Source organism: Pseudomonas sp. SM4, assembly GCF_051913165.1.
Classification (GTDB): Bacteria; Pseudomonadota; Gammaproteobacteria; order Pseudomonadales; family Pseudomonadaceae; genus Aquipseudomonas.
This window is the reverse complement of record NZ_JBODOE010000005.1, coordinates 236,208-293,878: the sequence shown is the minus strand read 5'-3', so window position 1 is coordinate 293,878 and position 57,671 is coordinate 236,208. Positions and strand designations below refer to the sequence as shown.

At 59.5% G+C, this 57,671-nt stretch carries 41 protein-coding genes (1 of these 41 only partly in view); 17 read left to right on the top strand and 24 right to left on the bottom strand.

The window, feature by feature from the left end; all coding sequences use genetic code 11:
* Together ACQ4MY_RS11985 and ACQ4MY_RS11980 are read right to left on the bottom strand one after the other, a co-directional pair.
* Positions 1-157 carry the beginning of an acyltransferase family protein gene (locus ACQ4MY_RS11985; protein WP_440095252.1) on the bottom strand. 866 nt of this gene lie to the left of the window's left edge, so the window shows 157 of its 1,023 coding nt (coding positions 1-157); its start codon is at positions 155-157; its stop codon lies beyond the left edge, outside the window.
* Positions 158-394: 237 nt separating this feature from the next.
* Positions 395-2,713: a fatty acid cis/trans isomerase gene (locus ACQ4MY_RS11980; RefSeq protein ID WP_008080470.1), complete on the bottom strand. Its 2,319-nt coding sequence runs from the start codon at positions 2,711-2,713 to the stop codon at positions 395-397.
* 156 nt (positions 2,714-2,869) lie between these two features.
* Between ACQ4MY_RS11980 and metH the strand changes: the two genes are divergently transcribed.
* The gene (gene metH, locus ACQ4MY_RS11975) at positions 2,870-6,580 is read left to right on the top strand and encodes a methionine synthase (RefSeq protein WP_440095251.1); all 3,711 of its coding nucleotides are present in this window, start codon (positions 2,870-2,872) and stop codon (positions 6,578-6,580) included.
* A 62-nt stretch (positions 6,581-6,642) separates the two neighbouring features.
* Here the strand turns inward: metH and ACQ4MY_RS11970 are convergent, their stop codons facing one another.
* Positions 6,643-13,305: an NEL-type E3 ubiquitin ligase domain-containing protein gene (locus tag ACQ4MY_RS11970; protein WP_440095249.1), complete on the bottom strand. Its 6,663-nt coding sequence runs from the start codon at positions 13,303-13,305 to the stop codon at positions 6,643-6,645.
* 152 nt (positions 13,306-13,457) lie between these two features.
* On the opposite strand from ACQ4MY_RS11970, the gene ACQ4MY_RS11965 reads away from it, so the two are divergent.
* Complete coding sequence (locus ACQ4MY_RS11965) at positions 13,458-13,676, top strand: DUF2970 domain-containing protein (RefSeq protein WP_008080467.1); 219 nt, start codon at positions 13,458-13,460, stop codon at positions 13,674-13,676.
* A 6-nt stretch (positions 13,677-13,682) separates the two neighbouring features.
* Here ACQ4MY_RS11965 and ACQ4MY_RS11960 read toward each other — a convergent pair whose 3' ends face one another.
* Complete coding sequence (locus ACQ4MY_RS11960; protein WP_440095248.1) at positions 13,683-14,756, bottom strand: ABC transporter substrate-binding protein; 1,074 nt, start codon at positions 14,754-14,756, stop codon at positions 13,683-13,685.
* 525 nt (positions 14,757-15,281) lie between these two features.
* Between ACQ4MY_RS11960 and ACQ4MY_RS11955 the strand changes: the two genes are divergently transcribed.
* Together ACQ4MY_RS11955 and ACQ4MY_RS11950 are read left to right on the top strand one after the other, a co-directional pair.
* Positions 15,282-16,940 carry a nitrite/sulfite reductase gene (locus tag ACQ4MY_RS11955; protein ID WP_158830036.1) on the top strand — a complete coding sequence of 553 codons (1,659 nt, stop codon included), beginning with the start codon at positions 15,282-15,284 and terminating at the stop codon, positions 16,938-16,940.
* Complete coding sequence (locus tag ACQ4MY_RS11950) at positions 16,924-17,418, top strand: DUF934 domain-containing protein (RefSeq protein ID WP_008080464.1); 495 nt, start codon at positions 16,924-16,926, stop codon at positions 17,416-17,418. Before ACQ4MY_RS11955 ends, ACQ4MY_RS11950 begins: the two co-directional genes overlap by 17 nt.
* Here ACQ4MY_RS11950 and ACQ4MY_RS11945 read toward each other — a convergent pair.
* The 3 genes from ACQ4MY_RS11945 to sohB form a co-directional block, all read right to left on the bottom strand.
* A complete protein-coding gene (locus ACQ4MY_RS11945; protein WP_440095247.1) occupies positions 17,415-17,558 on the bottom strand; it encodes a hypothetical protein in 144 nt (47 codons plus the stop codon). The genes ACQ4MY_RS11950 and ACQ4MY_RS11945 overlap by 4 nt on opposite strands.
* The gene (locus tag ACQ4MY_RS11940; protein WP_440095246.1) at positions 17,555-21,412 is read right to left on the bottom strand and encodes a dermonecrotic toxin domain-containing protein; all 3,858 of its coding nucleotides are present in this window, start codon (positions 21,410-21,412) and stop codon (positions 17,555-17,557) included. The genes ACQ4MY_RS11945 and ACQ4MY_RS11940 overlap by 4 nt, the downstream gene beginning before the upstream one ends.
* A gap of 190 nt (positions 21,413-21,602) precedes the next feature.
* Positions 21,603-22,634: a protease SohB gene (gene sohB / locus ACQ4MY_RS11935; protein WP_440095244.1), complete on the bottom strand. Its 1,032-nt coding sequence runs from the start codon at positions 22,632-22,634 to the stop codon at positions 21,603-21,605.
* Between the two features lie 205 nt (positions 22,635-22,839).
* Here sohB and ACQ4MY_RS11930 point away from each other — a divergent pair, with 205 nt between their 5' ends.
* Both ACQ4MY_RS11930 and ACQ4MY_RS11925 read left to right on the top strand, forming a co-directional pair.
* Positions 22,840-23,550: a histidine phosphatase family protein gene (locus ACQ4MY_RS11930; protein WP_008080461.1), complete on the top strand. Its 711-nt coding sequence runs from the start codon at positions 22,840-22,842 to the stop codon at positions 23,548-23,550.
* A 64-nt stretch (positions 23,551-23,614) separates the two neighbouring features.
* Complete coding sequence (locus ACQ4MY_RS11925; protein WP_007912567.1) at positions 23,615-23,932, top strand: SCP2 sterol-binding domain-containing protein; 318 nt, start codon at positions 23,615-23,617, stop codon at positions 23,930-23,932.
* A gap of 59 nt (positions 23,933-23,991) precedes the next feature.
* Here the strand turns inward: ACQ4MY_RS11925 and ACQ4MY_RS11920 are convergent, their stop codons facing one another.
* The 13 genes from ACQ4MY_RS11920 to ACQ4MY_RS11860 form a co-directional block, all read right to left on the bottom strand.
* Positions 23,992-24,492: a hypothetical protein gene (locus tag ACQ4MY_RS11920; RefSeq protein ID WP_008080460.1), complete on the bottom strand. Its 501-nt coding sequence runs from the start codon at positions 24,490-24,492 to the stop codon at positions 23,992-23,994.
* A gap of 92 nt (positions 24,493-24,584) precedes the next feature.
* The gene (locus ACQ4MY_RS11915; RefSeq protein WP_008080459.1) at positions 24,585-25,625 is read right to left on the bottom strand and encodes a hypothetical protein; all 1,041 of its coding nucleotides are present in this window, start codon (positions 25,623-25,625) and stop codon (positions 24,585-24,587) included.
* A gap of 12 nt (positions 25,626-25,637) precedes the next feature.
* Positions 25,638-26,165 carry a PAAR domain-containing protein gene (locus tag ACQ4MY_RS11910; protein WP_158830043.1) on the bottom strand — a complete coding sequence of 176 codons (528 nt, stop codon included), beginning with the start codon at positions 26,163-26,165 and terminating at the stop codon, positions 25,638-25,640.
* Between the two features lie 43 nt (positions 26,166-26,208).
* Positions 26,209-27,828 (bottom strand): ABC transporter ATP-binding protein, encoded by a 1,620-nt coding sequence (locus ACQ4MY_RS11905; protein ID WP_440095241.1) that lies wholly within the window; start codon positions 27,826-27,828, stop codon positions 26,209-26,211.
* Position 27,829: 1 nt separating this feature from the next.
* Positions 27,830-28,852, bottom strand: a complete 1,023-nt coding sequence (locus tag ACQ4MY_RS11900) for an ABC transporter permease (protein ID WP_440095240.1) — start codon at positions 28,850-28,852, stop codon at positions 27,830-27,832.
* Entirely contained in the window at positions 28,852-29,916 is a 1,065-nt protein-coding gene (locus tag ACQ4MY_RS11895) for a microcin C ABC transporter permease YejB (RefSeq protein WP_440095238.1), read from the bottom strand. Before ACQ4MY_RS11895 ends, ACQ4MY_RS11900 begins: the two co-directional genes overlap by 1 nt.
* Positions 29,903-31,744, bottom strand: a complete 1,842-nt coding sequence (locus tag ACQ4MY_RS11890) for an extracellular solute-binding protein (RefSeq protein ID WP_440095236.1) — start codon at positions 31,742-31,744, stop codon at positions 29,903-29,905. Before ACQ4MY_RS11890 ends, ACQ4MY_RS11895 begins: the two co-directional genes overlap by 14 nt.
* 316 nt (positions 31,745-32,060) lie before the next feature.
* Positions 32,061-34,715: a TonB-dependent receptor gene (locus ACQ4MY_RS11885; RefSeq protein ID WP_440095235.1), complete on the bottom strand. Its 2,655-nt coding sequence runs from the start codon at positions 34,713-34,715 to the stop codon at positions 32,061-32,063.
* 118 nt (positions 34,716-34,833) lie between these two features.
* The gene (locus ACQ4MY_RS11880; protein ID WP_440095234.1) at positions 34,834-35,337 is read right to left on the bottom strand and encodes an RES family NAD+ phosphorylase; all 504 of its coding nucleotides are present in this window, start codon (positions 35,335-35,337) and stop codon (positions 34,834-34,836) included.
* Positions 35,334-35,810 (bottom strand): antitoxin Xre/MbcA/ParS toxin-binding domain-containing protein, encoded by a 477-nt coding sequence (locus ACQ4MY_RS11875; RefSeq protein ID WP_081500502.1) that lies wholly within the window; start codon positions 35,808-35,810, stop codon positions 35,334-35,336. Before ACQ4MY_RS11875 ends, ACQ4MY_RS11880 begins: the two co-directional genes overlap by 4 nt.
* Positions 35,811-36,081: 271 nt before the next feature.
* Positions 36,082-39,003 (bottom strand): TonB-dependent receptor domain-containing protein, encoded by a 2,922-nt coding sequence (locus ACQ4MY_RS11870; protein ID WP_440095233.1) that lies wholly within the window; start codon positions 39,001-39,003, stop codon positions 36,082-36,084.
* A gap of 212 nt (positions 39,004-39,215) precedes the next feature.
* Entirely contained in the window at positions 39,216-40,166 is a 951-nt protein-coding gene (locus ACQ4MY_RS11865) for a FecR domain-containing protein (protein ID WP_440095232.1), read from the bottom strand.
* The gene (locus tag ACQ4MY_RS11860; protein ID WP_008088963.1) at positions 40,163-40,669 is read right to left on the bottom strand and encodes a sigma-70 family RNA polymerase sigma factor; all 507 of its coding nucleotides are present in this window, start codon (positions 40,667-40,669) and stop codon (positions 40,163-40,165) included. Before ACQ4MY_RS11860 ends, ACQ4MY_RS11865 begins: the two co-directional genes overlap by 4 nt.
* A gap of 296 nt (positions 40,670-40,965) precedes the next feature.
* On the opposite strand from ACQ4MY_RS11860, the gene ACQ4MY_RS11855 reads away from it, so the two are divergent.
* The 4 genes from ACQ4MY_RS11855 to ACQ4MY_RS11840 all read left to right on the top strand — a co-directional run bounded on the left by ACQ4MY_RS11855 (position 40,966) and on the right by ACQ4MY_RS11840 (position 46,715).
* Positions 40,966-42,684 carry a hydrogenase maturation protein gene (locus ACQ4MY_RS11855; RefSeq protein WP_440095231.1) on the top strand — a complete coding sequence of 573 codons (1,719 nt, stop codon included), beginning with the start codon at positions 40,966-40,968 and terminating at the stop codon, positions 42,682-42,684.
* A gap of 836 nt (positions 42,685-43,520) precedes the next feature.
* Positions 43,521-44,384 carry a LysR family transcriptional regulator gene (locus ACQ4MY_RS11850; RefSeq protein WP_008084815.1) on the top strand — a complete coding sequence of 288 codons (864 nt, stop codon included), beginning with the start codon at positions 43,521-43,523 and terminating at the stop codon, positions 44,382-44,384.
* 112 nt (positions 44,385-44,496) lie between these two features.
* Positions 44,497-45,642, top strand: a complete 1,146-nt coding sequence (locus tag ACQ4MY_RS11845) for a sterol desaturase/SRPBCC family protein (RefSeq protein ID WP_440095230.1) — start codon at positions 44,497-44,499, stop codon at positions 45,640-45,642.
* Positions 45,639-46,715, top strand: coding sequence for an SMP-30/gluconolactonase/LRE family protein (locus ACQ4MY_RS11840; protein WP_440095229.1), 1,077 nt, complete (start codon positions 45,639-45,641; stop codon positions 46,713-46,715). The genes ACQ4MY_RS11845 and ACQ4MY_RS11840 overlap by 4 nt, the downstream gene beginning before the upstream one ends.
* 795 nt (positions 46,716-47,510) lie before the next feature.
* On the opposite strand, the gene ACQ4MY_RS11835 is transcribed toward ACQ4MY_RS11840, so the two are convergent.
* Together ACQ4MY_RS11835 and ACQ4MY_RS11830 are read right to left on the bottom strand one after the other, a co-directional pair.
* Positions 47,511-47,675, bottom strand: a complete 165-nt coding sequence (locus ACQ4MY_RS11835; RefSeq protein ID WP_008084820.1) for a hypothetical protein — start codon at positions 47,673-47,675, stop codon at positions 47,511-47,513.
* Between the two features lie 109 nt (positions 47,676-47,784).
* Positions 47,785-48,027 carry a DUF465 domain-containing protein gene (locus ACQ4MY_RS11830; RefSeq protein WP_008084822.1) on the bottom strand — a complete coding sequence of 81 codons (243 nt, stop codon included), beginning with the start codon at positions 48,025-48,027 and terminating at the stop codon, positions 47,785-47,787.
* Positions 48,028-48,233: 206 nt separating this feature from the next.
* On the opposite strand from ACQ4MY_RS11830, the gene ACQ4MY_RS11825 reads away from it, so the two are divergent.
* The gene (locus ACQ4MY_RS11825; RefSeq protein ID WP_008084823.1) at positions 48,234-48,755 is read left to right on the top strand and encodes a DUF4142 domain-containing protein; all 522 of its coding nucleotides are present in this window, start codon (positions 48,234-48,236) and stop codon (positions 48,753-48,755) included.
* 55 nt (positions 48,756-48,810) lie between these two features.
* Here ACQ4MY_RS11825 and ACQ4MY_RS11820 read toward each other — a convergent pair whose 3' ends face one another.
* A complete protein-coding gene (locus ACQ4MY_RS11820) occupies positions 48,811-49,080 on the bottom strand; it encodes a hypothetical protein (protein ID WP_008084825.1) in 270 nt (89 codons plus the stop codon).
* Between the two features lie 251 nt (positions 49,081-49,331).
* On the opposite strand from ACQ4MY_RS11820, the gene ACQ4MY_RS11815 reads away from it, so the two are divergent.
* The 6 genes from ACQ4MY_RS11815 to ACQ4MY_RS11790 are packed head-to-tail and all read left to right on the top strand — an operon-like array spanning position 49,332 to position 54,758.
* Positions 49,332-50,183, top strand: a complete 852-nt coding sequence (locus ACQ4MY_RS11815; protein WP_440095228.1) for an STAS domain-containing protein — start codon at positions 49,332-49,334, stop codon at positions 50,181-50,183.
* Positions 50,184-50,186: 3 nt separating this feature from the next.
* Complete coding sequence (locus ACQ4MY_RS11810; protein ID WP_034155679.1) at positions 50,187-50,549, top strand: STAS domain-containing protein; 363 nt, start codon at positions 50,187-50,189, stop codon at positions 50,547-50,549.
* Entirely contained in the window at positions 50,546-50,950 is a 405-nt protein-coding gene (locus ACQ4MY_RS11805) for an anti-sigma regulatory factor (protein WP_008084828.1), read from the top strand. Before ACQ4MY_RS11810 ends, ACQ4MY_RS11805 begins: the two co-directional genes overlap by 4 nt.
* Positions 50,947-51,957 (top strand): ATP-binding protein, encoded by a 1,011-nt coding sequence (locus ACQ4MY_RS11800; protein ID WP_158830069.1) that lies wholly within the window; start codon positions 50,947-50,949, stop codon positions 51,955-51,957. Before ACQ4MY_RS11805 ends, ACQ4MY_RS11800 begins: the two co-directional genes overlap by 4 nt.
* The gene (locus ACQ4MY_RS11795) at positions 51,950-52,825 is read left to right on the top strand and encodes a sensor histidine kinase (protein WP_440095227.1); all 876 of its coding nucleotides are present in this window, start codon (positions 51,950-51,952) and stop codon (positions 52,823-52,825) included. The genes ACQ4MY_RS11800 and ACQ4MY_RS11795 overlap by 8 nt, the downstream gene beginning before the upstream one ends.
* Positions 52,815-54,758, top strand: coding sequence for a response regulator (locus ACQ4MY_RS11790; protein ID WP_008084833.1), 1,944 nt, complete (start codon positions 52,815-52,817; stop codon positions 54,756-54,758). The genes ACQ4MY_RS11795 and ACQ4MY_RS11790 overlap by 11 nt, the downstream gene beginning before the upstream one ends.
* 211 nt (positions 54,759-54,969) lie before the next feature.
* Here the strand turns inward: ACQ4MY_RS11790 and ACQ4MY_RS11785 are convergent, their stop codons facing one another.
* Positions 54,970-57,603: an excinuclease ABC subunit A gene (locus ACQ4MY_RS11785; RefSeq protein WP_440095226.1), complete on the bottom strand. Its 2,634-nt coding sequence runs from the start codon at positions 57,601-57,603 to the stop codon at positions 54,970-54,972.
* Positions 57,604-57,671 lie beyond the last annotated feature (68 nt).

Sequence of the window (57,671 nt, the reverse complement as noted above, 5' to 3'; positions counted from 1 at the left end):
TGATGACGAAGAAGATATCCACGCCCACCGCGCCTTTGTCGATGAACAACTGGCCGATCGGCCCGCGTGCTTCGAAATTGAAAAAAATCTGCATGAAGTGATGGCAGACCACCGTCCACGCGGCAAGCGCACGCAGGGCCTGCACTGAAATCAACATCGCCCGCTCCCGTCCACACCCTCAAATCCAGCACCGCCCCAACGTCATCCGAATACTTCGATATGGCGCTGAATTCATGTAGGAGCTGCGGCACGCTGAGATCTTTTGATTTTGATTTTCAAGGTCAAAAGATCGCAGCCTCGTTGCACTCGTCAGCTCCTACACAGCCCCTACACAGCTCCTACAGGGGTTTTGCGGTGTTGCTTATGGGTGGGACAGCGGGTCGGCCGCAAAAGATCAAAGATTCTCGTAGCGGTTCATGTCCAGCACGCCCTCTTCCACCGGGTCGGTTTCGTGCAGGTATTGGCTCAGGTCGTGGAAATAGAACCAGAACTGCGGGTGACTGCGGCGGATGCCCCAACGTTCGACGATTTTCTCGAACCGGTTGGCGTCCTTGGCATTCTCCATCGCGTCGACGAAGTCCGGCACCTGCTGCGCCGGAACGTTGAAGATGAAATTCGGGTAGCTGCTGAGCACCCCCGGATAAACAGTCAGCGTGTCCAATCCGGGCTGATAGCGCAGCGACTCACCGAGCAAGAACGCCACGTTGCTGTGCGCGCGGTTGCGCAACAGGCTGTACACCTCGCGTTTGCCGCTAGCGGTCTCCACGCGCAGCATCGTCGCTTCCGGCAACTGATCAATCACCTTTAAACCAGCCGCCGGGCGTGAAGTCAGGCGGCTCAGCGCCTGTTCGGCATTTTGCAGCGCTGGCTCGATGTTCGGCCGCGAGCAATAAGCGCCGTCGCAGCGATTGATCGGGTCGGGGCGCGCATTCAAGTCGCCGTAACGCGCCAGCAACTGCATGGCGAAGTCGTATTTCGGGTCTTTCTCGTTGAGTTTCAGCGCGGTCGGCTTGTCGTCATCAATGGCTTCGTAATCGAGCCACATCTTGAACTGGCCGCTGTTCTGGTACCAATCGTCCAGATAGTCTTCGCGTGAATCGGCCGGCATCAGGCGCAGGAAATTCTGCTCGGCGCCGTTGCGAATCAGGTCGAAATACAGGCGAGTCTGCGCCTGGTGGGAGACGTTGCCGAACACGTCGAAATTGACCGCCAACTGGTAATAGGTGCGTTCAAGCAGCGGGTAGTCGAACAACCACATCGTCTGCGGCACTTCCCCGATCAAGCCCTTGGTCACCGAAGCACTGTCGAAGTGGCGGAAAATGCTCAGCAGCGCGTTGTCGTTGCCGGCCCACAGCGTCGACCAACTTGGCGCAGGGACTTCGGCATAACTGTCGCGGCGCAACGCCTCGTATTCATTACGTTTGTCGCGATAGTTGTGCCACAGGCTCAGGACGCTGCCGACATCGTCGTTCTGCCCCGGCATCGCCAGCAATGGCGTGGCCTGGCCGCGATAGTTCGGGTCGGTGATGTACAGGTCGTGTTCCGGCGCCTGGAACAGCGCCCAGAAGTTGTCGCGGATCACGTCGGTGGCGATCTGCCCGCGGCACACCGGCCCGCGAATAAACGTGCGGACAAAGTATTCGGCGTTATCGAGCATGAACTGATAACGCGCCTGCGCCGGAATCGCCTCAAACGTGGCGAACGGGTTGGCGCGGCTCTGCGGGCCGTAGCCCGGCAAGGCATTGACCTGCCAGTTGCCGCTGTAGAACAGACTCTTGACCCGCGCCATCTTCGCCGCGCTCAGCGGATAGGTGATGTGGGTCTTGTGCACGATCACCCCTTGCACCGGCCACAAGCGGTAATACACCTGCGTGCCGGGATCGTCGTTCGGGCGACGGGTGGCGATCAGGTCGATCGGCTGGCCAGTCGGTGTGCGCGAGCGCACCCACTGGAAGAAATGCCCAGGCTCGCCGTCCTTGAAATAAAGGTGCGCGAGGAACAGATGCTCGTACAACCAACGGCCGACCAGGCTTTCGCGGGCACCGGGGCTGTTGAGCAGATTTTCCCACTGGACGATTTGCAGGGATTCTTTAGCGCTCGGCGCCAGGCCTTGTTCGTCGATCGGTGCACCGGAGGCGAGCCAGCGTTGCAAGGTCTGGTATTGCTGATCGGTCAGGCCAGTGACTGCCAGCGGCATGCCCTCTTTCGGGTGCGCCCCGGCGTAACCTTCGAATTCGGCGGGCATAGCGCACTGGTTTGCCCGATTCAGACCCAAGACGATGTCTTCGGGAAGTTTCGCGTTAGGCGTCAGCGGCGTCGTGTGCCCCAGTTCCAGCATCCGCGCCATCAACGCTGCTTGGCTGCCTTGGGCGTCGAGTACCGAATAGAAGTCCTTTTGCTGCCAGGCGCGCTTGCCGAAGGCGTCGTAAAACAAGCGAGTGGTCGGCGCCGCGACAGTGCGCTCGCCGTCATACACCGGCATTTTGCTCGCACCACGAGCTGCGCCCTCGCCACTGCCGAGATTGAGCTGGCAGGCGGAGTCGTAGCAGGCATGGCAGGCCACGCACTTCTCGGTGAAGATTGGCTGGATATCGCGGGTGTAGGAAATAGAAGGGGAAATCGAAGGAGAAATGGCCGGTGCAGCCGCTGGCTCTTGCGCCACGGCGCCCCAGCTGAGAAACAGCAACACAAAACCCATGACGCGGTAAGACATGCTGCTGATCCCGATTTTATAAAAAAACGCCGCGATTCTACATTATGACGTCCGCACCAACATGAGCGATATTCATGCAAAAGCGCCGCATGCTCCAAAACCGCACAGGTTTGTTATGATCCCGCTCCTTCGTAATGGTCTTTCCGAGTAGTCCAAATGTCCGATCGCAGCGTCCGTCTTCAAGCTCTCAAGCAGGCTCTCAAAGAGCGCATCCTGATACTCGACGGCGGTATGGGCACGATGATCCAGAGCTACAAGCTCGAAGAGCAGGATTATCGCGGCAAACGCTTCGCTGACTGGCCGAGTGACGTCAAGGGCAACAACGACCTGTTGGTCATCACCCGTCCCGACGTGATCGGCGGCATCGAGAAAGCCTATCTGGATGCCGGCGCCGACATCCTCGAAACCAACACCTTCAACGCCACGCGCATTTCCATGGCCGACTACGGCATGGAAGAACTGGCGTACGAGTTAAACGTAGAAGGCGCTCGCCTGGCGCGCAAGGTCGCCGATGCCAAGACCGCCGAGAACCCGGACAAGCCGCGCTTCGTTGCCGGCGTACTCGGCCCGACCAGCCGCACCTGCTCGTTGTCACCAGACGTTAACAACCCGGGCTACCGCAACGTCACCTTTGATGAGCTGGTGGAAAACTACACCGAAGCCACCAAAGGCCTGATCGAGGGCGGCGCCGACCTGATCCTGATCGAAACCATCTTCGACACCCTCAACGCCAAAGCGGCGATCTTCGCCGTGCAAGGCGTGTTCGAAGAGCTGCACCTCGAACTGCCGATCATGATTTCCGGGACCATCACCGATGCGTCTGGCCGCACCCTGTCGGGCCAGACCACTGAAGCGTTCTGGAACTCCGTGGCCCACGCCAAGCCGATTTCCGTCGGCCTCAACTGCGCACTCGGCGCCAGTGAATTGCGTCCGTACCTGGAAGAGCTGTCGAACAAGGCCAGCACCCATGTGTCCGCGCACCCGAACGCCGGCCTGCCGAACGAATTCGGCGAGTACGACGAACTGCCGTCGGAAACCGCCAAGGTCATCGAAGAATTCGCCCAGAGCGGTTTCCTCAATATTGTCGGCGGCTGCTGCGGCACTACGCCGGGGCACATCGAAGCCATCGCCAAAGCTGTCGCCGGTTACGCGCCGCGGCAGATTCCGGACATCCCCAAGGCTTGCCGCCTCTCGGGTCTGGAGCCGTTCACCATCGATCGCAGTTCGCTGTTCGTCAACGTCGGCGAGCGCACCAACATCACCGGTTCGGCGAAATTCGCCCGGCTGATCCGTGAAGACAACTACACCGAAGCGCTGGAAGTCGCCCTGCAACAGGTCGAGGCCGGCGCGCAGGTGATCGACATCAACATGGACGAAGGGATGCTCGATTCGAAGAAGGCCATGGTGACCTTCCTCAATCTGATCGCCGGCGAACCGGACATCTCGCGCGTACCGATCATGATCGACTCATCGAAATGGGAAGTGATCGAAGCCGGGCTGAAGTGCATTCAGGGCAAGGGCATCGTCAACTCGATCAGCATGAAAGAAGGCGTCGAGCAGTTCATCCACCACGCCAAACTGTGCAAGCGCTATGGCGCCGCCGTTGTGGTGATGGCGTTCGACGAAGCTGGCCAGGCCGACACCGAAGCGCGCAAAAAAGAGATCTGCAAACGCTCTTACGACATTCTGGTCAACGAAGTCGGCTTCCCGCCGGAAGACATCATTTTCGACCCGAACATCTTCGCCGTCGCCACCGGTATCGAAGAACACAACAACTACGCTGTGGACTTCATCAATGCTTGTGCCTACATCCGCGACGAGCTGCCGTACGCGCTGACCTCGGGCGGCGTGTCCAACGTGTCGTTCTCGTTCCGGGGCAACAACCCGGTGCGCGAGGCGATCCACTCGGTGTTCCTGCTCTACGCAATCCGCGCTGGCCTGACCATGGGCATCGTCAACGCCGGTCAGCTGGAGATCTACGACCAGATCCCGCAAGAGTTGCGCGACGCCGTTGAAGACGTGGTGCTCAACCGCACGCCAAACGGCACTGACGCCCTCCTCGCCATCGCCGACAAATACAAGGGGGACGGTAGCGTCAAAGAAGCCGAGACCGAAGAGTGGCGCAGTTGGGAGGTCAACAAGCGTCTGGAGCATGCGCTGGTCAAAGGCATCACCACGCACATCGTTGAAGACACCGAAGAATCGCGCCAGTCGTTCGCCCGCCCGATCGAAGTGATCGAAGGCCCGCTGATGTCCGGCATGAACATCGTCGGCGACCTGTTCGGCGCCGGCAAAATGTTCCTCCCGCAAGTGGTGAAATCCGCCCGTGTGATGAAGCAGGCCGTAGCGCACTTGATTCCGTTCATCGAACTGGAAAAAGGCGACAAGCCGGAAGCCAAGGGCAAGATCCTCATGGCCACCGTGAAGGGTGACGTGCACGACATCGGCAAGAACATTGTTGGCGTGGTGCTCGGCTGCAACGGCTACGACATCGTTGACCTCGGCGTGATGGTGCCGGCCGAGAAGATTCTGCAAGTGGCCAAAGAACAGAAGTGCGACATCATCGGCCTGTCCGGTCTGATCACTCCTTCGCTGGATGAAATGGTCCACGTCGCGCGTGAGATGCAGCGTCAGGACTTCCACCTGCCGCTGATGATCGGTGGCGCGACCACGTCCAAAGCGCACACCGCGGTGAAGATCGAGCCGAAGTACAGCAACGATGCCGTGGTTTACGTGACCGACGCTTCCCGCGCGGTGGGTGTGGCGACGCAGTTGCTGTCGAAAGAATTGAAGGCCGGTTTCGTCGAAAGAACCCGCGCCGAATACGTTGAAGTGCGCGAACGTACCGCCAACCGCAGTGCCCGCACCGAACGCCTAAGCTACGCCGCTGCGATCGCCAAGAAGCCGCAGTTTGATTGGGCGACTTATCAGCCCGTCAAACCAACCTTCACCGGCAGCAAGGTTCTGGACAACATTGACCTGAAAGTCCTCGCTGAATACATCGACTGGACGCCGTTCTTCATCTCCTGGGATCTGGCCGGCAAATTCCCGCGCATCCTCGAAGACGAAGTGGTCGGTGAAGCCGCGACTTCGCTGTACAAGGATGCACAGGAAATGCTCGCCAAGCTGATCGACGAGAAGCTGATCAGCGCCCGCGCGGTGTTCGGTTTCTGGCCGGCCAATCAGGTGCATGACGACGACATCGAACTGTACGGCGATGACGGTGAGCCATTGGCCAAGCTGCATCACTTGCGCCAGCAGATCATCAAGACCGACGGCAAACCAAACTTCTCGCTGGCCGACTTCGTTGCACCGAAAGACAGCGAAGTGACTGACTACGTCGGTGGTTTCATCACCACCGCCGGCATTGGCGCCGAAGAAGTCGCCAAGGCTTACCAAGACGCTGGCGACGACTACAACTCGATCATGGTCAAAGCGCTGGCCGACCGTTTGGCCGAAGCCTGCGCCGAATGGCTGCACCAGCAAGTGCGTAAAGAGCACTGGGGTTATGCCAAGGACGAAACCCTCGACAACGAAGCGCTGATCAAAGAGCAATACAGCGGTATCCGCCCTGCCCCGGGTTATCCGGCCTGCCCGGATCACACTGAGAAGGCCGCGCTGTTTGCCTTGCTCGACCCGGAAGCCGAAGAAATGCGTGCCGGTCGCAGCGGTGTGTTCCTCACCGAGCACTATGCAATGTTCCCGGCGGCAGCGGTCAGTGGCTGGTACTTCGCGCATCCACAGGCGCAGTACTTTGCAGTGGGCAAAGTCGATAAGGATCAGATCGCCAGCTACACCTCGCGCAAAGGCCAGGAGCTGAGCGTGACCGAGCGTTGGCTGGCGCCGAATCTGGGCTACGACAACTGATCAACGCAGCTTGAAAAAAACCTCGGTAGACCGTCTGGCTACCGAGGTTTCATGCGTCTCTCTTACACGCTGAACTGTTGCCGTTCAGTGGTCGTCAGCTCAAGCAACAACCCGGTTTCCTGGGTTTTGAACTCTACCTCCAGCGCCCCGACTTCCGTCAGGTACGCCTCGGTTATCTCTGTATAACGATCTTCCAGCTCGCCCTGAATTTGCGCCTGTTTGTCTTTTAAAGCAGCGAATCGCCGTGGGTATTTGCGCTTCAATTGGGCGATCCAGTAATCGCGCGTGACCAGATCCTCCACGAAGTCAGCCGACTGCTCGGCCGCAATCACTTCGGCGTAAGCGGTGTCCAGTGTGCCGGCGCTGACGTTGCCACTGTAGAGCATGTCTTTCGGCTGCCCTGGCAGTTCCAGCCTGTCACCCAGACCAATCCGATAAGCCAGCCGGACTTCCGCTGGATCCGGTCTGCCGCCTAGCGCCTGGCGTTGCAACACGTCGCGATTGGCGATTTTTTCAATTCGACCGAGGCGAAACAGCTTTCTGCCCAGTTTGAACAGCACACTGTCCTGCTGATTCAGGGGCGTGGATTTGACGGTTTCGAACTCGAAGACCTTCACCTCAATGTCGCTGAATAACAGGATGCGCCCGTCACCACAGGTCTGCGCCGATTGCGCCATCGCAAACACCGTGCGCCTCAAGCTTTCATCGCTGTCAGCGGCTTTCAACACCCGATGTACACGACGAGTGAGGTCAGTGCGCCCAAGCGAAAAGTCCTTGGTGCCCTCCATGCGGTCGAGCAGATTGAAGAACGCCGCACTGTCAGGCTGCTGCTCGAAATCGCCCCAGATTCGCGTTAGTTCTTGGGCGTCATTTGACGCTGGATCGATCCAGCGGCGGCGGGCCTCGTCACCGGTGACATGGTCGACATCCACCTCTTCATCACTGAGCGGCGAGGTATCACTGCCGAAAATGCTTTCAGTGTCCTCGCTGTCCAGTACCTCGTCGAGCTCCTCGGCAGACCAGCCCATGATTGTCTCACCGGGATTAATCTCGTTGCGCAGCATTATCAGGCTCTGCCCGTTCAGGCTGTCATTGCTCGACAAATTCACGCCTTCACGCAATCGGCGGTAGCGCTCAGTCATCAAGGCCGGGGGCACGGCTTCGAGCATGTTGTCTCGCAGATTCAGCGTTGTGAGCGAAGGCAGTTCGAGCACTCCTTCGGGCCACGCTACCAGTCGATTGGTTTGCAGATTGAGTGCCTCAAGCTGGGTGAGTGGCCTGACGTCCAGCGATTCCAGCCAGTTGTGCGACAGGTTCAGCGACTGCAACTGAGTCAACGTCGCAAGTTGCGTTGTCAGTTGCGGCGTCGATCTCAATTGGTTTACCGACGCCGACAGGCGCTTGAGATCATGGATCGCATAAACAGGCGCGGGCAGGTTCGCCAGAAGATTGCCGTTCAGCTCCAGTGTATGGATGCCTTGGAATGCCCCGAGAAAACCGTCCAGGCCCTGCTCGCTAATAAAAACCTTGTTCAGTTTCAACGTGCCGACATGAGAGAAATCCCCTGCCAGCGTCGGCAAATCGCCTAAGGGATTCTCGGACAGATCAAGGGTGAAAACGGCGCTGCCACGTTCCGCCGCAGGTACTCCCCGCAGATTCTGACGCCAGCACGCCAGTATCTGATCGGCGGCTTTACGCCGCTCCACAGCGCTGACCCAGAGCGGCAGACTCATTTCCCTCAACTGAAACGGCGGCTGAGTGATCCATTGATTCAGGGATTCGGTCAACGCCTGAAACTGCTGGTCCCAATCATCCATCCGGGCGAACAACGCTCCAGCTCCGTGACTCAGTGTCAGATCATCAACCGCCTGCAACGCCTCGGAGTCGCGCAGATCCGGGTCAAGCCTTTGCAGGCGTGCCTTGGCCGTCATTCTCGCCAACTGCTCTGCAGACTCCACTCTCAGCGGCAACAACAGCTCCGGAAACTGGCTGACCAATGGCGGAAAATAGGCGGGGCCGCCCAGGGTGAAACCCTCACGCAAGTCAGTTCTGGAAATGCCCATTGGCGCAAATTCATGACTGTTGGCCAGCAGATCGTGTCGGGCCTTGGTCGTCAGTCGACATCCTCCCAGATCGACCTGGAGCTGGTCGTGCCCGCTGAACACGGCCTCGGGTACATTCACGACTGCGCTGTTGTTCAGCTCCAGCCGGGTCAGCGCAGGCAACTCAAGCACGCCCTCGGGCCAAGCGGCAAGCGCGGTGTGGCCCAGGCGCAAGCGCTTCAGCGCTCGTAAAATCGTAACGTTCAGCGACTCGACACGGTTGTAGCGCAAATCGAGGGTTTCCAGCCCTGACAGTCCGTTCAAACGCCCCTGCAACGAGGGCGTGATGGTCAGATAATTGTGCTGCAGCCCCAGGTCTTTCAGCTTTGCCAGTTGCTTGAGTGTCGAGGGCAAATCGAACAGCTGATTGCGGCTCAGATCCAGCGTGCGAACCTCGCTGAAGTGCGGCAGAAATTGATTCAAGGCATCAACCGGAGCCACCACTTCTGACAACTTGAGTGTCAGCACATGGGAAAAATCCGTGGCGGTCAACGCGGATAAATCAGGCAAGTCACCAAGTGGCGCCCCCGACAAGTCCAGCAGGAATACATTATCCGCCGCAACAACCGGCAAGGTGTGCGAGCTTGAAGATCCCGGTTGAGGTTCAGCACTGACAGGTACTTCCTCACTTATGCCGACGCGTTGGCGCAACCCCTCTTGCCAGGATTCACGAATCAGTCGGGCCGTGTTGCGCCGAGCGTTCTGATCAACAGCACGGCCGTTGACGATGGGCGAGCGTTCCTGCCATTCGGTCAGTTGCCCGGACAATACCTGCATATCCCGGCGCACCGCATTAATGTGCTCGAGCAGTGCCCGGCCTGACAGGCCTCGCGCCTTCAGTTGCCTGAGCGCGGCGGAGGAAAGATCGCTGCCGCAATCCATCGCTATCTGTAATGAATCCCGACTGTAGCGTTCGAGTATCTGCTCGCTGTCCAACACATGCGCAGGATTGTCTCGGACGTATTCATAAGCTTTGACGAATTGTTCAGCGTCGAGCCGCGCCCAGTTGAGATCCAGCCCTCGCCACAGTTTTTCGTGACCTGCAAACAACTCGGCAGGCAACGCCTTTATGTTGGCTTGTCGAAGGTTTACTTGCTCAAGCCCGGGCAATTCCAGAATGCCTTTGGGCCAATGTTCGAGGGTACCCGCCACATTCAATGCCCGCAGCCGGGGCAATTGGCTGACATCCAGTTCGCTGGATATTCCGCGCAGCGTCAGGCTCTCCAATTGCGGCATGACATTGACCAGCGACTGCGCCGCCACACTGAACTCGTTGCCGAGATTGCCACCCAGCAGCAATTCACGAATGCCGGGGAGCGTTTTGAGTTTCTCGGCCAGCCGTGCTGACTGGAGGGGACTCCAGACGTAAAGCTCAAGTGAACGGACGTTAGGAAACTGCCGCATCAACGATTCGCTGCTCTGACTGAGCAAACTGTCGACACTTAACTGCAGACTGCTGACGTGAGGGAAATGCGCTGTCAGCTCCGGCAACAAACCGGCGTTACCCCATTCCAGATGAATCCCGGCCGGGACGTCGACCAGCCCCCGCAGCCGCCAGGCGTCCTTGACCATTTGCGCCGTTTGTTGACGGGCCAACGACACGTCATCCTGGGCGCTCCACTGATCAAGTTCAATGGCAAGCGTCTCGTACTCCATGGCGCGCAGGTTGAGCAAATGCGCAATTTGCGTCTCGGTACTTCCACCCAGCAACAGGTGATTGATCATCATCTGCGCCGAGTCATCCGAAAAGTCCGGATAGAGGTCGCGAACCCTTGAGATCAACGAGGGGTTGACCATCGCGTCCGCACCACGGCCGCTCAAGAGGTAGCCAGTACGATTGTCCGCCAGACGTGACGGCGACTTGAACCGTCGGCTGGAAACATTCGGGAATAAGGTTTCGAGCATCTCCGCTCGATGCGCCAGAGCATATTGGCTCAGCGTTTTCTGCAACTCTGCGCTCTGCCAGACATCTGGCAGGCCGAGCTTGATGCGCGCATTGTCCGGTAAGGCGTGCATCAACGATTGATAAAAGTTGTCGCCCTGGCGGGGCACACTGTTTAACGCATTGCCCTGGCTGTCGAAGGCCTGGAACTGCCCAGGTTGATGATGTTGACCGCCGTCAGTGACCACGTATTTGACATCTTCGGCCGACTCGCTGCCGATACTCGCAAGCACCTTGCCGGTGCAGTCGTGTTGGCGCACTTCGAGACGCAATGATCGCGGCCAGCCTGGTTGTTTCTCCAACGCCTGCAACGCCAGACGCTGACTGTCGAAGGACGCCAGGCCTGGCAGTTGCATGCCGGCCAGCGCCCGGTTCATTCGCCCGACTCTGGCGCGAGTGCGCGCCTTCAGCAGGAGACTCACCGGCAGCCGCCCGCTACGTCGGTTAAACCGGCGCTCCCGAGCGGTGGCAGCATTCAACACCTCTTGTGCAGCGTCATTCGACAGGCTCGGGAAGGTGCTTTGCAGCTGTTTGATTTCAGGCGTTAGCGCCGTTTCGGCGGGAACGCCCTCGTGAAACAGGCGCAAGGCATCGGACAAGACCGAGGGCATGGATTGGTGATCGACGTGCATTTTGCGCAGCATGCTGTCGTTGACCCCACTGATCCGCGCGATGTTCTCCAATGTTGCCGTATCCAGCCCATCGGTTGCGTGGCCCATGCGTCTGAGCAGCGTCGTACGATCCCATTGCAGCGGGCGTTCGAAATCGTGACGCCAGGCGCCGTGGCCATTGGAGCGCAGCGCTGGCTGATAGGCATTCGGGTTGCTCGGATGTTTGAGGCGCCAGCGGCCGAGGGTCGCGTCAAAGGTTTGCTCATACACTTCACCGTCCACGCGAATGAACGTTCTACCGTCTACTTCATATTGCCCAAGACGATTGGGTTCAAGCGTGGACGGCAGCACAACCGAGCTTTTGTACGGCGCCAGGCCCGGCCGCCAGAGTTGCTCGTCACCAAACGGCAGTTTGACCTTGACCATGCCGTCGACCAACGGCGCCGAGAGGATTTTCGGCGCTTTACTGACAGCCGCGCCGATAACAGCCATAAACGCCAGGTTCGCTGCGACAGCGCTGAGATAACGCCATGCCTGATCACGGTCGCCAACGCTCCAGGCTTCCACGCCGTGATACACGTCCAGCGTCAACTGCACGGCCATCACGGCCATCATCACTTCGCCCAGCCCCGGGATAAAAAACGCTGCGACGTTCAATATGTTCAAGCCCCATTCGGCATAGCGCGCCAACCGCGCATACCAGGCGTCATGGTCGACCGTGGCGGTCGGCACCGCCAACTGTGCGGAGGACTCTTTAAGACGCGCCTCGTGGCGGCTGTACAACTCGCCGAACAAGTTTTCGTCAAAAAAACTTTCCGCCAGATCCAGCACCGGGTCGTCTCGATAAACCCGTTGATAAATTCCGTCGAGATGCCCGAACAGCTTTTGTTCCCGGTGCGGTGCGTCTGGATTCCATTTCAGCGTCTGCAACGCTGACTGAACGCTGCCAAGAAACCTGCCAGCGTCGCCATGCGGGATAAGACGTAAAAACGCGCGCTGATAGGCGTCGTCCCGCAGGCGCGACGCTAAATCCTTTTCGAATGCCTTGAGCGACGCGTATTCCTTGATCGGAGCCACCGGGTCACCCGGTATGCAGACGATGATCCGTGAGTCCGTGTACGCGAGCACGTTGAACAGGTTGGTGCCGGGATTGCTCAAGCTCAGGTCAATTTTTTTCTGTTTGCGTCGATTCGCCCCCAGCACAAACATCTCGCTCGCAGGCAAGCCCAGTACATGCAGCTGGCTGAACACAACGGGTTCGCCATCCAGCGTCGTCGCCGGCTCTTCGTTAAGTACGCCGAGCACCGCCAGATAGGCGGTCGGGCTCAGCAGCGACTTCAGGCGAGCAATGTGCGCATGGGCCCTCAGGCTGTCTTTCCACGCTTCAATGGTCTGTGCCTTGACCGTTGCAGCGGTGTCGGCCGCATCAAATATTGCCGCCAAGTGCTGCTGATAGTGCTTGCCGATATCCAGCTCACGGCATAACAGCGCAAAGTCGCCGGGCTTGATCGCCAGCTTCTTGATTCTGTAGCACTGGGAGTGGCCGAATTTGGGGTAATACCAGCCATAAAGTCCTTGGTTTTCATCAACGATGGGCGCCCTCTCCCCCTGTTCCGCGATGATGTCTGTTTCAGCGAAGGGCTGCTCGTCGGCAAAATTTCGTAACGCCAATTGCAGCAGGTTTTCATCGGTGATGAGCCTGTTGCGGTAAAGCTCGGTGTAAAGCCAGGTGTTGGCCGTATCGACCTTGATGCCAAACTTTTCAAGCAGCGCGTCTTCAAGCAAGGGTTGTGCAAATTCGACGACACCCTTGAGCCCTTTGAGGGTTTTCGCCAGATTCTGACTGGACTCGCGGCTGCGTTGCTGACTGTCGCGCACGATTTGCCGTTGCACCTCGCTCAGCACTTCGAACCACTCGGGCAGCGCCCCTTCGGGCAGACCTCCGGGGGTTCTGGCCCGATCTAGTTGCCGGATGTTTTCGGGGCTGAAATGACGCAGCCGCTTGTGCAGTTTCTGTTTGACGAAATGCTTGTACAGGCCCTCCTCCCGGCCCGGTATGAGTGCTCGCATGTGAAATCCTGACGGCTTGTGAATGAGGCGTCAGTCAATCACCGGCGGCGTTGGCGATGGCGGTACATATATATATGCCGTCACTTTTGTCAGCGACCCGCAGGCATTTAATTGTCTATGCTTGGATTTCACACTGTGATGACGAGGGATTTATGGACGATCCAGTCGACAATAAACCGCCGACCTTCTGGCAGATGCTGCACAGCGTCATGGCAGCGGCGTTCGGGGTGCAAAGTGGCAAGAACCGGGCAAGGGATTTCACCCACGGCAAGCCCAGCCATTTCGTGGTGCTGGGTATTTTGTTCACGGCAGTGTTCGCCCTGACGCTGTTTGCCATCGTCAAACTGGTGCTGCATTTCGCCGGTGTCTGATGGCGTTCAGCGCATCAGGGTTTGCAGATTGAACGGGTAGCGATAGGACGCCGGCCGATCCTTTGCCGAGAGTTTGCGAAAATTCACCCCGTAGTTCGGCGATTCACCCATGGCAAGCAGTTTTCGCGCGTGGGCGCTGTCGATCAGTTGCAGCAAGGGGATCTGTCGATCACGGCCGCCGTAGCGATTCAGATCCACGCCTTGCTCGACGTCGTGCAACTCGACCAATGCCCAACCACCGAGCGTGAAATGCCCGCCGACCAATGCGCTGAGGCGGCCGTCAACCAATGCCTGCAACGCCGCCGGTGACGTATTGACCGCACTGAACAAGGCGTCTTTGCCGGGCACCTTGCCGGTCTCGGCAAACGCGCGCATCGCCCCGAAGGCCATTTCATCATTGGCCGACCACACCAGCGAAACATTCGGATATCGGCCAAACAGTTGCTTGGCCTGTTCATAGGCGCGCTCCTGCGTCCAGCCGCTGTAGACCAGTTGCCGCAAACGCACCTGTGGATGCTCGGCCAGGGCCCGCTGCATGCCGTGTTCACGCAGTTGCGCCGACGGGGTGATCTTCAGGCCGGAGAAGGCCAGTACTTCAATCGACTCATTGCCAGCCACGGGCCGATGCAAACGAATCAGCTCCTTCATCATCAGGTAGCCGCCCTGCTCGTCATTGGGTACCAGGCTGCCGATCCGGTCACTGCGTTTGCCGATCAATGCCTCTTGATCGACCGTCAACGCGGCGTTGACCATGAACAGTTTGACCCCACTGTCCTGCGCCAGACGCAGGATCTGCGGCGCGACATATTGTTCGTTGACGAAAATCAGGTAGTCGGGCCGCCTCGCCCCCTGCAGTGCCACACGAGCCTGGGCCAGGGTCCGTTCAGGTTGACGTTGCGAATAGACAATCTGCAGGTCAATGCCAAGGTCACGCGCAGCCGCCTGCATGAATTGCGAATAGCTGACCCAGAACGCTTCCTCGGTCGAGCCTGGACTGAGAAACAGCACCGACTCCGCTCGCGCAGCGGTAGCAAAAGCCGCGCTGAACAGCAGCAGACTGAGGTGCAAAAGCTTGAACATGAGTCATCCGGGCCCAGGTAAAAATGGCCGCGCATTATAGCCATCGAACCACCGGCTATTGATGCCTGATCCCGTTTTTTGTCCGACAATCTGTCGGAAGCGGGCCCGGATGGGTCGTTTACTGATGACTGACCCAGAATACCGCCGTCCCTACGACCAAAATGATCAGGAACAGAATGGCCCACGCATCGACACTGCTATCGCTTTTTCTTGCCTTGGTCGGATTGCTCATTGCATCGCCTCTTGTCGGTTTTATCGGTGATTGCAGAAAGACTCGACCACAGTTAAGACGATGATTGTCCGCACGACAAATGTGGATTAGTTGACAGCCATTCTCGTTAGGCCATTTGGTTCTTTACATATACTCAAACATCACTTTTGCGCATAACTGCAAACGGGTATATTGCCCCGGCTCCGTTAGGGAGTGCGCGGCCGTGCGCGCAGAATTGCAGAGGCACAATTCGGACTCCAGCAAGCGAAAACGCAGCGTTTTCCGAGTGGCCCAAGCCTGAGAACAGGACTTATATGTACGTATATGACGAGTACGATCAGCGGATCATCGAGGACCGCGTCAAGCAGTTCCGTGATCAGACCCGACGCTATCTGGCAGGTGAGCTGAGCGAAGAAGAATTCCGCCCCCTGCGCCTGCAAAATGGCCTCTACATCCAGCGTTTTGCGCCGATGTTGCGTGTGGCGGTGCCTTACGGCCAACTGACCTCGCGTCAGATGCGCATGATGGCCAAGATTGCCCGCGACTACGACAAGGGCTACGCCCACATCAGTACGCGGCAGAACGTGCAGTTCAACTGGCCGGCGGTGGAAGACATCCCGGACATCCTCGCTGAACTGGCCACCGTGCAGATGCACGCGATCCAGACCAGCGGCAACTGCCTGCGCAACGTCACCACCGACCAGTTCGCCGGTGTCGCCGCCGACGAAGTGATCGACCCGCGCCCATGGTGCGAGATCGTCCGTCAGTGGACGACGTTCCACCCGGAATTCGCCTACCTGCCGCGCAAATTCAAAATCGCCGTCAACGGTTCGACCGCTGACCGCGCCGCCATCGAAGTCCACGACATTGGCCTTGAGCCGGTGCACAACGCCGCTGGCGAATTGGGTTTCCGTGTGTTGGTCGGCGGTGGCCTCGGCCGGACGCCGGTAGTGGGTGCATTCATCAATGAATTCCTGCCGTGGCAGGATCTGTTGAGCTACCTAGACGCCATTTTGCGGGTGTACAACCGCTACGGCCGTCGCGACAACAAATACAAGGCGCGGATCAAGATCCTTGTCAAAGCGCTCACGCCTGAAGTGTTCGCACAGAAAGTCGATGCGGAAATGGAACACCTTCGCGGTGGCCAGACCACACTGACCGAAGCCGAACTGCAGCGTGTGGCCAAGCACTTCGTCGACCCGGACTACAAGGCGCTGGACAACCAGACCGCGCAACTGGCCGATCTCGACAAAGAGCATCCGGGTTTCGCCCGCTGGCGCACTCGCAATACCTTGGCGCACAAGAAGCCGGGTTATGTGGCTGTGACCCTGTCGCTGAAACCGACCGGCGTTGCCCCGGGCGACATCACCGACAAGCAGCTGGACGCCGTCGCCGATCTGGCCGACCGCTACAGCTTCGGGCAACTGCGCACCTCGCACGAACAGAACATCATTCTCGCCGACGTCGAGCAAAGCCAGTTGTTCACCCTGTGGGGCGAACTGCGTGAAGGCGGTTTCGCCACGCCGAACATCGGCCTGCTGACCGACATCATCTGCTGCCCTGGCGGTGATTTCTGCTCGCTGGCCAACGCCAAGTCGATCCCGATCGCCGAATCGATCCAGCGCCGTTTTGACGACCTGGATTACCTGTTCGACATCGGTGAGCTGGATCTGAACATCTCTGGTTGCATGAACGCCTGTGGTCACCACCACGTCGGCCACATCGGCATCCTCGGGGTGGACAAGAAAGGCGAAGAGTTCTATCAGGTCTCCCTCGGCGGCAGCGCCAGCCGTGACGCGAGCCTGGGCAAGATCCTCGGCCCGTCCTTCGCTCAGGAAGTCATGCCTGACGTGATTTCGAAGCTGATCGACGTGTACGTTGAACAACGTACCGAAGACGAGCGCTTCATTGACACCTATCAGCGTATTGGCATCGACCTCTTCAAGGAACGCGTCTATGCAGCGAATCATTAAGAACAACGAGGTCGTCGACGAAACCTGGCACTTGCTGCCCAAGGATTTCAACATCGACGAGATCAGCAACTGCGACGATCTGATCGTGCCGTTGCAACTGTGGCGTGAACACAGCCGCATGCTCAAGGCTCGCGACGGTGGCCTGGGTGTCTGGCTGGACGCCGACGAAGAAGCTGAAGAAATCGGTGAAGACGTGGCTGAGTTCCAGGTGATTGCCCTGAACTTCCCCGCATTCACCGACGGCCGCAATTACTCCAACGCCCGTTTGCTGCGCGACCGTTATGGGTTCAAAGGCGAACTGCGGGCGATTGGCGACGTGCTGCGCGACCAGCTGTTCTATATGCACCGCTGCGGTTTCGACGCCTTTGCCGTGCGCCCTGATAAAGACCCGTACGAAGCCCTTGAAGGTCTCAAGGACTTCTCGGTGACTTACCAGGCTGCCACCGACGAGCCGCTGCCGCTGTTCCGTCGTCGCTAACCCGCGTTAGCCGCAACACCCGAATCTGAAACCGGAGCTGATCCGGTTTCAGATTTTTTTTGCGTTGAAAATTGACGCTGTTGCAGTCGCCGCCATTCGCGCAAAAGCACTTCGGGCGTCATTGCAGTAGGCGTATTCATGATCGCTCCCCTCCATCGAGCCTAGGTTTTTTCACCGGTGACTCAATGTAAGTGACTATTGTTTCTTCAAGCCGAGTAAAACTGGCAAACGGATCCTGACCGTCCAGCGCTGGCCATTGCACATCCTGAAACAAGTACCGGCGCAGTGCGGGGGAAGCATCCATGGCCTCAAACACCCGCCAGACACGACTTTGCAACGGTACATAATCAACGATGTAATCCGCTGTACGGGTCAGCACTCCAAGTGTGCCAAAGAGTCGGTCTCCCCCCGGCATGACCGCTATCCGCTCCCAGCGTGCGCTGAACAGCTCCGCACGCTCAGCCGATAATCCAGCCGTCCAGGCCCCCGGAAGAAACACAGTGTGTGTCGGCATCCCCATCCACACATTGATGCCGCTTTGCTGACGATGCTCCACCACCCAGCGCAAACTGTCGGGATCACTCAGCGGATTGCCGGACAGCAGCACGTTCCCCTCTGCCACCGACTGTCGCCGCACGGCTTCGGGTATGCGGGTCAGTCGGTTATCGCGCAGATCCAGACGCCGTAGGTAGGGATAGTCAAAAATGCCGACAGGGCTCACGGTGAGGCCGGCGCCGCGCAGCTTGAGCTGGCGCAGTTCAGGCATACCCATCAGCAGTGGCGCAACGCCCAACGGGTTACTACTGAGGTCGATGATACGCAGTCGCTTCAACCCGGCGATTTTTCCGGCGGTTTCATCCGTTAAAACCAACCCGGTTGAACTCAGATCAAGCGTCTCCAATTGGCTCATCTGGCCGATGGCGGGGGGCAATTTGCCAACCTCCTGGGCCAGTTCATTGAAAAGACGTAAATCGACGCCCCTCATGCCCAACCAGCGCAGGTTCGGGAAGCATTCGAGAAAGCCATTGATACTGCCGCGCTGGGTCACTTGAAAATCAGGCATCGATAGCGAAATGACGTCGCGAAACTTGACGTTGAGTTGCGGCAAGCTGTGCATGGGATCGAAATCCATGTCCAGGTGAAAACCGATAAACCGGCCATCCTCATACACTCGGCTCTCAGGCCCACTGCGTTTTTGCCAAATGGCAATCAACTCTTCGGCCAGCTCGTAACGAATTTCGCGCTCCCTGTCCATCCGGACTTCGAGGCGGGCATCGTTTTCTTCTTCGATTTCGACAGCACTCATGCCCCGTGCGAGGCCTTCGCTGTCCGGCAGTAATTCGACATCCATGTCATGGATGTCCGTGTGGATGTCTTCGATCCACTCGGTGATGTCGTTGCGCAACTGTGCCGTTTGCAGTCTTAGCCTATCCAGTTCAACCTGCGCCCCCGAGCCGAGCGCACGCAAAAAATCGTCGGCTTGAGCATCGGAAACAGCCGGGTAAATTTCTTTGACCTGGAGCCTCATCACCTGCCTGGAAAAGTCTGCGTCGTGGGCCGTAGCGGGAAAACCGCCGCCGCGTAACCCGGCGAAATGAAAGTGAGCCCCCGTATCCATCCGACGCAGTCCGAGCATCAGCTCGGGTTGTGTTAAAGCGTGCAATCGGATTTTCGCCCGAAGGTCAGCCAGTTCATGATCGAGGCGCAACCCCAGCGCCGAGCGCTGTTCAATTGTCAGAACATTGAGCAGGCGCTGCTCAAACGCCATCCCGGACGTTTTGGCCAGTTGCGTTTTAACGCCTGCGGAGGGTATGCCAATACTGTCGATCACCCTCGAACCTGCGCCGCCCTCAAGTACTTCGATTCGTGTTGATGACGACCAGCCGGGCAAACGCTCGAGGGTATGCAGAACCAGAACATCGCTGTCTGCACTAATCGACGACTTCAGATAGAGCCCTTCAAAGGCTCGACAGACCCGAAAGTGTTGTTCGTACTGTTGCGCCTTATCAGCCAACCGGCTGAAAACACGCTTGCTGTCGGCGAGGGTATGCGGCGCAGCGATGTCCACGCCTGAGCGGTCAAGCATTTGCTCCACCGCGCTCGTGGGGAGTTGCGGATATTGCTGGCGAAACAGCCTGACCCAGGAATTATCAGATTGTTGCAGGGCTTCATGACGCTGATGGAAGGTTTCGGCTCGGGTGCGTTGCAGTTGTTGAGCCTGCGCCGAGTATTCAGGGAGCGCATCGATGGCCTCTTGCAGATCCTGATCAATGGCGAAACGGCTGATGGTGTCCTGCAAAATTGGCGTGAGCACTCGGCCGTCAGTCTGCATCAGGCGCAGAGCGTCATCGCTCACGCCACTGACATGGCGAATCTGCAGCAAGACATGATTGCTGAACCGCTCGATGCTTGGCCCGATACCCTGCATCAAGGCAATTTGCTCTTCGACCGACAGTGCTACGCCGGGCTCGGCCACCCCGGCAGAATGCTCCGCAGCCTGGCGCGCGGCAACTGACTCCTCTTGCAGGCTTTTTACGATGGCGGGTTCTGCGTGAGCGATCAATTGCCCTGCCAGCACCGGTAGCGCGTTCAATACACCGAACACGGTTCGAGTAATGCCCTGCGAACGTTCGGTTGTGTTTGTCGCGTTGACCGTCTCGGCGAGCCCGTAACCGGCATCAATCAGACCGGCCAATGCCAGCAAGCCTTCGCCGCCGGGAATCAATAGCGCCAACGGCCCGTATCGGTTGAGCCACTGCACCAGCGGCTCGACCACTGCGTTCAATTGCTGACGATTGACCTCGGCGTCATCATGGATCGTGGCAATGCTGGCGAGCGCCGCTTGTTTCATCGCCCTCACCATCTGCGCAAATGGATCAGTGCCCTCAGCGACCTTGTCCAGATTGGCGTAGTCGGCCGGCTTCCAGTAACCATCGTTGTTGAAGAAACCGGCGGAGGGGGTCAGGTGATGTTGCCGCGGGTATATCGCCATGCCTTGCAGGGCCGTAAGCACACCGGCGTGCAGAACGCCGTCAACGCGATCATCCTCCATGAAGTGCGCGGCCAGGGCGCTGCTCATGTCGAAATTGCGCCCCACCTCGGTCAGCCAGTGGCGCATCGCTTGAACATCGGCGAACTCCTGAAAGGGCGACGAGTTGCCGGGGACATAGAGCAACCTTCGACCGAGGCCCTGTTGAGAGAAACACCAGATGTCGGTCGCGACATAACGATAGATGCGCAAGCGGCTGAACTGGATGTCCTTTGGCTCGATAAAGCGCCCTTGCAAATGCTCAAGGGTGAGTGATTCCCAGGATTGTTGCGGATCCAGCCCTGCTCCGCGCAATGCCAGTTTCAGCCCATCGCCAGACAGCGTTTGTTCTTGATGTTGCAGGTAAGCAGCCAAGACATAGGCGAACTTTACTGTGGTTTTCAGAGGAAAATCGTTGCCTGTCTCAATGTCGGCGTCGGCCGGCCAGGCCTGTTTGACGTAGGCGCTGTATTGATTTTTGAGTTCCAGTGTCCATACCCAGCGTTTGAAGGCGTGTGGCTGCAATGCGAGCTGCGTTTGCGGTTCGTAACGCTGTGGAATGGTTTGTTGGTAGATGCCCTCATAGTCCGCATGCCCGCCCCCGGGAAACGCCGATTCATCGATGTCGGCGATATTGATGCGCGGCCCCACTGGAGGCGGGGTGTACAGACCAAATACTGTTTCACCGAAACGCCCGGCGCCGACCGTCTGCTGATTGCTCATGGCCGCGTGAAGCAGACTTTCGGTTCTCTTGAGGCGTCCCTGATGAATCCCTTCAAGCGCGGGATAACCACGAAAATCGTATTGCAGATACGCCAGTTGCGACGTCATCGGCGCGATATCGGCACCCCAGCGGCTTTCAATCAGGTTGCTGGTGAACCGGGTGGCGCTGTGCGGCAACGCGGCTTCCAGTTCGAGGGCCCACTGTTGATGCCTGTTTCGGCGGGTTTCTGCGTTCTCCATCATTCTCTGCAATCCTTTGCATCGCTACAGGAGTCATTAACCTAGAGGATGCGCGGCGAGAAAAATGCAGGACGTTTCCGCGATGGGCGAGGAAAATTCGCTTAGAGGGGGGGGTTAAGATCAAAAGATCGCAGCCTTCGGCAGCTCCTACATGGGGATATCTGTAGGGCTGGCGATCTTTTGATTTCGAGCGTTACCAGAAGCGTTGTTGGGTCAAGCGGCTCCACCAACTCAACAGCACGCGATCCACCGAACCGCTGGCGGCCATGCCGATGCGCTCTTGGAGGCTTTTGCGCTCGGCGTAGTGCAGGTGGTAGACCTCGGACTTCTTCGCGCGCTCCGCCAGGTACTCGTCACTGGTTTTCAGTTCGTCGACCAGTTGTTTGTCGAGCGCCGCGATACCGAGCCAGACTTCACCGGTGGCCACTTCGTCGATCGCCAGTTGTGGGCGATAGCGCGATACGAAGTTCTTGAACAGTTGATGGGTGATGTCGAGGTCTTCCTGGAATTTCTCCCGGCCCTTTTCGGTGTTTTCGCCAAACACGGTCAGGGTGCGCTTGTATTCGCCGGCGGTCAGCACTTCGAAATCGATGTCGTGCTTTTTCAGCAGGCGGTTGACGTTGGGCAGCTGCGCGACCACGCCGATCGAGCCGAGAATCGCGAACGGGGCGCTGATGATCTTCTCACCGATGCACGCCATCATATAGCCGCCGCTGGCTGCAACTTTGTCGATGCACACGGTCAATGGCACACCGGCTTCACGGATCCGCGCCAGTTGCGAGGACGCCAGGCCATAGCTGTGAACCATGCCGCCGCCACTTTCCAGACGCAGGACAACTTCGTCTTTCGGCGTCGCGAGAGTCAACAGTGCTGTGATTTCATGGCGCAGGCTTTCGGTGGCCGAGGCTTTGATGTCGCCGTCGAAATCCAGCACGAATACCCGTGCTTTGGCATCGGGTTTGTTCTTCTGTTTCTTCTCGGTTTTTTCGGTCTTGGCCTGCCCCTTGCGCAAAGCCTTGAGCTGGTCTTTGTCGAGCAGCGTCTGCTCCAGACGCTCGCGCAGGCCTTTGTAAAAATCATTGAGCTTGCTGACCTGCAACTGACCGGCCGATTTGCGCCGGCCCTTGCTGCGCAACGCGGCAAAACTGGCGAGCACCACTAGAATGGCGATCACCAGGGTCACGGTCTTTGCCAGGAAGCTGGCGTATTCAGTCAAAAACTCCACAGAGACTCCTTAAAACAATGCGCGGATGTGCAACACACGCGGGATGACGTCAGCATACCCATGCGCCGGCTCGCCGGCCAGCCGTGAAACCTCTGGCAACACGCCTGTAACGGGCATTTCAAACAAGCGTATGTTTTTTCATTGACAGCTACCCATCATCCTCATAACCTCGCCACAACCTTCAACGTACCGGGATGACGCGGACGTGGGCAGCATCTACTTGATTCGACATGGCCAGGCCTCTTTTGGTGCAGACGACTATGACGTCCTGTCGCCGACCGGTGTGCGCCAGGCAGAAATCCTCGGTCAGCACCTGGCTGAACTGGGGCTCAGCTTCGATCGCTGCATTGCCGGCGACTTGCGTCGTCAGCAGCACACAGCCACCAGCGCACTTGAGCAGTTCAGCGCCAAAGGCCTGAAAGTGCCGACGCTGGAGACTGATTCCGCATTCAATGAATTCGATGCCGACGCGGTGATCCGCGCCCTGCTCCCGGCGATGCTGGAAGACGAACCGGAAGCCCTCGACATCCTGCGCAACGCCGCACAGAACCGTGCCGAGTTCCAGCGTATTTTCGCCCTGATCATCGAGCGCTGGCTGGCCGGCACTTACGACACGCCAGGGCTGGAAAGCTGGCTGGGCTTCGTTGAACGGGTCCAGGCCGGCTTGCATCGAATCCTTGAACAGGCTGAAAAAAACCAGAAGATCGCAGTCTTTACCTCTGGCGGCACCATCACCGCCCTGCTCCACCTCATTACGCAGATGCCTGCCAGACAGGCCTTTGAATTGAACTGGCAAATCGTCAACACCTCGCTCAACCAGCTGAAGTTCCGCGGTCGCGAGGTGGCTTTGGCCTCCTTTAACAGTCATGCACATCTGCAGCTGTTGAAGGCTCCGGAACTCATCACTTTTCGTTGAGTCCGGTTAGCTGTGAACCTTGCTGTAATCAACCAGCGCCTACTATCCAAGAAAGGATCGAACCATGACCTCCGTAGCCGATGCCGTAAAAGCAATGCAAGCCAAGTTCAACCCAGCCGCTGCTGCCGGTCTGGATCTGGTCTTCGGTTTCAACATCACCGACGAAGACAAGCAGTACTCGCTGATCGTCAAAGATGGCACCTGCGATATCCAGGAAGGTGAAAACCCGGACGCCAACTGCACACTGGTGCTGGACAGCGAAACCCTGAAAGGTATCGTCAGCGGCGAAACCGACGGCATGCAGGCTTTCATGGGCGGCAAGCTGCGCGTTGAAGGCGACATGATGCTGTCGATGAAACTGTCCGAGCTGTTCCCGTCGTAAGACTGCGGTCCGCTTGAAAAACAAATCCCGCCTTGATGGCGGGATTTGTCGTTTCTGGGTTAAGGGTTGCCGGCGGCGTCCAGCTCCTTGAAGATCTGAACATATTGCGCATCGGCTTCTTGATCCGCAGACACCCGCCTTGCACTGTTTTTGTCTATCAGTTCACCGGTCTGCGCGTCTCGACTGAAGGTGATGACAAACCGCTCCTGCCCCAAATTCAAGAACAGGTTATAGAGATCAACCGGCTTGTCCGGCTTGTCGAACTTGCTGGCCCAGTACTTGACGCGTCCTGTCAGAATCGGCGGATCATTGATCAGGGAGTCGGTATTGACCTCGGGAAAATCATACTCAAGCGCCACGCCAGCGATAGCGACCAGGTCATCATTCATGTTCGCGACAATGGGCAGAGGTTTACTGCGCAACATGGTTTCTGTACTGGCTTCGGCCGGAGTGCCCATCAGGCGCCTTTTGTACATTCCGCTGCTGAACCAGCGAGTGGCGTCGAAACGATTGTCGTCTGGACTCCAGATGCCGTAATACATCATTACTTTCGAGGACATGTCGTCTTCCTTGCCAACAAGATATAGACCCAGCAAAACCGCGATGGCCAATAGGCCAGCCGCACAAACTGTGGTTTTTTTAAGGGTTAGCGTCATTTGGCTGGCTTGTATTCGCACAATTTTTTCGGAACGCCGTCCGGCGTATTACCCGATCGCACACCATGGACAGCACCTTCAGCGTCCAGGGGATAACCCAGTGTATCGTTGTAGTGCTCTCTGCCTTGAGCCTGTTTCAATAGCGCGGCATCTTTCTCGCTCAACGTTTTGGTGGGCTGGACAGGTGGACTCTCATTCGGCAACTGAGCGTCAGGATTTTTGCTGGCGGCGCGATGGGCCGTCAGCCGACGCTGGTAATCACTGAGACTTTTGCGGTAAGCACGGCTCGCAGCCTTGTCGGCTTCCTGTTTGGCCGGCGCCTTATCCACCGCCGCGCGATCTTCATCGGTGCCATAGGTCTGATCGTACAAACTTCGCCGCGGAAACGCCCACACGGTTGCGCCCGTCGCGTCAGCCATGATTTGGGCAAGACTGAGTTCAAAGTGCGGGTCTTCATTTTCCGCCACTTTCAGGTTTGCGTTGATACCCAATCCGGTACGGCAGGCATACGAGTAAATCTTCGCGCCATAGGCGAACGCATCAGGAGTAAACATGCGAGCCTGGGCATCGCGCAGTCGGTAACTGTCGCGCTTATCCAGTTCGTATCCCAATTCGATACTCCCCACCACACCATGAGAAAAGAAATCCATTTGCTTGATTTCTCGACCCCTGCGCTTTCGCGTGGCGACGAAATCAACCAACTGTGAAATGGAGTCGTACTCGCGATACTCGGCACCGTAACGCTCGGTCACGATTTTTTTGACCTCCGCCAACAGCTTCGGGTCGTACTCATCCTTGAAGATCAGAAATGCCCTTTGAATCGAGTAACTCGGCGTGGACGGCGGATAACTTCTGATCTGACGAATTCCCTGATTTATGAAGTTCATCATGTTGCCGCGCTGACCACGCATGTTGGCGATAAAGCCGAGGTAAGAGGCGCCCACGACTGTCACATAGTCCTGCGCCAGTGTGCCCTTCACCTGCGTCGTCGCGTGTTGATCGCTGGTCTCGCCCTGTTTCTTTTCCGGTGTCGCCACGTTGAACCTTCCTTAGTAAGCGATGCCCAGTGCATCCAGATGAGCGGCGGCTTCCTTGCCCCATTGCACGACAATGGAGGTGGGATCGGCGGTGAATACCCGCGCGGCGTTACCATGGTTGTCGGTATGGCCGACGAGGCGCTGGCCGTCACCGGTTTCGATGCAAAAGAGCATGTCGGGAATGGCTTCGCCGGTGGTTTCGTCCACCAGTTGGAAACGTTCGCTGTGCTTGGGCACGGTGATGATCGGGGTAAATGGCGCAGAGCCGACGGCAGTGCCGACGAAGACGTCACCGGAGCCGGTGATGATCACACCGCCATGCGCGGTGGCGCTGCCAAGAAAGGCAATGGGTTTGCCATTGATCAGGATGTTGCCGATGCCTTCGGTGACCGAGTCGCCGCAAGCCGTGGTATCGCCAACACGCAGCACGGGCATGCCGTTGATGTTCACGTCGGGTGAACCGCTGTTGCTTGCATTGGTACCGTGACCGGTCACCGGGCAGGCATTGAGATCACTGAGTCGAGCGGCAGGTTTTGCCATCATCTACTTCCTTGTATTGGCCAGGACGCGGAATGTACCGGATCTACACGACGGATAAAAGTCTGTCGGTATGTGTCACAGGCAAAACCGCTGTGGCAAACGATGCCGCCAATAGCTCCTGCGTATAAGGATGCCGCGCCCCCGCAAACAGTTGATCCGTCTGACCACGCTCCACCACCTGGCCCTCCTTCATCACGATCAGGTCATGCGCCAGCGCTCGCACCACCGCCAGATCGTGGCTGATGAACAGGTAAGTCAGGCCATGTTCTTGCTGCAAACGCCGCAACAAAGCCACGATCTGCTTTTGCACCGTGCGATCCAGTGCCGACGTCGGTTCATCCAGCAGGATCAAGTCGGGCTTGAGCACCAGCGCCCGGGCAATGGCGATGCGTTGCCGCTGACCACCGGAGAACTCGTGGGGATAGCGATGGCGGGTGGCCGGATCGAGGCCGACTTCACGCAGCACATCGATCACCGCCCTCTCACGCTCGCCGGCGTTCAAATCGCTGTGCACCTGTAAACCTTCAGCAATGATCTGCTCCACGCACAGGCGCGGACTGAGGCTGCCGAACGGATCCTGAAACACCACTTGCAGGCGTTTGCGCAGCGGCCTGAGTTGCTTGCCGCTCAAGTGCTCCAGCGCCTCGCCCTGAAAGCAAATGCTGCCCTGGGCATCCAGCAAACGCAGAATGGCCTGGCCCAATGTCGACTTGCCTGAACCAGACTCGCCAACAATCCCCAGGGTTTTGCCGCGCTGAAGATTCAAATCAATACCATTGACCGCATGCAACCAGGACTTCGCGCGCAACCAACCGCCGCCCAAACGAAAGCGCACATGAAGGTCACGCACCTCCAGCAAATTCTCAGCGGGCTCCCGGCACAACGCCTCACCACCGGGCTCGGCGTTGAGCAACTCAATGCTGTAAGGATGCTGCGGCGCGCTGAACAACTGGTCACAGGGCGCCTGCTCGACGATCAATCCGCCACGCATGACTGCCACGCGCTGAGCGATATTGCGCACCAGGTTCAGATCATGACTGATGATCAACAGCGCCATGCCCAGCCGCTCCTGCAGTTCTTTGAGCAGCAACAAAATCTTGCGTTGCACGGTCACGTCCAGCGCCGTGGTCGGCTCGTCGGCGATCAGCAACTGCGGCTCGCAGGCGAGCGCCATGGCAATCATCACCCGTTGGCGCTGACCGCCCGAGAGTTGATGCGGATAGGCCTTGAGCCGTTCGCGCGGGCGTTGAATGCCCACCAGTTCGAGCAACTGCACAATGCGCTGACGCGCCGCCGCCCCGGCCAGCCCCTTGTGCAGCGCAAGGCTTTCGCCCAGTTGCCGCTCAATCGTGTGCAAAGGGTTCAGTGAACTCATCGGCTCCTGAAAAATCATCGCGATGCGGTTGCCACGCAATTGCCGCAAGTAGCGCTCATGCGCGCCAAGCAACTCCTCGCCGGCATAACGGATGCTGCCGTCAATCTGCGTGATGGCCGGGTCAAGCAATTGCAGAATGCTATGGGCCGTCACCGATTTGCCCGAGCCGGACTCCCCGACCAGCGCCAGACACTCGCCGGGGCGGATATCGAGGTCGATGCCGTGCACCACTGGCTGGCCATTGAAAGCGACGCGCAGGTCGCGTATTTCGATCAGATGTTCAGGCATATCAAGTCCTCGGATCAAACGCATCGCGGCAGGCCTCGCCGATGAATACCAGCAATGAAAGGATCAGCGCCAAGGCAAAGAACGCGGTCAGACCGAGCCACGGCGCTTGCAGATTACTTTTGCCCTGGCCGATCAACTCGCCTAGCGAAGCACTGCCGGCCGGCATGCCGAAACCGAGAAAATCCAGCGCCGACAAGGTCGCGATCGCCCCGGTGAGGATGAACGGCAGATAAGTCAGTGTTGCGCTCATGGCATTGGGCAGAATGTGCCGGACGATCACTTGCGCATCGCCAACGCCCAATGCCCGTGCGGCTTTCACATATTCCAGGCCACGACTGCGCAAGAATTCCGCGCGGACGACGTCAACCAGACTCAGCCAGGAAAACAGCGCCATGATCCCCAGCAGCCACCAGAAATTCGGCTCGACAAACCCGGACAGAATGATCAGCAGGTACAACACCGGCAGCCCCGACCACACCTCCAGCACGCGCTGACCGATCAGGTCGACCCAGCCGCCGTAGTAGCCCTGCAATGCCCCGGCGGCGATACCGATCAGCGCACTCGCCGCCGTCAGCGCCAGGGCAAACAGCAGCGATACGCGTGTGCCGAAAATCACCCGCGCCAGCACGTCCCGCGCCTGATCATCGGTGCCCAGCCAGTTGGCGCCACTGGGCGGACTCGGCGCAGGCTCCGTCAGGTCGTAATTGACCGTGTCGAACGCAAACGGAATCGGCGCAAACCACATCCGTCCGCCCTGCCCTTCGATCAATTGCCGCACCTGCGCGCTGCGATAGTCCGGTTGAAAAGGCAGCTCGCCGCCGAAATCCTGCTCGGTGTAGCGCTTGAACGCCGGGAAGTACCAGTCGCCCTGATACGTCACCAACAGCGGTTTGTCATTGGCCACCAGCTCACCACCGAGGCTCAGGCCGAACAGCGCGAGAAACAGCCACAACGACCACCAGCCACGCCGATGCGCCTTGAAGCGCGCCCAGCGGCGCTGGCCGATTGGAGATAAGGTCAGCATCAGGCAGCCCTCGCGGTGAAGTCGATTCGCGGGTCGACCAGCGTGTAACAGAGGTCGCCGAGCAGTTTTATCAATAGGCCGAACAACGTGAAGATGAACAGTGAACCGAACACCACCGGGTAATCGCGCGCCACCGCCGCTTCGTAACTGAGCCGACCGAGGCCATCGAGGGAAAAGATCACTTCGATCAACAGCGAACCGCCGAAGAACACCGTCACCAACGCTTGCGGCAAACCGGCGACGACCAGCAGCATCGCGTTGCGAAACACATGGCCGTACAACACTTGCCGTTGACTCAGCCCTTTGGCGCGCGCGGTCACCACGTACAGGCGCGAGATCTCGTTGAGAAAGCTGTTCTTGGTGAGGATCGTCAAGGTGGCAAAACCGCCGATCACCAACGCCGTCACCGGCAAGACCAAGTGCCAGAAATAGTCGGCGACCTTGCCCCACGGGGTCAGCTCGGCGAAATTCTCGGACACCAGCCCGCGCACCGGAAACCAGTCCAGCGCCGTGCCGCCGGCAAACACCACGATCAGCAGCAGCGCGAACAGAAATCCCGGCAACGCATAACCGACGATGATCGCCACGCTGCTCCAGACATCGAACGCCGAGCCGTTGTGCACCGCTTTGCGAATACCCAGCGGTATCGACACCAGATAGGTGATCAGTGTCGCCCACAGGCCCAGCGACAAGGTGACCGGCAGCTTCTGCCAGATCAGTTCAGTGACGCTGGCACCGCGAAAGAAACTCTGACCGAAATCCAGTTGTGCATAGCTTTTGAGCATCAGCCACAAGCGCTCGCTGGCGGGTTTGTCGAAGCCGTACTGACGCTCGATGTCGGCCACCAGTTTCGGGTCCAGCCCTCGTGTCGCGCGGGATTCACCACCCACCGTTTCGACATGGCTGGAGCCCACGGCCGCGCCGACGCCAACGCCTTGCAAGCGCGCGATGGCCTGCTCTACCGGGCCACCGGGCGCGGCCTGGACGATGACGAAGTTGACCAGCAGAATCGCCAACAAGGTCGGCACGATCAACAGCAGACGCCGCAGGCTATAACCCCACATGGCTGTACTCCTTTTGCATCTGAGTCGAAGTCAGTGCGGTCGGGCTGATTTCCCACCAAGTATCGAGGCCGGCGTCGTACAGTGGCGCAATGGCCGGACGGCCGAAGCGGTTCCACCACACCGTGGAAATCCCCGGCGGGTAATAATTCGGAACCCAGTAGTAACCCCACTGCAGCACGCGATCCAGGGCGTGCGCGTGACGCAGCAGACTCTCGCGATTGTCGGCCTGCACCAGCCCTTCGAGCAGTGCATCGACGGCCGGATCGCGCAGTACCATGTAATTGTTCGAGCCGGGATCATCGGCGCCATCGGAACCGAAGTAATTGAACAGCTCGCGCCCCGGTGCCTGGCTCACCGGGTAACCGGCGACGATCATGTCGTAGTCGCGATTGCGCACGCGGTTGGTGTATTGCGCGGTGTCGACCTGGCGAATATCGAAGCCGATGCCGATCTGTGCGAGGTTGCGCTTGAACGGCAGCAATAGCCGTTCGAAACCCTTCTGGCCATTGAGAAAGGTGAAGTGCAGTGGCTCGCCATTGGCGTTCACCAACTGATCGCCGCGCGGTTTCCAGCCAGCCTCTTCGAGCAACTTCAGCGCCTGTAATTGCTCGGCGCGAATGTTGCCGCTGCCATCCGTTTTCGGCGCCTGGAACACCTGAGTGAAGACCTCGTCGGGAATCCTGCCGCGCCAGGGGTCGAGGATTTTCAGTTCTTCGGCGTCCGGCAGTTCGCGGGCCGCCAGTGCGCTGTGGGAGAAGTAGCTGTGCTGACGCAGGTACATGCCGCGCATCATCTGCCGGTTAGTCCATTCGAAATCCCAGAGCATGGCGATTGCCTGGCGCACGCGGCGATCCTGAAACGGCGGTTTCTGCAGGTTGAACACAAAACCCTGCGCACCTTGAGCGGCACCGGGTGCGAGATGTTCACGAAGTAATCTGCCTTGCTCCAGCGCGGCCCCGGCATAGCCGATGGTGTAGCTGGTGGCGGAGAACTCGCGGTTGTAATCGAAGCCGCCGGCCTTGAGCACTTGCCGCGACACGTCGGTGTCGGCGAAGAACTCCACGCTCAATTGATCGAAGTTGTAGAGCCCACGGGTGATCGGCAGATCCTTGGCCCACCAGTCCTGCACCCGTTGGAATTTCACGCTGCGCCCGGCATCGACGGCGCTGATCCGATACGGGCCGCTGCCCGGCGGAATTTCGAAACCGCCGCCCTCGGCGAAATCACGCGTCCGCCACCAATGTTCGGGCAGCACCGGTAGTGTCGCCAGATCCAGCGGCAAGGTGCGGCTGTCGTTGTTCTTGAAGATGAAGCGCACTTGCGTCGGCGACTCCACAACAACCTCGGCGACATCGCGAAACTGCTGACGGTATTTGAGGCTGCCCTGCGTGATGAAGAGGTTAAAGGTGTAGCGCACATCTTCAGCGGTGATCGGTGTGCCGTCGTCGAAACGCGCATTGGGGTTGAGGTAAAAACGCAACCAGCGGCGGTCGCTGTCCAACTCCATCTGCTGCGCCACCAGACCGTAGACGCTGTAGGGCTCGTCTTTGCTGCGATAGGCCAGCGGCGCGTAGAGCCAGCCATCAACATCGGCCACGCCGGTGCCTTTGTCGGTGTAGGGAATCAGGTGATCGAACGGGCCGCTTTCCAGCGAGGAACGACGCAAGCTTCCGCCCTTCGGCGCATTGGGGTTGGCGTAGGCCAGGTGCTGAAAATCAGCGGCGTACTTGGGCGCTTCGCCGTAGACCGTGAGTGCCGGTTGCGGCGCCGCCCAACTGAGCGGGGTTAAAAGCGCGAAAGCGCTGAACACAATAAGCCTGGAGAACATGGGCAGATCCCTTTTACAGGTTGCTGCTACTGGCCTCATCGCGAGCAGGCTCACTCCTACAGGGGTTTGCGGTGAACACAAATCCAATGTAGGAGTGAGCCTGCTCGCGATAACGCCGGAACAGTCAACACAAATCCTGCCTACCTGTGATGTGCAACAGGCCGGCCATGTTTATAGGGCAGGCTTTAGATCAATAACTGACTAAAATCCGCACCAACTGCTAAAACCTGTTCTGTAGAAGCTGCCGGAGGCTGCGATCTTTTGCCGTTGGAAAATCAACAGATCGCAGCCTGCGGCAGCTCCTACAGGGGCTTATTCAGAATTTGTAGGCGACCCGCGTGTACAGCGTCCGCCCGAACGGGTCGCCATATTTCGGGTCGTAACCGCTCTGGAACGTGTAGGTCTGGTTGCTGAACGGTGGCTCGCGGTCGAACAGGTTTTTCGCGCCGAGGGTCACGCTGAGGGTTTTGCGCCAGGTGTAGGTGCCGGCCAGATCCCAGACGTTGTACGAGCCGACGTAGTCGTGGGTGTCGCGGTCGGAGTCGTGGTAACCGCTGGTGTAGCGGTTGGTCAGCGCCACGCCGTACGCGCCGTAATTCCAGCTGCCGGTCAGGCTGTGCCGCCAGCGTGCCACCGCGCCGGCCGAGGCAAAGTCGCCGCCCCGGAAGTCGCCGAGCTTGTCGATGTAGTCGCCCTTCTGTTGCTGCTGGTAGTCATATCGGGTGACGTAAGTGCCTTGCAGGCCGATGCCGAAATTGCCGTACGGGGTGCTCGGCAAGCGGTAGTCGAAGCTGACATCGACGCCGTTGGTCTTGATCTTGCCGAGGTTGGCCAGGCCCGTGACGATATGGTCGATGGAGCCATCAGGCTTGCGGATCAGCCGTTCCGGGTACAACTCCGGGTTCTCGAACACGGCCGATTCCGGGAACTCGGCGATCTGGTTGGCAATGTCGATCCACCAGAAATCGAGGCCCGTGGTCAGGCGTTCGAACGGCTGATAAACAAAACCGAGGGTGACGCTACGCGCGGTTTCCGGGCTCAGGTCGGTGTTGCCACCGGTGCTGCGGTTGAACTGTTGTGCGCAGTCACGGTTGGCGATGCCGCCGTTGCTCGGATTACCACCGGCGCACAAACGCGGATCGTTGTAGTTGGCATTGGTGAAGGTCGTGAAGTTGGGGTTGTACAGCTCATACAACGACGGCGCGCGGAAGCCTTCACTGTAGGCTCCACGCACCACCAGTTCCTTGAACGGCTGGAAGCGGAACGAGTATTTAGGATTGGTGGTGCTGCCAAAATCGCTGTACTTGTCGTGACGAACCGCAGCGGACAATTCCAGGCTATCGAGCACCGGCACGTTGACCTCGGCGTATTCGGCCGAGACGCTGCGATCCCCGGCGACACTGCCGTTAGGGTCAACGCCGAGGCTCTGTACGTCGCCGGCAAACTGCGCAAAGTCCTGATGGAAATCTTCCTTGCGATACTCGCCTCCCAGCGCCAGCGCCGAAGGGCCGGCACCGAACCAGTCGCCGATCTCGCGGCTGATGCGCCCGTCGATCGCCTTCACGCGCCCGACCGCTGTGGCGTAGTCACCGTCGACCGCGTTGGCCGCCAACAGCGCAGAACCAGCCGCCGTCTGTGGACCGAAGGGGTTGATCACGCCGTTGGCAATGCCGTCACTGACCGCACGGTCGTTGACGTAGCCGGCCTCAATGCTGTTGACCACTTTGTTTTGGTTGTACGAGGCGCCGAGGTTGTAATCCCAACCGGCGAGCGTGCCATCGAAACTCAGCAGCAGACGCTGACTGGTGTTGTCATCTTCATGCTGGCGTGCGCCAACGGCGGTTTCACGCCAGTTGACGTCGACCGGTTGCGTCGGGTCGAGGGCAAAACCGTTCGGCCCGGGCGTGATGCCGTTCCCCGGATAGAACGCAGTACCAGGATTGACCTGATTGCCCATCAAGGTGCCAGGGCCGATCTGTGTGCGGTTTTCGTTGCGAGCCCAGAAGTATTCGAGGCTGACGTTGTGATCGTCCGAGAGCTTGCCGGTGGCTTTGGCGAACGCCGAGGCCTTCTCGGTTTCTGGCACCAGATCGAGATAATTCCACAGGCTTTGACGGCAGATACCGTTGCGCGACAGCAGCCCCGGTGCGTTGCACCCGGAACCAGCCAATGGATTAGTCGCGTTGCGGCCCTGGCTCCAGTTGGCGGGCGACGCAGTCCCGGAGGTGTAATCGAGGCCGCGACCGGGCTGGTAGTTGTAGGTGTAATCGCGGTCATCGGCGGCCAGTCGTTGCTGTTTGTCGTAACTGACCACGCCGAAGACGTTGAAGCGGTCATCCTGCAAATCGCCGAAGCCCCAACTACCGCTGACATTGCGACTTTCGCCGCCGCCCGAATGCGTCGGCGTGTCGTAATTGGTGCTGATCTGGCCTTCGGTGAGGCTGGTCTTGGTGATGAAGTTGATCACCCCGCCGATCGCGTCGGTGCCATACAACGCCGAAGCACCATCGCGCAGCACCTCAACGCGGTCGATGGCAGCGAATGGAATGGTGTTGAGGTCGACACCGGAGCCATTGATCGCATTGGTGGCGTTGTTGCTCAGACGCCGGCCGTTGAGCAGCACCAGCGTCTTGTTAGCGCCGATGCCGCGCAAGTCCGCATAAGCCGCACCGCCGCTGCTCGACCCGACCGAACGCCCGGAACCGACCGAAGACTGGTTGGCAGAAATGCGGCTGACCAGCTCCTCCGTGGTCGAAACGCCCTGCTCGCGCAACTCTTCGACGCGCAGAATGGTCACTGGCACTGCCGTTTCGGCATCGACCCGGCGGATCGCCGTACCCGTGACTTCGACGCGTTGTAGCTGGGTGGTCGGTTCGGTTGCTGTGCTGTCGGCGGCAATGGCTGGCAGCGTGTTGATTGCCAGCAGCAAGGCCAGGCTCAAAGGTGATTTGACGGGTGAAAACTGAATCATGAACAGCCATCCCTGCGTTTTGGTTTATGCAGGGATGTGCGATGAAGAATAAGGATTTATAGAGGGCGGTTTAGACCGTTGGGTGATGAGGTTATGCACAAAATGCCGTGCGTCCGTATCAAGCCAATGTCACCTCCCTCAACAACCGGGTATCCAGGCCAAACCGCTCCTGGGAGACCATCCTGAATTGCCCCTCTGCCAGGTCGCAGCTCACCAGCAGATTCCACGAGTGGCGGGTTGCCGCCGAGGGAATCAGGAGAAATGGATGCTCATCCAGTAAAGCGTCGGCAAACCGCTGTTGATTGGGAGACGGCCACGCGGGACTCAACCAGTAAGGATTCGGTACCTCTTCGGGCTGAACGACTTTGACCCGTGCATCGCGGATGACCTCAAAGCACATCAACACATAGGGTTCTCTGTCCAGTGCATCAAAACTATTATTGGCTGCTACCTCCAGAATGGCCGAGGACGGGTCGACAGATGCATAGACGACTCGCCGGCCAGGCGCATTCCATCGACCACCCTTCAGTTTTGAACCCATCCCGCTGTCCCACGTCTCTCCGTAGGCCTCCTGATCCAGGCGCCAGCCATACCAGTGCCCTTCCCAGGGCAAGGGATTCATGGGTAACCCCCGTACAGGAGCTGACACAAGTATTGCTCGACCATCTGGAAACCCAGTGGGTGGCGGGTCAGTTCCAACGGTACGTAGCCGTTAAGGTAAGGGGTGGGTTTTTGCATCCATATCTCCGCCTGTGACAGCCCCCCGAACGCCCGAGTGGCCATCTCCAGCACCAGCGCATATTGGTAGGCGACGACACTCTGCTGCGAGTCAAGCCGTATCGATTTGCCTTCCTTCAACAACCGCTGCACGGTTCTGACAGACCTGCCGGTGATGCGTTTGACCATGTCTTCGCGCAGGTACATTTCGGAAGTTGAAAGCATGTTGACGACGTCGCTCAGCTCAAAGCCCTGGTCGGTAAGGCGGACAATCAGCATGGCATCGTCACCGAGGTCCTGGCCATGCACGAGCAAATCGACAGGCTTGCCCGCGACCTTCTTTAGCCCCGTCAGCCGGGGCGTTTTTGGCGTGGGCATTGCGACATCCTCCATGGGGCATCTGGCGCGATCGTCGATCCAGAAGTTACGCAGGGAATAAGCAGGCGTTTCATGCTCGATGTGTGGGGTACGCATAATCGATCCTTTATCTGGGAACCTGAGCGTTCAAGCCGCTCAGCGACTTCAATGTCAGGTCCGATGCTATAGATCGCGCTTCCGACGACCAACCTGAAAAAGTCGTCGGAAAAATCCCCAATAACGCACAAGCGGCTCCAGTTTCCGTAGGACGTATACGACGTACTTGCCCTGTTTAACTGCCGAAGTGATAACTCATATCCAGCCACCACTGCCGGCCGTAAGGGTCGTAGTTACCGGTCGGGTAATAAGGCCAGCCCGCCGATTCATCGTGTTTGACCTGATTGAGCAGGTTGTTCACGGTCAGGCCGACGCTGGCCCGGTCATTCAATTTGTAACGCGCACTGGCGTTGAACACTGTCCAGGGCGACAGACGCCCGTCACCGGCGCCGTTGGTGACCGAACCGTAACGAATGCCCATCAGCGTGGCCGTGGCGTTCTGGTAATCCCAGGTCAGGCTCGCGTTGACCTTGCTGCGCCAGTCGTAATTGGTTCGCGAGGTGCGCCAGTCCTGGGTCGGTGCGTCGTCGGACTCCTTGTAATAATGCGAAAGCACCAAGGTATAGCCCAGCGCCGAGCTGAACGCGCCGTACTGCCCCGCGCCCCAGCGAATGTTGCTCTTGAAATCGAGGCCGCTGACCCGCTCACTGGCGGCGTTGATCGCATTGACCCGCACGCGCTGTAACTGATTGGGATCAATGGCGGCGTTGCCGGCGTTACGATCAATGCGTGCCAGCGTCGATTGGCAATTGGCCGAGTTGATGTCCTGGCTGCCGTTGCGGCATTCATTCTCTTCTTGCAGCAAGCGGTTTTCGTCAACGGTGGTCAGCAGGTCATCGATCTCGACGCGCCAGAAGTCAGTGGAAAAATCGAAGTTGCGCGACGGCGACCAGACAAAACCGTAGGTCCACGACTTGCCCCGTTCCGACTCCAGATTCGCCGTGCCGCTTTGCGTGTAATCGACCCGCCCGCGATCACAGGCGCCCTCCACGCCCTGGCTGCAACCGTAATAGTCGATCTGCGCCGGGTAGTAGCCGTTGCTGTCGGACTGGTAGATGTAATTGAGGTCCGGCGCGCGGAAACTGGTGCCGTAACTGCCGCGCAGCAACAGGCTGGTCACCGGGCGCCATTCCAGACCGAGGTTGTAGGTTTTCTGCTGTTCGGTGCGACCGCTGAACTTGTATTGATCCCAGCGCCCCGCCGCAGTGGCCAGCACGGTGTCGGTGACCGGGATGCTGAACTCGCCGCCCGCCGCGTAACGCTTGCGCGAGCCGCCGGAGCTTTGTGCCGGGCTCACGCCGTAAAAGGTGCCGTCGTTGAGGCCGTCGTCCGGGTCCACGCGATATTCCTGTTTACCCGCTTCCAGCACACCGGCGAACCCTACCGGCCCTGCCGGCAAATCAAACAGATCGCCATTGACCGACGCGTTGTAACTGGTCGACACCGATTTGCTGCTTTGGGTCAGGTTGCCGCGAAATTGCTGCCACTCCTGCGGCGTCAATGGCCGGTCGAGGCGCGAAGCGTCCGGAGCAAACACCGGATAGCCGCCGCTGACACCCAACTGCGGGCCGAGGTAGAAGTCCTGAATCGACGACAGCGGCGTGTAACGTGTGGTGCGGACGCTGCGATACTCGGAACGGTTGGCCGCCAGATCATAGTTCCAGCCGGTGTCGGCAATCTTGTCGGAAAGGCCAAGGGTGCCGGTCCACGAGGTGTCGCGCCACTTGCTGTTGTTGCTGGTGCGGCCGCCGATTTCCTCTTCACCGAAACGACGATACCAGCGCTCCAGATTGCCGCTGCTCTGGTTGACGAAGTCCGGGGAGGTGAAGGTCGGGCCGCGGGTGTTGTTCTGAATGTGATCGAGGCCATACATCAAGTCCGCGAAGACCTGACCGCTGTCGCTGAAGTGCCAGGTGCCGCGCGTGTAACCGTCGTAGTTTTCCTTCTGGGTCTGCACGGTCCAGTAATCGTTGTACATCTGGTCGGTGCGGCAGCGACCGCCGTTGTTGAACAGTTTGTTGTCGAACGTGCCTTGGTAGGCGCCGCAGCCCGGCCCCAGATAACGGCTGTTGCTCAGGTCGCGACGGTAACCGACATCGGCCAGCGGGCCGCTCTGCATGAAGCCGCGATCATCGGCCCAGATCGGATCGCGGTTGGTCAGTTCAAGCCCGAACAAACCATCGAAGTCGCCCCAGCTGCCGCCGCCACTGATCTGCAAGCGCTGGTTGTCGCCACCGCCGCGCTCGCTGGTGCCGCCCTTGAGGTTGACGTCGACGCCGTTGATCTTGTCTTTGAGGATGATGTTGACCACCCCGGCAATCGCGTCCGAGCCGTAAATCGCCGACGCGCCGCTGCTGAGGATTTCGATGCGTTCGATGACCGCCGACGGAATGTTCGCCAGGTTGGTGAAGTTGACCTTGCCATCGTAGGGCGTCGGATAATCGGCGACGCGACGGCCATTGATCAGCACCAGCGTGTGGTTGGGCCCGAGGCCGCGCAGGTTCAGCGCGCTGGCCGCCGGTTGCCAGGTATTGCCGTAGTCTTCGCCCTGAGTCATGCCGGTGTTTTGAGTCTGGGTGGCCAAGGCGTCGTAGACGTTTTTGTAGCCGCGCGCTTCCATTTCTTCGTGGGTGATGACGTTAACTGGCGTCGCTCCATCGCTCTGCGCACGGGCGATGCGCGAGCCAGTCACGGTGACTTTTTCCATGCGGTAATCGGCGCTGCTGGCCGGCGTCACGGCGCTGACTTTTGCCGGCGCGACAGCCGCCACATCGCCTTCGCGAACACTCAAGCCCTGAGCGCTTTGCTCGACTTGCAGGCCGCTGCCAAGCAGCGCTTTTTCCACGGCCTGACGCCCGCCCAATGCACCGCGCACCGCCGCACTGCGTCTGCCTTGCACCAGGTCCTGGCTGAAGGAGATCGGTACGCCGGTCTGCCGCGAGATGTCCAGCAGCACCTCATCGAGCGGGCCGCTGGCAATGTCGAAGGTGAACACCGCCGCTGCGGGCGACTGCGCCAACGCAGTCAATGGTCCCATGCCCAGCGCCAAAGCGGCGGCGAGGGTCAGTCGAGGTAATTGTTGTTTGAATGAGTACATCGAGGGGCTTCCCTGTTGAAGGCGTCTGCAGGGAATGAGCAGTGAACCGGCGCTTTTTATAGAGCATCGATTAGGCCAAGAAGTCATATCCCTATAACCAGAATCCCCCCCTGTAGGAGCTGCCGCAGGCTGCGATCTTTTGCTGTTTGTTTTTTAAAACAAGATCAAGAGATCGCAGCCTGCGGCAGCTCCTACAGGGGTGGCGGTCGGGTTTAACTGGGGCGAGGTTCGATGCTGATCCAGTAGGGGTTGTGCCAGAGGATGCGGATCGGTAAAGAGCGCTCGAGCAACTGCAACGTGCGGTCACTGTCGTCCAGCGGATAGAGGCCGCTCAAGCGCAAATCGGCGACCTCAGCGCTGACATGCACAATGCCGCGACGGTAGCGACGCAAGCTGTCAATCACCTCACTGAGCGGCCGGTCGCGAACCTCCAGAAGACCTTGCGTCCAGGCACTTTCGTGACCATTGCTGCGCTGCAATGACAGGATGCCGCGATCGTTGAACAGCAGACTCTCCCCTGCCTCGACCACTTGCCGCGCACCGCTGGCCGTGACCACTTCGACCTGTGAATGCAACATCACCAATCGTGTGGAATCGTCATTGTGCTGCACGAGAAATTTCGTCCCGAGGGCGCGAATGCGACCGTGCTCGGTCTCGACCACAAACGGCCGCGACGGGTCCTTCGCCACGTCCACCAACAACTCGCCACTGCGCAAGGCCAGCAGGCGCTGCGAACTGTCGAACAACGGCACCACGCGACTGCGCGCGTTGAGGGTCAACGCACTGCCATCCGGCAACGCAAAATCCCGTCGCTCGCCGGTGCCTGTCGACAATTCTCCGGCCTCGGGCAGCCAGCCGTAACGCCGCCCGAGCAACCCGGCCAACACCGCCACGCTGAGCACACTCAAACTGCCGCTGATAAATCGCCGCCGACTCGACGGTGCATTGAGGCTGTGCAGCAGACTGTTGCGCGGCACTGCGCGCAAGTTCGGATTGCGCAACAGGTTCAGGCCACCGCCCATTTGCTCGATGATCTGCTGGTGCCGTGGATCGGCCGTGCGCCAGGCTTCGAACGCCGCCCGCTCGCCGAGGCTGACGTCACCCGATTGCAACAGCGCCATCCATTGCGCGGCTTCATCGATCAGCGTTTCGTCCGCCCTCATGCCTGCATCGCCTGATAGCAACGCTTGAACGCCTCGACCATGTATTGCTGCACGCGACTGGTGGACACGCCGAGGCGCTCGCCGATCTCGCTGTAGGTCAGACCGTCGAGCTGATGATAGAGAAACGCCGCTTTGGCCTTGGCCGACAACCCGTTGAGCAAGCGATCGACCGCCAACAGCGCTTCGATCACCAACGCCCGCTCTTCCGGCGACGGATGCACCGGCTCTGGCGCCAGCGCCAGGCTTTGCAGATAAGCGCGTTCGAGATCCTGGCGCCGCCAGCCTTCGTACACCAACCGCCGGGCAATGGTGGTCAACAACGCCCTGGGCTCGCGAATCGCTGTCGGGTCCGGCAAGGCCAATACTCGCAGAAACGTTTCCGAGGCGATGTCCTGTGCACTGTGCGGGCAGCCCAGCGTGCGGCTAACGGCAGCGCACAGCCAGCGATAGTCCTTTTGGAACATCTGCCCGATGATCTGGTAATGCGGGTTATGTCCACCCATGCCTTGCTCCCTGAAAACGGGTCCCACCCGCTGCGAAAAACCATCGTTCTGCCGGGATCGTCCGGCTCTGATCAGGCGCGACTGTGCAATAGGGTTGCGCACATTTGAAGTAATAAAAAAACATCACAAGCAAACCTTTAAGAATAAGGCGCTTCGTCACCGCGCAAACATTGGCTGACACAACGTTGACTTCGATCACTGGCGCAGCCTCGACCACTGATTAATCTCCTCGCTCCATCGAAGGCCAAGGACGGCTCACCGGGAGCCCGCGGCTGATCCCACTCAAGGAAGACCCCATGCAATCGCTCAACATCATTCTGCTGTCGTCAGCGTTTAACGGCCTGACGCAACGTGCCTGGCTGGAATTGCGTCAGGCCGGGCATTCACCCAGCGTTGTGCTGTTTACCGATGAAAGCGCCGTGTGCGAACAGATCGAAAACAGCGCCGCCGATCTGGTGATCTGTCCATTCCTCAAGGACCGCGTACCCGAGGCGCTGTGGCGCAATACCCAGCGACCGGTGGTGATCATTCATCCGGGCATCGTCGGCGATCGGGGTGCCAGCGCGCTGGACTGGGCAATCACCAACGAGCTGCCGAGCTGGGGCGTGACCGCCTTGCAAGCGGTGGAAGAAATGGACGCCGGGCCAGTCTGGGCGACCTGCGAATTCAACCTGCCGGCGGGTCTGCGCAAATCCGAGTTGTATAACGGCCGGGTCAGCGACGCGGCGATGCTGTGCATTCGCGAGGTGGTGGAAAAATTTCGCGAAGGGTTTGTCCCGGTGCCGCTGGATTACAGCAATCCCGCCGTGCGCGGGCGCTTGCAGCCGAACATGAAACAGGATGATCGCAGCTTTACATGGCACGACTGCGCACGCTTTATCAAACGCTGCATCGATGCGGCGGACGGCCAGCCGGGTGTGCTGGCGAGTCTGGCCGGCGGTCAGTACTACGTGTACGACGCACACCTGGATTCGCGCACAGGCATGCCCGGCGACATTCTCGCGGTGCATGACGACGCGGTGCTGGTGGCCACCGGTGATCACAGCGTGTGGATCGGTGCCCTGCGGCGCAAACCGCAACCGGGCGAGGAAACCTTCAAGCAGCCGGCACGGCATGTGCTGGCCGGGCAACTGGCGAATGTGCCGAACCTGGACTGGTCAATCGCCAGTCAGCCGTTCAGCGCCGAAGCGTATCAGCCGATTGCCTATCGCGAGTCCGGGCATGTTGGCGAGCTGACATTGGAGTTCTATAACGGCGCGATGAGCACCGAGCAGTGCCAGCGCCTGGTCGAGGCGCTGCGCTGGGCCAAGGCCCGTGATACGCAAGTGCTGTTGATCAAGGGCGGTCGCGGCAGCTTTTCCAACGGTGTGCACCTGAACGTGATTCAGGCCGCTCAGGATCCGGGCGCAGAGGCGTGGGCGAATATTCAGGCGATCGATGATGTCTGCGCAGAGCTGCTCAGCGCGCGGCAACTGGTGGTCAGCGGCGTGACCGGCAATGCCGGCGCGGGCGGCGTGATGCTCGCGCTGGCGGCGGACATCGTCTTCGCGCGGGCCGATATCGTGCTCAATCCGCATTACAAGAGCATGGGCCTGTATGGCTCGGAATACTGGACCTACAGTTTGCCCCGCGCGGTCGGCCCGGCGATGGCCGAACAGCTGACCCAGGCGTGTTTGCCGGTCAGTGCCCAGCAGGCGTTGCAACTGGGCATGGTCCAGGAAATCGGCCCGCGTTGCCCGGATGAATTTGCCCTGTGGCTGCTGCAACGGGCCAATGGTGCGTTGAACGACCCGACCTACGCGGCGGTGCGTGAACGCAAGTCGCGGGTCGATCACCGGCTGATCCTGCAATGCCGCGCCAACGAGTTGCAAGAAATGCAGGAAGACATGCTCTACAACCGCAGTCAATTCGCCGAGAAATGCCGCCACTTTGTCTACAAACGCAAAGCCTGCGGCACGCCGGCGCGATTGATCGAAGACTGGGCACGAGTCCAGGACGTTGAGCTGACTGACTGATCTCCAGCGTCTGCAATGCCCCCATCGCTGGCAAGCCAGCTCCCACAGTGGACGGTGTTGACCACAAACCCTGTGATCAACATTGCCCCCTGTAGGCGTGAGCCTGCTCGCGATGAGGCCAGCCCGGTCAATATCCTCATTGACCGAACCGACGCCATCGCGAGCAGGCTCACTCCTACACCGTTCGGGGGTACATCCATAATCCTGAGCGACACAAAATCCTGTAGGAGTGAGCCTGCTCGCGATGAGGCCAGCCCAGCCAATATCCTCATTGACTGAACCAACGCCATCGCGAGCAGGCTCACTCCTACACCGTTCGGGGGTACATCCATAATCCTGAGCGACACAAAATCCTGTAGGAGTGAGCCTGCTCGCGATGAGGCCAGCCCAGCCAATATCCTCATTGACTGAACCAACGCCATCGCGAGCAGGCTCACTCCTACACCGTTCGGGGGTACATCCATAATCCTGAGCGACACAAAATCCTGTAGGCGTGAGCCTGCTCGCGATGAGGCCAGCCCAGCCAATATCCTCATTGGCTGAACCGACGCCATCGCGAGCAGGCTCACTCCTACACCGTTCGGGGTAGATCCATAATCCTGAGCGACACAAAATCCTGTAGGAGTGAGCCTGCTCGCGATGAGGCCCGCCCGGTCAACATCCTCATTGGCTGAACCGACGCCATCGCGAGCAGGCTCACGCCTACAGGGTTTTGCGTTTAGGCACAGGTTTTGAAAACGCCTCTAAAATTGTGGGAGCTGGCTTGCCAGCGATGAACGATGACGCGGTACCGAGTGGCCACTTACAATGCGCGCACTTCAAACACCGGCCCGCCCATGGACATCGACCTCGCCCGCACCTTTCTTGAAATCGTCCGCCACGGCAGTCTCGCCGCTGCCGCGCAAAAGCTGTTCGTCACGCAAACGGCGATCACCGCTCGGGTGCAGAAACTCGAAAGCCAGTTGGGCAGCACGCTGTTCGTGCGCAACCGCGCCGGGGCGAAGCTGACGCCCAATGGCGAAGCGTTCGTGGTCTACGCCAACCAACTGGTGCAGACCTGGGAGGCCGCCCGCCGTGACCTGCCGCTGCCCGAGGGTTATCACAACGTGCTGCACATCGGCGGCGAAGTCAGCCTGTGCAACCCGCTGATGCTCAGTTGGGCCGCCGAACTGCGTGAGAAAATCCCCGGTCATGCGCTGCGCATGGAAATCCGCGATGGCGAAAACCTGCTGCACCAACTCGAATTGGGCGTGCTCGACGCGGCGCTGGTCTATCAGCCGGAATACTGGCCGGGCCTGCAGGTCGAGCAAGTGCTCGAAGAGAAGCTGATTCTGGTGCGCGCCCCCGACCGCCCGGATCCCTACGTCTACATCGACTGGGGTCCGGATTTCCGCCGGCAGCACGACGCCGCCCTGCCGGAAAAGGCCAAGGCTGCGCTGAGTTTCAACCTCGGCCCGCTGGCCCTGCAATACATCCTCGAAAACGGCGGCAGCGGCTATTTCCGCACCCGCGTCGTGCGCACCTACCTGGAAAGCGGCGCACTGGAACCGGTGACCAAAGCCCCGGAATTCAGCTACCCGACCTACCTGGTCTATTCGCGCGACCGCGACTCGGCGACGCTGCAGCACGCCTTCGACCTGCTGCGCGAAGTGATCCGGACCGATGACGACTGGTCACAACGCTGGAACCCGTTGAGCTGAAGCGGCCGCTTTGCACCGGATCCTGGCGCATGTGACCTCAAGGTCTGACCTGCACAAACCGCCGGATCGGCTAATCTGCCGGGTATAACAACAATACCCACAGGTGAACGCAGTGAGGCAGACCACCGAGGCATTTCGCAGCCGCTACCGTGCGGCGATCCATCCGTTGTACAACCCGTGGCTGCACGGCACGTTTGTGCTGCTGTTCGGTGCGCTCGCCATTGGTGTGTTCTGGGGCCGAGTGCATCAGGCAAGCGCGCTTGAATGGCTGACCGTGCCGCTGACGTTGCTGTTTTTCAACTTTGCCGTGTACATGGTTCATCGCCATCTCGGCCATCACAAAAAGGCCTTCGCTAAACTGTTCTACGCGCGGCACGCCGGCGATCATCACAGCTTCTTCACCCCCGGCCACATGACCTACGACAGCGCCCGCGACTGGCGGGTGATTCTGTTTCCGGCGTGGCTGATCGTCATCCACACGCTGGTCATCACCCTGCCCTTGTGGTGGCTGTTCGCACAATTCAACGCCAACGTGGCCGGGTTGTTTGGCGGTTGCATGGTGCTCGGTTACCTGACGTATGAGGTGTTTCACGCCTGTGAGCATCTGCCGCCGAACAACCCGCTGGCCCGCTTGCCGTGGATCCGCCAGATGCGCCGCCTGCACGAGCTGCATCACCGGCGCGAGCGCATGCAGGAGCGCAATTTCAATATCGTTTTGCCGTTGATGGATTACCTGTTCGGCACCCTGTACTGGGAGCCCGAAGCCAGCCCCTTGAGCTATTCGAGAATGCCCATGACCCGCATGCAGCACCAGATCGATATCGCCGGCGAGCCGATCGCCGTCCTCGCCTACGCCGCCAGCGTCAGCCGCTGGCCAGAATGGCATCCGTCGTCGCTGAAGATCGACGGCGCGCAAGGCCCGCTCCACGCCGGCGCGCACTTCGAGGAGGATATTCATGCCGGCGGGCGTGCGGGTCACTTGCGTTGGGATGTCACCGAATATTTGCCTGGCCGGCGCTGGTGCGCACGCGCCCAAGGCGATCATGGTCTGTCACTGCTGCTGACGTATGAATGTTCAGGGGATGCCAGCGCTACACGGTTTGTTCGCACCCTCGACTACCGTTTCGAGGGCTTGGGCATGCGCATTGCCAACCGGTTACTACTCAAACGGCGCATCGAGCGCGAATCGGCCGCTTCAATGCTGGCGTTGCGCGATATGGCAGCGCAGTACTCGCTGTCAGCGAGGGCGAGCGCATGAAGCTGCGGCACATTTTTCTGCTGCTGATCGTCATCGTCATCGCCTTTTTGCTGCTGATGCCCACCAAAGTCGAACCGGTCGCTTGGACACCCCAGCCAGCGCCCTCGCTGACCGCTGGGCTGTATGCCGAAAACCAGCGACTCAAAGGCACGGCACAGGTCGGGCCGAGCGACATTGAAGGGCCTGAGGCGTTGTTGCTGGAGGAAGACTTCTTGATCACCGGGCTGCACGACGGCCGACTGATCCGCACCAGCCTCGACGGCAAGGCGCGCCAGGTGCTGGCGGATACGGGCGGGCGGCCGCTGGGACTGGCGCGGCATCCGAACGGTCTGCTGGTGATCGCCGACGCGGTCAAGGGCTTGCTCTCGCTCGACGCGCAGGGCCGCCTGATCCCATTGACCACGGAGGCCAATGGCGTGGCGTTCGGTTTCACCGATGATGTCGCCATCGACCAGTCCGGGCACTACGCCTACTTCAGCGATGCTTCCAGCCGTTGGGGCTACGGGCACGACGGCGAGGCGATCATCGAACACGGCGGCGATGGCCGTCTGCTGCGCTATGACTTCCAGAGCGGCAAAACCAGTGTTCTGCTGGACAAACTGCAGTTTGCCAACGGCGTGACCCTCGGCCCGGATGACGCCTATGTATTGGTCAACGAAACAGGTGCCTACCGCATCAGTCGTTACTGGCTGACCGGCCCCAAGGCCGGCACGCATGACCTGTTCATCGACAACCTCCCCGGGCTGCCGGACAACCTGGCGTTCAATGGCAGCAAGCGGTTTTGGGTCGCGCTGTATGCGCCACGTACGCCGCTGCTGGATGGTACGGCCGGGCATCCGTTCGTGCGCAAGATGATCGCGCGGTCACTGACGGTATTGCCCAAACCGGTGGAGAAACGCGGGTTTGTGCTGGGGCTGGATCTGGACGGCAAGGTGATCGCCAATCTGCAAGACACCAGCAGCGGCAATTATTCGCCAATCACCACGGTGCGCGAGTATGGGCAGTGGTTGTATTTCGGCTCGCTGAAGGCGACGCACATGGCGCGGTTGCCATTGGATGCGGCGCTGAAGTGAAACCGCAGGATATGTATTGGATTGACTGACGCCATCGCTGGCAAGCCAGCTCCCACAGGTTTTTGTGTCGCTCGGGATTATGGATGTACCCCCGGACGGTGTAGGAGTGAGCCTGCTCGCGATGGCGTTGGTTCAGTCAATGAGATGTTGACCGGGCTGGCTTCATCGCGAGCAGGCTCACTCCTGCAGGGGGCAATAGTGGTCTCAGGGTTTGTGGTCAACACCCTCCACTGTGGGAGATTTTGCTGTCGCTGGGGATTATGGAACTGATACCGGACGGTGTAGGAGTGAGCCTGCTCGCGATGGCGTTGGTTCAGTCAATGAGGATGTTGACCGGGCAGGCCTCATCGCGAGCAGGCTCACTCCTGCAGGGGGGAATGTTGGTCACAGGGTTTGTGGTCAACACCCTCCACTGTGGGAGATTTTGCTGTCGCTGGAGATTATGGATCCACCACCGAACGGTGTAGGAGTGAGCCTGCTCGCGATGGCGTTGGTTCAGTCAATGAGGATGTTGACCGGGCCAGCCTCATCGCGAGCAGGCTCACTCCTACAGGGTGCAATGGTGGTCTCAGGTTTTGTGGTCAACACCCTCCACTGTGGGAGATTTTGCTGTCGCTGGGGATTATGGAACTGACACCGGACGGTGCTCGCGATGGCGTTGATTCAGTCAATGAGATGTTGACCGGGCTGGCCTCATCGCGAGCAGGCTCACTCCTACAGGGGGTAATGTTGATCGCAGGGTTTGTGGTCAACACCCTCCACTGTGGGAGCTGGCTTGCCAGCGATGGCGGTCTGTCAGTTGCTGGATTTATCGAACTTGTCGGGATCTTCGTCTTCCGGCAATTCTTCATCCGGCTCATCAGGATTGGCCGTGGTGTGCGCCGGGCTATTAGGCTCGGGATGCGTCGGAACCGGGTCAAAAGCGCCCTGCTCTTCACTGGGAAATTTGGGATCGTTCATAAGGCACCTCGCAAAGAGTCGCTGATTGAAGACTCTGAACATTCGAGGTGCCGGTCGTGGCTGTCGTTCCCGTCAATCCGCAACCGCAGGTCGGCGGATCAAACGTGGATCACGACGATATTTGTAAATGGCTGACGATCTCGTCCTTGACCTTCAGACGCTTCTCTTTGAGTTTTTTCAGTGTGTCGTCGCTGGGGGCATCCGATGTGGCCGTTTCGGCCTTGACCACGTCGGCGTCAGCCTGGGAATACTTGTTGATCAGTGAATCCAGTCGTGGATCCTGGGTGCGTTTTTGCTGGATCTCTTCCTTTGTGCAACTCAAGTCCTGAAACAGGTCATGGGAAACCGGCATGGAACACCTCCGTCAGTTGATCGGCTGGCCAACGCGACCGATTGCGCGGGCCAAGTATCAGAATGGCCTTGGTTGGACGGTTCTGTCGACCACCTGTCAGACCAGCGGTGCCCGTTCGTCGCCCTGTCGCAAATGCGATAAAACCTTTATTCGCCGCGTTGCCTCCATTGCATAACACCCATAAAAACCTGCGTGGAGATACACCAATGGACGGATTCAACCTGCGTCATCTGTTTTTGGCTGTCGCTTTGAGCACCGGCATGGGCAGCGCTTTCGCCGCCACTGACAATGACTTTGTCGATAACGCGGCCGCCGGTGGCATTGCCGAAATCGAAACCAGCCGTTTGGCCCTGGAAAAAAGCGCGTCTGCCGACATCAAGGCCTTCGCCAACATGATGATCACTGACCATGGTAAGGCCAACGATGAACTGGCGAGCATTGCCAAGGCCAACGATATCGAAGTCCCGGACACCACGACGCTGGTCAAACAGGCCAAGGAAAAAATCCTCGACCTGCGCGATGAATCGTTCGATGCCGCTTACGCCAATAATCAGGTGAAAGCCCACGAAGAAACCATCGAGCTGTTCAAGAAACAGGCTAATACCGTGACGGATGACAAGGTCAAGGGCGCGACTGAATTGAAGGCGTTTGCGCAGAAAATGCTCCCGGCGCTGGAAAAACACTTGGCTGCGGCGAAAGAGCTACAGGCCAAACACCCGAGCAAATAACTGTCCACAAAAAAGGCCGCATCCATTGGATGCGGCCTTGTCATGTCCGCCGATCTTAACCGCCGTCCGTATCAATATCGGCATCCGTCTCCTCCCCCGGCTTCGCCCGATCCGGCTTCGGCTCGAAACCCGGACTGAATTCATTGTCGTTGTCCGTGTGCTGATTCTTCTGATCCACCGCCGGGTCAGCGCTTTGCGCCTGTTCTTTATCACCCTGTTGCTGCGTTGGCGCCGGTTGCCCCGGCACTTGCGGGTCGATCGCCGGGTCGTTACGGTTGATCGGTTCGGCGGACTGATTCTGTTGTTGCTTCGATTGCTCGTTCATGTTCACCTCGGTCGTCAAAGCAAGCGCGACTGAAACCAGTCGGGCCTTGAACATTCGAAGGCTGGCCCGCGCCAACGTTCAAAACATCTCCACTCCTTGCCACGCCGACTAAAGTTACCGGGGCGTTCTTTGCGCCAGATCAAAAATATCCTCGCGGCAACGAACAACTATTTCAAACGGCAAATGTCATTGATTCCGCGCCGGTCATTTTTCCACGATCGGCCCCTAATTCGCTACGGAGCAACAGGCACATGGCAGCACTGCAGAACAGCACACTCGATGCGATGAAAAACAAACAGACACAACTGCTGGGCGAATGGGTCAACGGACTGGAAACCAGCGGTGCCACGCGTAATTTGAAAGGTCACGATGTACAGCAACAGACCAGCGAGTTCCTGCAATTGGTGGTCAGCGGCCTGGAAAGCGACAACGGCACCAATATCAATGCCCCGGGCTGGGAATCGACCCGTCAGTTCCTCGAAAAGCTTTCCCACAGCCGCGCCCTGCTCGGTCAGGATTCGCAGCAGACCGCCAGCTTCATCTTCGCCCTCAAAGGCCCGTTGTTTAACCTGCTCCAGGCCCATTACAAAGAACAACCGGCACTGCTCGCCGAACAACTCTGGGAAGTTTCCGAGCTGCTCGACGCGTTCGGCATGCACACCATCCGTACTTTCCAGAAATCCCGCGAAGCGGTGATCAAGCGTCAACAGGAAGAATTGCTGGAGCTGTCGACCCCGGTGGTCAAGCTGTGGGACGGCGTTTTGGCGCTGCCGATGATCGGCACCCTCGACTCGCAGCGCACCCAAGTGGTGATGGAATCGCTGCTGCAGCGCATCGTCGACACCGGTTCGGAAATCGCCATCATCGACATCACCGGCGTGCCGACCGTCGACACCCTGGTTGCCCAGCACCTACTGAAAACCGTCACGGCGATCCGCCTGATGGGTGCCGACTGCATCATCAGCGGCGTGCGCCCGCAAATCGCGCAAACCATCGTGCATCTGGGCCTCGATCTGCAAGGCGTAGTCACCAAGGCCAATCTGGCGGATGCGCTGAAGCTGGCGCTGACCCGTTTGGGTACCACCTTCGTCAAAACGGCTTAAGCAATGGAACGTATCCCGATCCTACAAATGGGCGACTTCCTGCTGGTGACGATTCAGGTCGACATGCACGACCAACTCGCCCTCACCCTGCAGGACGATTTGTCCGAGCGCATCAGTAAAACCTCGGCGCGCGGGGTGTTGATCGACATCTCGGCGCTGGACATGGTCGACTCGTTCATCGGGCGGATGATCGGCACGATTTCCGGCCTGTCGAAAATCATGGACGCCGAAACTGTATTGGTGGGAATGCAGCCAGCGGTCGCGATTACCTTGGTTGAACTCGGCATGACCTTGCCCGGCGTAAGTACCGCGCTGAATGTCGAGCGAGGGATGAAACTGCTGCGAGAACGAGTATTGCAGCAATGACCGTGCGCAGTAGCGGTACTCAACCGATCCATATCGAGCAAGACGTGGTACTCGCGCGCCAGACCGCGCGCAAGCTCGCCACCGAGTGCGGCATGCGCCTGATCGACCTGACCAAAATGGTCACGGCCGTCAGCGAACTGGCACGCAACACCATGGTGTACGGTGGCGGCGGTGACATGGACTGGCAGATTCTCGATGAGGATCACAAGGTCGGTCTGCGCCTGACCTTCCGCGATGAAGGCCCGGGCATTCCCGACTTGAAACTGGCGATGACCGATGGCTGGACCTCCGGCAGCGGCATGGGCCTGGGCCTGACCGGCGCCAAACGGCTGGTCGAAGAGTTCGAACTGGACACCGAGCCCGGCAAAGGCACTCGAATAACGATTACCCGATGGACATGAATATCGGCACAAGCCTGACCCAAGTGCTGCCGATCGAGGACAGCAGCCAGATCGGCTACGCACGGCGTACCGCGCAGCAACTGGCCGAACGGCATGGCTTCGATGAGCGTGATGCCGGACGCGTGGCACTGGTGGCGACAGAGTTGGCCAGCAACATACTCAAGCACGCCAGCCACGGTGAAATGCACCTGAGGGTGTTGCCGCGTGCCAATGGTTTCGGCATCGAAATGCTCGCCGTAGACCGCGCGCAGGGCTTTGATCTGGAGGCTTGTCTGGCCGACGGTTTCTCGACCGGAGGCACTCAAGGCATCGGTCTTGGCTCAATATCACGCCAGACCGAAGTGTTTGATGTGTACGCCGATGCCCGTGGCGCGGTGTTGTTGGCGCGACTGTATCCGCGCACCGATCGGGCGCCGGACATTCGTTTCGGAGTCAGCCAGCACTCACTGCACAACGATCCTGCCTGCGGCGATGTCTGGCACCTGGCCTATGAAGACGGCAACATCAGCGCGCTGATCATCGACGGCCTGGGCCATGGCGAAGAAGCCGAACGCGCCGGTCTTGCAGGCGCCGAAACCTTTGCCCTGACACCCTTCGCCGAACCAGTCATGCTGATGGAAGATCTGCACCGTGACATGATCGGCAGCCGTGGTGGCGCCGTCGCGTTCGCCCAGTTCGATGCGCGGCGCGACCGCCTGACCTTCGCCGGCGTCGGCAACATCGGCGCCAGCCTGATCGCCGCCGACAAATCCCGCGGACTGGCCTCGCACCCGGGAATCGTCGGCGTGCAATACCGGAAAGCCCGGCCCTTTGACTATGCTCACGTGAACGGACATCTATTGATCATGTACAGCGACGGCTTGCAGTCCCGTTGGAACCTTCAAGACTACCCCGGCCTGGTGCACCGTCATCCCGCCGTGATAGCCAGCGTCCTGCACCGCGATTTCTGTCGCGGGCGCGACGATGTAACGGTGCTGGTCGTTGCCCTGGAGGCCGCCCATGGCTGAGTCGCCCATTCTGAGCAGCGCCGAGCAGACCGCGCTGATCGCGCAGTTGCAGAGCGAAACCGCGGCCCTGCGCGAAGAACTCGATGAAACCAATCAGGGCGTGCTGGCCCTGTACGCCGAACTCGACACCCAGGCCGAAGAGCTGCGTCAGGCCTCGGATCTGAAAAGCCGTTTTCTGTCGTACATGAGCCACGAATTTCGCACGCCATTGGGCTCGATCCTCAGTATCAACAGCCTGCTCGCCGATGAACTCGACGGCCCGCTCAGTCCCGAACAACACAAGCAGGTGGCGTTCGTCAGCACGGCTGCGCGCGAACTCAGCGACATGGTCGATGACCTGCTCGATCTGGCCAAAATCGAGGCCGGGCGCATCACCATTTCTCCGGCGTGGTTCGACATGTTCGACCTGTTCTCCGCCCTGCGCGGGATGTTCAGGCCGATTGTCGATGCCTCCGCCGTCGATCTGATCTTCGAAGAACCGGTCGGCTTGCCGCGCCTGTACACCGACGATAAGAAGCTCGCACAGATCCTGCGTAACTTCATTTCCAACTCGCTGAAGTTCACCACCCGTGGCGAAGTGCGGGTATCGGCGCGGCTCGAAGGCGTCGACAAAGTGCGTTTTGCCGTGAGCGACACCGGTATTGGTATCGCTGCCGAGCTGCATGGCGCATTGTTCGAGGACTTTTCCCAGGTCGACTCGCCGTTGCAGAAGCGTCTGCGCGGTACCGGGCTGGGCCTGTCGCTGTGTAAACGCTTCGCGGCCCTGCTGGGCGGTGAAGTCGGGCTGGAAAGCACGCCAGGGGTCGGTTCGACCTTCTTCGTGATCATTCCGCTGGCGATCGCTCTGGAGAACGTCGATGAAACGTGACATCCGCCTGTTGATCGTCGACGACAACGTCGCCACTCGCTACGCCCTGCGCCGACGCCTGGAGCGCCACGATTATGAGGTGCTGGAAGCCGGCACCGGCACTGATGGGCTGGCGCTGATCGAAAGCGAACCGCTCGATGCGCTGATCCTCGACGTCAATCTGCCGGACATGAGCGGTTTCGACATCGTGCGGATTTTGCGCGCTGACGCGCGCACGGCGTTGTTGCCGGTGATCCACGTGTCCGCCGCCTCGATCCAGACCGGCGACATCATCACCGGCCTCGACGCCGGTGCCGACGCCTACCTGATTCACCCGGTCGATCCCGACGTGCTGCTGGCGACCCTGCGCACGCTGCTGCGAGTACGCGACACCGAAAATGCCCTGCGTGAGAGCGAGGCGCGCTTTCGCGAGATTTTCGTCAACGTTTCAGCGCCTATCGCGGTGCTCGATGCGCATTTGAAAGTGCACGAATGCAATCATGCTTTCGCGCAACTGATCCTCGACAATCAGGACCCGCAAACCCTGCGTGAATGCTTCGCCGACGATCAGAGCGCGATTCTCAACGAACTGCGTCTGCGCCTGGTCGATGGCGAGCGCTGGAAAGGCACGCTGAACATGCGTGTGCTCGGCGAGCTTCGCGAGACCGAGTGGCAGATTTCGCCCTATCGCACGCCAGAGTTGAGCCTGGTGTTTGTCGAGGACGTCACCGAGCACCGTCATCGCGAACGCTCGCACCTGGCGCAACTGAACGACACCACCACGCAATTGGCCAAGGAAGTCGCCGAGCGCGTGCGCGCCGAATCGCAACTGCTGCAAGTGCAGAAAATGGATGCGTTGGGCAAGCTCACTGGCGGCATCGCGCATGACTTCAACAACCTGCTGACCGGGATCATCACCAGCCTGGAACTGATCCAGAAACGCGTCGCCGATCAACGTCTGGACAAGGTGCAGTTTTACTCCGAGGCCGCGCTGAATTCGGCCATGAGTGCCGCGTCGCTGACCCACCGTCTGCTGGCCTTTGCCCGCCAGCAACCGCTGGATACGCGGCCGGTGGACATCAATGAGCAGGTGCGCTCGCTGGAAGAATTGCTGGTGCGCACCATCGGTGAACGGATCAACCTCAAGCTTGAGCTGACATCGAAACCGGCGATTGCGCTGGTCGACCCGGTGCAACTGGAAAGCGCTGTCCTCAACCTGGTGATCAACGCTCGCGATGCGCTGCCTTCGGGTGGCAACATCTGGGTCAACACCTATGCCGCCTACTCCCATGGTGATCCGAATCTGGCCGATGGCGCGTATGTGGCGTTGTCGGTGCGCGATGACGGCACCGGGATTGAGCACAATGTCATCGACAAGGTGTTTGACCCCTTCTTCACCACCAAACCGCTGGGCCAGGGCACCGGGTTGGGGCTGTCGACAATCTATGGTTTTGCCCGCCAATCCGGGGGTGACGCACACATCCGCAGCGTGGCGCGGCGCGGCACCGAGGTGACGATCATGTTGCCGGCCACCAGCGATCCTACCGGCGCTGATGTGCCGTCACCGGTTGTCGACCCACAAGGCACGGGTGAGCATGTGTTGATCGTCGAGGACATGCCGTCGGTGCGCATGTTCGTCACCGAAGTATTGGAAGACGCGGGTTACCGCTGCACGCAGGCGGCGGATATCGAAACGGCGCTGGAGCGCTTGCAGAACGATGCTTCGATCAACCTGCTGCTCACCGATGTCGGCTTGCCGCGCATGAGCGGCCGTGAATTGGCAGATGTTGCGCGGGGCTGGCGTGAGGGTTTGCCGATTCTGTTCATGACCGGGTATGCAGAAACGGCGATCAATCGGCAGGTATTTCTGGGCAGCGGCATGGACATGCTGGTCAAGCCGTTCCAGATCAGCGAACTGCTCGAAAAAGTCCGCCGCACCCTCGACGGCGCCTGACCACAGCTTCACAGGAATTAATGTCGAACACAGATCCACTGTAGGAGTGAGCCTGCTCGCGATGGCGTCAGGTCAGCCAATTCATCTGTGGCTGACACCCCGCTATCGCGAGCAGGCTCACTCCTACAGGGTTCGGCGTGCACGCGGGATATGGATAGGCGAGCTTGCTCCGGGCGGCGTTCCGACGAAGACGTCAGCCTGGCCAATACACCTATCGGCTCAAGGCGCGGGCCAAAAACGGCGCAGTCTTGCTCTTCTTGCTCGCCGCAACCTTCTGCGGCGTGCCAGCGGCGACAATCCTGCCGCCCTGATCCCCCGCTCCCGGCCCAATGTCGATCACCCAGTCACTCTGCGCAACCACGCGCATTTCGTGCTCGACCACAATCACCGTATGCCCCGCCGTCACCAGCGTGTCCAGCTGTTCCAACAGCCGATCGACATCGCGCGGATGCAACCCTGTAGTCGGCTCATCCAGCACATACAACGTCGCGCCACGCTGATTGCGCTGCAACTCGGTGGCCAATTTAATCCGCTGCGCCTCACCGCCGGAAAGCTCCGTGGCCGGTTGCCCGAGCCTTAAATACCCGAGGCCGATATCACGCAGCACTTCCAAAGAACGCCGAATCCCCGGCTGCCCGGCAAACACCGTCACCGCCTCATCGACGGTCAATTGCAGCACCTGCGCGATGCTCAAGCCCTCCCAAAGAATTGCCAGCGTCTGCGGGTCGTACCGCGCGCCATGACAGGTCGGGCACGGCGCGTACACGCTGGGCATGAACAACAATTCCACGCTGACAAAGCCTTCACCCTCGCACGTGGCGCAACGGCCCTTGGCGACGTTGAAGGAGAATTGCCCGGCGTCGTAGCCCGCAGCCCTGGCTTCGGGCGTCGCGGCGAACAGCTTGCGCACGTTATCGAACAGGCCGGTGTAGGTCGCCAGATTGGAGCGCGGCGTGCGGCCGATGGGTTTCTGATCGACTTGCACCAGCCGTTTGATCGACTCCAGCCCTGACGTGACCTGGCCGCTGCTGAGCTGCGGCGCATCATCTTCAAGGCTGAGTTCTTCAGGCTCCGCCTCGGCAGTCGGCCGCCCGAGTTGCGCGCCGACCAGCTCCAGCAACGCCTGACTGACCAGACTCGACTTGCCGGACCCGGACACGCCGGTCACCGAAGTGAAGCAGCCCAGCGGAAATACAGCGCTGAGGTTATTCAGGTTGTTGCGAGTGATACCGTCCAGTTTCAACCACGCCGTCGGCTTGCGTGCCGCACGGGTTGGCCGCCCGGTTTCGGCAAACAGATAAGCGCGAGTCTGCGACGCTTCAATCCCGGCCAATCCTGCCGGAGGGCCGCTGTACAACACCTGCCCACCCTGCTCGCCCGCCGCCGGGCCAACGTCGATCAGCCAGTCGGCGCGGCGCATGGTTTCCAGATCATGCTCGACCACGAACAGTGTATTGCCGTCGGCCTTCAGCCGTTGCAAAGCCTCGAACAGCGCCTCGCCGTCCGCCGGGTGCAAACCGGCCGAGGGTTCGTCGAGCACATAGATCACGCCAAACAGTTGCGACCCCAATTGCGTCGCCAGCCGCAAGCGCTGCAACTCGCCGGACGACAATGTCGGCGTGCTGCGCTCCAGCGCCAGATAACCGAGGCCCAGGTCGGTCAGCGTGCTGACCCGCTCCAGCAGATCCTCGGCAATGCGTTGCGCCGCCAGACGTTTCTCCAGCGACAGGTTCGGCGTGTGTCGCACGTCCGGCGCGCTGGAATGCCCACTGGCGCCATGGGCCACCCGTTGCTGACGGGCCTCGCGGGTTTGCGCATGACTCAAGGTCTCGCCGGTTTCTTCGGCGTGCTCCAGATAACTCTGCGCCGCGACGGGCCGCAACACCTCGGCCACTTGCAGCAACGGCATCTGCGACAGCTCGCCAATGTCGTAGCCGGCAAAGGTCACCGACAACGCTTCACGCTTGAGGCGTTTGCCGTCACACAACGGACAAGGGCTGCCGAGCATGAACTGCGAAACGCGCTTCTTCATCAGCGCACTTTGCGAGTGGGTGAAGGTGTGGAGGATGTAGCGGCGCGCACCGGTGAAGGTGCCTTGGTAGCTCGGCTCCATTTTGCGCTTGAGGGCGACGCGGGTTTCTTCAGGGGTCAGCCCGGCGTACACCGGCACGGTCGGGGTTTCTTCGGTGAAGAGAATCCAGTCGCGCTGCTTTTTCGGCAGCTTCTTCCACGGGATGTCGACGTCGATGCCCATGGTCACGAGGATGTCGCGCAGGTTCTGCCCTTGCCACGCCAGCGGCCAGGACGCCACGGCGCGCTGGCGGATCGTCAGATTGGGGTCCGGCACCATCAGCGCTTCGGTGACTTCGTAGACCCGGCCAAGGCCATGACACTGCGGGCAGGCGCCCTGCGGGGTGTTCGGCGAGAAATCCTCGGCGTACAGCATCGCCTGCCCCGGCGGGTAACTGCCGGCACGGGAATAGAGCATGCGGATCAGGCTTGATAACGTGGTGACGCTGCCCACCGACGAACGCGTGCTCGGCGTGCCGCGCTGTTGTTGCAGGGCCACGGCGGGCGGCAGGCCTTCGATGGAATCGACGTCTGGTACGCCGACCTGATCGATCAGGCGTCGTGCATACGGTGCCACCGACTCGAAGTAACGCCGCTGCGCTTCGGCGTACAGAGTCGAAAATGCCAGCGAGGATTTGCCCGAACCGGACACCCCGGTGAACACCACCAGCGCATCGCGAGGGATGTCGATGTCGACGTTCTTCAGGTTATGTTCACGGGCGCCACGCACCCGAACCATGCCGGCGGGCGCTTTGGAGTTACGCTTGGAAGTCATTGGCGGGCCTTGATCGGAAGATTGCTTGAAAAACTCTGGTGCCAGATCAGATCTCTATGACTAGTGAG

Excerpts from the sequence above, each read along its gene's own strand:
- ACQ4MY_RS11980 (WP_008080470.1), bottom strand. The coding sequence starts at position 2,713 with ATGTCTTACCGCGTCATGGGTTTTGTGTTGCTGTTTCTCAGCTGGGGC.
- metH (WP_440095251.1), top strand. The coding sequence starts at position 2,870 with ATGTCCGATCGCAGCGTCCGTCTTCAAGCTCTCAAGCAGGCTCTCAAA.
- ACQ4MY_RS11970 (WP_440095249.1), bottom strand. The coding sequence starts at position 13,305 with ATGCGAGCACTCATACCGGGCCGGGAGGAGGGCCTGTACAAGCATTTC.
- ACQ4MY_RS11965 (WP_008080467.1), top strand. The coding sequence starts at position 13,458 with ATGGACGATCCAGTCGACAATAAACCGCCGACCTTCTGGCAGATGCTG.
- ACQ4MY_RS11960 (WP_440095248.1), bottom strand. The coding sequence starts at position 14,756 with ATGTTCAAGCTTTTGCACCTCAGTCTGCTGCTGTTCAGCGCGGCTTTT.
- ACQ4MY_RS11955 (WP_158830036.1), top strand. The coding sequence starts at position 15,282 with ATGTACGTATATGACGAGTACGATCAGCGGATCATCGAGGACCGCGTC.
- ACQ4MY_RS11950 (WP_008080464.1), top strand. The coding sequence starts at position 16,924 with ATGCAGCGAATCATTAAGAACAACGAGGTCGTCGACGAAACCTGGCAC.
- ACQ4MY_RS11945 (WP_440095247.1), bottom strand. The coding sequence starts at position 17,558 with ATGAATACGCCTACTGCAATGACGCCCGAAGTGCTTTTGCGCGAATGG.
- ACQ4MY_RS11940 (WP_440095246.1), bottom strand. The coding sequence starts at position 21,412 with ATGATGGAGAACGCAGAAACCCGCCGAAACAGGCATCAACAGTGGGCC.
- ACQ4MY_RS11925 (WP_007912567.1), top strand. The coding sequence starts at position 23,615 with ATGACCTCCGTAGCCGATGCCGTAAAAGCAATGCAAGCCAAGTTCAAC.
- ACQ4MY_RS11920 (WP_008080460.1), bottom strand. The coding sequence starts at position 24,492 with ATGTCCTCGAAAGTAATGATGTATTACGGCATCTGGAGTCCAGACGAC.
- ACQ4MY_RS11910 (WP_158830043.1), bottom strand. The coding sequence starts at position 26,165 with ATGGCAAAACCTGCCGCTCGACTCAGTGATCTCAATGCCTGCCCGGTG.
- ACQ4MY_RS11905 (WP_440095241.1), bottom strand. The coding sequence starts at position 27,828 with ATGCCTGAACATCTGATCGAAATACGCGACCTGCGCGTCGCTTTCAAT.
- ACQ4MY_RS11900 (WP_440095240.1), bottom strand. The coding sequence starts at position 28,852 with ATGCTGACCTTATCTCCAATCGGCCAGCGCCGCTGGGCGCGCTTCAAG.
- ACQ4MY_RS11895 (WP_440095238.1), bottom strand. The coding sequence starts at position 29,916 with ATGTGGGGTTATAGCCTGCGGCGTCTGCTGTTGATCGTGCCGACCTTG.
- ACQ4MY_RS11890 (WP_440095236.1), bottom strand. The coding sequence starts at position 31,744 with ATGTTCTCCAGGCTTATTGTGTTCAGCGCTTTCGCGCTTTTAACCCCG.
- ACQ4MY_RS11885 (WP_440095235.1), bottom strand. The coding sequence starts at position 34,715 with ATGATTCAGTTTTCACCCGTCAAATCACCTTTGAGCCTGGCCTTGCTG.
- ACQ4MY_RS11880 (WP_440095234.1), bottom strand. The coding sequence starts at position 35,337 with ATGAATCCCTTGCCCTGGGAAGGGCACTGGTATGGCTGGCGCCTGGAT.
- ACQ4MY_RS11875 (WP_081500502.1), bottom strand. The coding sequence starts at position 35,810 with ATGCCCACGCCAAAAACGCCCCGGCTGACGGGGCTAAAGAAGGTCGCG.
- ACQ4MY_RS11870 (WP_440095233.1), bottom strand. The coding sequence starts at position 39,003 with ATGTACTCATTCAAACAACAATTACCTCGACTGACCCTCGCCGCCGCT.
- ACQ4MY_RS11865 (WP_440095232.1), bottom strand. The coding sequence starts at position 40,166 with ATGAGGGCGGACGAAACGCTGATCGATGAAGCCGCGCAATGGATGGCG.
- ACQ4MY_RS11860 (WP_008088963.1), bottom strand. The coding sequence starts at position 40,669 with ATGGGTGGACATAACCCGCATTACCAGATCATCGGGCAGATGTTCCAA.
- ACQ4MY_RS11855 (WP_440095231.1), top strand. The coding sequence starts at position 40,966 with ATGCAATCGCTCAACATCATTCTGCTGTCGTCAGCGTTTAACGGCCTG.
- ACQ4MY_RS11850 (WP_008084815.1), top strand. The coding sequence starts at position 43,521 with ATGGACATCGACCTCGCCCGCACCTTTCTTGAAATCGTCCGCCACGGC.
- ACQ4MY_RS11840 (WP_440095229.1), top strand. The coding sequence starts at position 45,639 with ATGAAGCTGCGGCACATTTTTCTGCTGCTGATCGTCATCGTCATCGCC.
- ACQ4MY_RS11835 (WP_008084820.1), bottom strand. The coding sequence starts at position 47,675 with ATGAACGATCCCAAATTTCCCAGTGAAGAGCAGGGCGCTTTTGACCCG.
- ACQ4MY_RS11830 (WP_008084822.1), bottom strand. The coding sequence starts at position 48,027 with ATGCCGGTTTCCCATGACCTGTTTCAGGACTTGAGTTGCACAAAGGAA.
- ACQ4MY_RS11825 (WP_008084823.1), top strand. The coding sequence starts at position 48,234 with ATGGACGGATTCAACCTGCGTCATCTGTTTTTGGCTGTCGCTTTGAGC.
- ACQ4MY_RS11820 (WP_008084825.1), bottom strand. The coding sequence starts at position 49,080 with ATGAACGAGCAATCGAAGCAACAACAGAATCAGTCCGCCGAACCGATC.
- ACQ4MY_RS11815 (WP_440095228.1), top strand. The coding sequence starts at position 49,332 with ATGGCAGCACTGCAGAACAGCACACTCGATGCGATGAAAAACAAACAG.
- ACQ4MY_RS11810 (WP_034155679.1), top strand. The coding sequence starts at position 50,187 with ATGGAACGTATCCCGATCCTACAAATGGGCGACTTCCTGCTGGTGACG.
- ACQ4MY_RS11805 (WP_008084828.1), top strand. The coding sequence starts at position 50,546 with ATGACCGTGCGCAGTAGCGGTACTCAACCGATCCATATCGAGCAAGAC.
- ACQ4MY_RS11800 (WP_158830069.1), top strand. The coding sequence starts at position 50,947 with ATGAATATCGGCACAAGCCTGACCCAAGTGCTGCCGATCGAGGACAGC.
- ACQ4MY_RS11795 (WP_440095227.1), top strand. The coding sequence starts at position 51,950 with ATGGCTGAGTCGCCCATTCTGAGCAGCGCCGAGCAGACCGCGCTGATC.
- ACQ4MY_RS11790 (WP_008084833.1), top strand. The coding sequence starts at position 52,815 with ATGAAACGTGACATCCGCCTGTTGATCGTCGACGACAACGTCGCCACT.
- ACQ4MY_RS11785 (WP_440095226.1), bottom strand. The coding sequence starts at position 57,603 with ATGACTTCCAAGCGTAACTCCAAAGCGCCCGCCGGCATGGTTCGGGTG.